The following is a 52,409-nucleotide window of genomic DNA, read 5'->3' on the forward strand; positions in this document are numbered from 1 at the left end:
TCATTGATGACGGCGTGCTGGTCGGCGCCAACGCCGTGGTCATCGAAGGCGTCCACGTTGGCAAAGGCGCCGTTGTCGCGGCTGGGGCCATTGTGATCGATGACGTGCCGGCCAACGCGGTGGTTGCCGGCGTTCCGGCCAAGGTGATCAAGATGAAGGACGCGAAGACCGAAGGCGAAACCGGCCTGATCGATGCGCTGCGCAAACTATAGGAAGGCATGCACATGGCCACTTTAACAGAAGCCGATTTGATCTCGATCCGGCGCTCGCTGCACCGCATTCCGGAACTGGCACTGAACGAATTTCAGACCCAGGCATACATCGAAGAGTTCGTTCAGCGCTTGGCCTGCCCTTGGCTGACCGTCAAGCACGTCGAGGCGGTGCCGACCGCCCTGCTTGTCCACCTGGCTGGCACTGCACCGCGGCGCACGCTGGGCTACCGCACAGACATCGATGCGCTGCCGGTTGAGGAAAAAACGGGGCTGCCGTTTGCCTCGAACCACCCTGGCGTGATGCACGCGTGTGGCCACGATGTGCACATGACCGTGGCGATGGGCATCCTGGCGTATTTCGCCACCAACCAGCCCAGGGACAACATGGTGTTCTTTTTCCAGCCGGCGGAAGAGGCGGAGTACGGCGGCAAGCGCGTGTTTGATGCCGGCGCTTTTACCGGGGAATGGCACCCCGATGAGTTTTACGGACTGCATGACAATCCCGCACTGCCGGCCGGCCAGATCGCCACGCGCATGGGCACCCTGTTTGCGGGCACGACGGAGATCCACCTGACGTTCACTGGCAAAAGCGGTCACGCCGCTTTTCCCCAAAAGGCCAATGACGCGATCGTGGCGGCCGCCGCGTTCGTGATGCAGGTGCAAACCATCGTGTCACGCAATGTCGATCCGGTGCGCGGCGGGGTGGTCACGCTGGGCACGTTCCACGCCGGCACCATCGGCAATGTGATCGCCGCGCGGCGCGGCTGGATGGCACCATTCGCGCCTTTCGCCAGACCGATATTGAAATGATGCAGGGCCGCGTGCGGCAGATCGCCGATGGCGTCGCCGCGACGTACGGTGTTCGGGCCGACCTGAAGCTGATCCAAGGCGGGTACATGCCGGTGGAAAACGCGCCGAAGCAAACCGCAGATTTGATCAGTTACATGAAGCAGGCGCCAGGCGTCGACTTTGACGGCATTGCGCCGGCCATGACCGGTGAGGACTTCGGGTTCTTGCTGCAGCAGTTCCCTGGCACTATGGTGTGGCTGGGCGTGAATGACCCTGAGCACTCGCTGCACTCGGCTGAACTCAGCCCCGACGAGGCGGCGCTGAAGCCGGGCGTTGACGCCTTCGTTGGCTTTTTGACCCATCGCATGGAGGAAGCATAATATGTTAGAAAATCATCCGATCCTGACGGCGCTGATCACGCCCTTCAATGAACACGACGAAATCGACTACCCGGCCCTCGACAAACTGATCGAGCGCCTCCTGGCCGAGCACACCACCGGGCTGGTGGTCGGCGCGACCACTGGCGAGTCACCGACGCTCAGCCACGTGGAAAAAGTCAGCCTGTTCGAACACGTCGGCGAGGTCCTCAAGGGCCGCGCGGCGCTGGTCGCCAACGTCGGCACCAATTCGACCCGCGATTCCGTCGCGTTCGCCAAGGAGGTCTCCTCGATTCAGGCCATCACCGCGGTGCTGGCCGTGGTGCCGTACTACAGCAAACCCGGTCAGGCGGGGATGATCGCACACTTCCGGGCCATCGCCGACGCCAGTGCCAAGCCGGTGATCATTTACAACATTCCGGGCCGCTCGGTGGTCCAGCTGTCCAACGTGTCGTTGGCGGCGCTGGCCAAGCATCCGAACATCCAGGGCGTCAAGCAGTGTACGACGGTCGAGGACCTGGCCTGGCTGGTGCAGCACCTGCCAAAGGACTTTGCGGTGTACACCGGTGACGATGACCAGTTCGAGGACGCGCTGAAGGTCGGTGCACGCGGCGTGATTTCCGTGGCGTCGCACCTGTACGGTAACCAGATGCAACAGGTGATCGATAACCTGAACGCCGGTGCGATCACGGCGGCCGATGAGCAGATGGCCTGGCTGACGCCGCGGATGCACGCGCTGTTCGCCTATCCGTCTCCGGAACCAGTCAAAATGGCACTGAGCCGGCGCGGCGAGATTCAAAACCGCCTGCGCCTGCCAATGGTGCCGCTGAACGAAACGGAAACCCAGGTCGTCTTGGATTCGCTGGGTGAATTGGAGGTCGAGCAATGACAACTGTCTTTTTAGCCGGGGTGTTCGGCAAAATGGGTCGCCAGGTCGCGCGCATGATGGCCGGCGAAAAGGATTTGACCATCGTCGGGGGCTTGGCGCCAGAGGCCAAGGACAAAGTCGCGTTCCCCGTGTTCACCAGCTTGGCGGCCATCAACGTTTCAGCCGACGTTTGGGTGGACTTCACCTTGCCGCAGGCTGCGCGCGCCAACGCCGAGTACGCCCTGAACCACGGCATGAACGCCGTGATCGGCACCAGTGGACTGAGCGCAGATGATCAGGAGGCCCTGGGGGTGATCGCCCAGGGCAACGAGCAAAGCCTGCTGATCGTCCCGAACTTTGCCATTTCGGCGGTGCTGATGATGCAGTTTGCCGCTAAGGCCGCCAAGTACTTCCCGGATGCCGAGGTCGTCGAGGCGCACCATTCCGATAAGCTGGACGCCCCGTCTGGGACCGCTAAGGCCACGGCCAAACTGATTTCAGAGGCCCGGACCAAAAAGCCGGTCGCGCCGCACCAGGGCGCCCCGGCGCGGGGTGAGTGGTTAGACGACGTGCCGGTGCACGCCTTGCGCCTGCCGGGCTATGTGGCTCAGGAGGAAGTGGTGTTCGGCGCGGCCGGCGAAAGCCTGTCCATCAAGCAGGTCTCGTTCGACCGGTCGAGCTTCATGGCCGGCGTGGCTTTGGCCGCGCGGCAGGTCGACACGCTTCCGGTTGGCCTGACCGTGGGCCTCGATGCGCTGCTGTAACTGACTAATATAGAAGGAAGACGTCTTATGCCTGAACTGAAAAAAAGCCTAACCGGCCTCGGCAATCGCCAGGTGGCGGCAGTGCCGCCCAGCGCGATCCGCGCCGTGGACAATAAAATCTCAACCATTCCCGGGATCATTAAGCTGACCCTGGGCGAGCCGGATTTTGCGGTGCCCGAGCACATTAAACAGGCAACAGATGCCGCCATTGATGCCGACTGGTCCCACTACGCGCCGTCCTTTGGCTATGCAAAGCTGCGCAAGGAGATCACCGATTACCTGGCGACCACGTTTGACGCGCATTACGATCCGCAAACCGAGGTGGTCGTGACCGTTGGCGCTACTGAGGGCATTCACGCCGCCATTGCCGGGCTGTTCAACCTGGCGACACCATCATCATTCCCACGCCGACGTTCCCGCTGTACGAGGCGGTCGCGACGGTGGCCGGCCTGAACGTGGTCTTAGTCAACACGGCGCCGGCTTACCTGCTGACGCCGCAGCTGCTAAAAACCACGCTGGCGGCGCATCCGGATGCTAAGGGGCTGGTCCTGAACTACCCGAGCAACCCGACCGGGGCGACCTACACCCACGCGCAGCTACGCGAGCTGGCGGCGGTGATTGCAGACACGAATCTACTGGTGCTGTCCGACGAGATCTACGCCGAACTCAGCTACGAGGAAAAGCATATCAGCTTGGCGCACCTGCTGCCGAGCCAGACGGTGCTGATTTCCGGCCTGTCCAAGTCCCACGCGATGACCGGTTATCGCATTGGTTACTTGGCTGGGCCCGCGCCGCTGATGACACTGGCAGGCAAAATGCACCAGTTCATGGTGACGACGGCGGCCAGCCCGATGATGAAGGCGGCCGAAGAGGCGTTGAGTCCAGCCGGGGCTGGGGATGCCGAAGCGATGAAAAAGGTCTACCAACAGCGCCGAGACCTCATGATGGCGGCTCTAACACAGGTCGGCTTTTCGGCCCCAAAGCCGGCCGGGGCGTTTTACATTTTCGCCAAGCTGCCGGCTAAATTCGGCGAAGATGACGTGCAGTTCGTGTATGACCTGGCTGAGCACGCAAGGTTGCTGGTGCCCGGCTCCGTGTTTGGTCCTGGCGGCGAAGGCCACGTGCGCTTGTCGTACGCGGCATCGACCAAGAATTTGACTGAGGCGGCCCAGCGCATTCAGCGCTTCGTTGCCCAAAAGGAGTAGAACAATGGCAAAAGCATATGTGGTGGCAATTTTAGGCGCGACCGGGGCGGTCGGCACGCGCATGATCGAACAACTCGAACAGTCGACGATTCCTGTCAAGGAAGTCCACCTGTTGGCGTCGTCGCGCTCTGCCGGCAAAACGCTGACCTTCAAGGGCCAGCCGGTGACGGTCGAGGAAGCAACACCGGATTCCTTTAACGGCGTCGACTTGGTGCTGGCCTCGGCCGGCGGTTCGGTGTCCGCTAAGCTTTTGCCCGAGGCGGTCAAACGCGGTGCCGTGTGCGTGGACAACACGTCACATTTTCGCATGGACGACAACGTCCCGCTGGTCGTGCCCGAGGTCAATCCCGATGCGCTCAACCACCACAACGGCATCATCGCCGACCCCAACTGCTCGACCATTCAGATGATGATGGCCCTGGAGCCGGTGCGCCGCGCGTTCGGCCTGCGCCGCATCATTGTCTCGACCTACCAGGCCGCCAGTGGCGCCGGGCAAAGCGCCATCAATGAACTGGAAGACGAGGCCCGCGATTACCTGGCCGACAAGCCGATGAACGCGGCCGTGCTGCCCGTCAAAGGCGCGGAGCACCACTACCCGCTGGCGTTCAACCTGCTGCCGCAGATCGACGTGTTCGAGGAGGACGGCTACACGCATGAAGAGTGGAAAATGATCCACGAAACCAAGAAAATCATGCTGGGTGACAAGAATTCGCCGGCCATCAAGGTCACCGCGACCTGCGTCCGCGTTCCGGTGCCGATCGCACACGGCGAGTCCGTGTGGTTCGAAGTCGGCGCGGGCAACACGCCGAGCGCCGATGAGCTGCGCGCGGCCATGAGTGGCTTTCCGGGCCTGGTCGTCCAGGACGACCCGGCCAACCAGGTTTACCCGCAGCCCATCAACGCGGCGGTTCGCGCGACACCTTTGTCGGCCGCATTCGGCCGGATCAGGAGACCCCAGGTGCTTACAACCTCTGGGTCGTGTCCGACAATCTGCTGAAAGGTGCAGCCTGGAACGCGGTGCAGATCGCCGAAGAGCTGGTCGCACGCGACCTCGTGCACGTGCCTGCCGGTGCCGCAGAAAAGTTTATGTAAGGTCTCATGGTTCGATGCGGTTGCCAGCACCGGACCATTTTTTTTGCTTGCTTGTCATTAAAAATTCGAGTAAGCTGGTCAAACTGAGATTTTAAGGAGAAACAAGATGAAAGTGCTTTTACCGTACCTGAAAAAATACCGCAGGGACGCCATCATCTCGACGCTGGCCGTGCTGGTGCTGGTCTTTGCGACCCTGTGGCAGCCGCGGCTGCTGCAAACGGTGATGACTGCCATCATGGCCAAGGACCGGGCGGCCGTCTGGCAAAACGGCATTTGGCTGATCGTGCTCGCAGCGATCGGCATTGTCGGCGGGGTCGTCAACACGGTGTACTCGGCGCGCCTGGCGCTGGGTGTCGCGACCGACTTGCGCGCGGACATCTACCGTCATGTCCAGTCGTTTGCTTACGCCGACGTTGAGACCTTTTCCGCGTCCAACTTGGTGGTGCGAATGACTAACGACGTCCAGCAGATCCAAGGTGCGGTGATGGCCGCCTTTCAGCAGGTGACGCGCATTCCGCTGCTGTTCTTCGGGGCGCTGGCGCTGGCTTTGACCACGATGCCGCAGCAGTGGTGGGTGATCCTCGCCATGTTGGTGATCATCGTGCTGGTCGCCGTGGTCGCCTTTCGCCAGATGAGCAGCCTGTTTGGCCGCACCCAGCAGCTGATTGAAAACGTCAATACCGTGGCCCGCGAGAACCTGATGGGCATCCGGGTGGTGAAGTCCTTCGTGCAGGAGGACAACCAGATCAAGACCTTCGCCAAGCCGTCTGACGAGCTGCGCGATGTGACCACCCGCATCGGCGAGCTGTTTGCCGTGCTGATGCCGGCTTTTTTTCCTGACCGCCAATGTGGCGATTGCGGGATCCGTGTACCTGGTCGGCACGCAGGTCCTGGCGCACCCGGCTTACATCGCCGCAGTGTCCAGCTTTACCTCGTACCTCGGCCAGATTCTCTTTGCCGTGATCAACGGCTCGTTCATCATGACCTTCGCGTCCCGCGCGTTCATTTCGATGGGCCGGGTGCGCGAGGTGTTTGATCACCAGCCGAGCATGCACTTTGTGGACGGCCCTGAAAAAAAAGGTCGCAGGTGACATCACGTTCGACCACGTGACCTTCACGTACCCCGGCGATGAGACGCGACCCTGAAGGACGTGTCCTTCACCGTGCCGGCCGGCCAGATGCTGGGCATCGTCGGCGCGACCGGGTCGGGGAAAACGACCCTGGCCCAGCTGATTGCCCGCCTGTTTGATCCGGATTCTGGGCGCGTGCTGATTGGCGGCGTCGACGTGCGGGAGCTGCCGGAAGCGACCCTGCGCGACGCCGTGGCCTTTGTGCTGCAGCGCTCGACGCTGTTTTCCGGCACCATCGCGCAGAACCTGCGGCAGGTCAAAAAAAGAGGCGACGGCGGCCAGCATGCACCGCGCTGCGGAAATCGCCCAGGCCGCCGAATTCATCGAGCGCCTGCCTGAGACCTACGATGCGCCGGTCGAGGAGCGCTCCGCCAACTTTTCCGGCGGGCAGAAGCAGCGCCTTGCCATCACGCGCGGCGTGATCGCCAATCCGGAGATCTTGATCCTGGACGACGCGACCTCGGCGCTGGATGCCAAGTCAGAGAAGCTGGTTCAGGAAGCCCTGGACCGCGACCTAAAGCACACGACGACGGTGGTCATTGCCGAGAAGATTTCGTCGATCATCCGCGCCGATTCTATCCTAGTGCTGGACGGCGGCCGCGTGGTCGGCGAGGGCACCCACCAGGAGCTGGTCCGCGACAACACCATTTATCAGGAAATTTACCAAACGCAAAAGGCTAAGGAAGGGAGGCTGCCGGCGTAATGAAAGACATCAAACTTGCCGGGCGTTACTACTGGCACTACCTCAAACCCTACGGCTGGCCGTTTTTCTGGAGCGCGGTTTTGATTGGCATCAGCACGGCCTGCGTCGTGATTGCGCCGACTTACCTGGGCCGCGCCATCAGCGAGCTGACCACCTATGTGCAGGCGTGGACGAACCCGGCCACGCGGGCCGGTGCCAGCCTGACCACGTTCCACCACACGCTGCTGTTTTACGTCCTGTTCTACTTCGGGGATGCGTCCTCGCTGCTGATCGCGTCCTGGCTGTTGGCCAAAGTCACCGCGTATTCGACCGGCACCATGCGCATCGGGCTGTTTCGCAAGATGCAGCGGATGAAGGTCGAGTACTTCGACCAGCACGCCGATGGGGACATTCTGGCGCGCTACACCAGCGACTTGGATAACATTTTCAACGCGCTGAACCAGGCGCTGATCGATTTTCTGCTGGCAATTGCCCAGATGATTGGCATTCTGATCATGATGTTCAACCAAAGCACCACCATGGCCTGGGTGACCATGAGCACGACGCCGGTCGCCCTGCTGATCGCGGCCTTGGTGATGAAAAAAAAGCCGCCGTTGCGGTCGATCAGCAACAAACCGACATCGGCGCCTTAAACGGCTACATCAATGAGCAGGTCACCGGCCAGAAGGTGATCATCACCAACGGCCTGCAGCACGACTCGGTTGAAGGCTTCAACACCTACAACCAGCGCGTGCGCAAAACCGCGACCCAGGGTCAGATTTGGTCCGGGATCTTGAGTCCGCTGCTGTCTGGGATGTCGCTGCTCAACACCGCCATCGTGATTTTTGCCGGCTCCTGGCTGGCGTTGAGCGGCAGTTTGAGCACCGGCGCTGCCCTGGCGTGGGTTGTCGTGTTCGTCAACTACGCGCAGCAGTACTACCAGCCGATCATCACGCTGACGTCGCTCTACGGCATGATCCAACTGGCCATCACCGGGGCGCGGCGGGTTGATGAGGTCCGCAGCCAGCCTGACGAGGTGCGACCGGTCAATGGCCAGCCCATCGACCACATCGACCGCGCGCTGAAAATTGATGACGTCCGCTTTTCCTACCTGCCGGGCAAGGAGATTCTCCATGGCGTGACCATCGACGTCAAAAAGGGTCAGATGGTGGCGCTGGTCGGGCCGACTGGATCCGGGAAGACGACGGTGATGAACCTGCTGAATCGCTTCTACGATGTGGATTCCGGCAGCATCACCATCGACGGCACCGACCTGCGGGAGTTCGACCTGGCGCAGCTGCGCCACACGGTCGGCATTGTGCTTCAGGATCCCCAGCTGTTCACCGGCACCATTGCGGATAACATTCGCTTCGGCGACCCGGAGGCGGGGATGGACCGGGTGATTGACGCGGCCAAGCAGGCCAACATTCACGACTTCATCGAAAGCCTGCCTGAGGGTTACGAGACCAAGGTGTCCGACGAGCAGAACATTTTCTCCGCGGGCCAAAAGCAGCTGATGAGCATCGCCCGCACGATTTTGACCGATCCGCGGCTGCTGATTCTCGACGAGGCGACGTCGAATGTCGACACCGTCACCGAGGCTAAGATCCAAGCCGCGATGGACAATGTGATCCAGGGTCGCACCAGTTTTGTCATCGCGCACCGGTTGAAGACGATTCTGAACGCGGACCGCATCGTGGTGCTGCAGCACGGTCGCATCATCGAGCAGGGCAGCCACCAGGAGCTGTTGGCCCAGCACGGCTTTTACGCCGAGTTGTACCGGAATCAAATGGTGTTTGAATAGTGAGTGAGAAAAGACGGCAGATGCCGCCTTTTTTTCAATGCCAAGATACTTAGCAAGAAGATTTCCCGAGAAATACTGGCCGCCACGGCTGGTTGCTAGTATGCTTGGACAGATTCCTTTAATTTGAGTTGCGGAGGCAAATATGATCACAATCGGCACACAACTCAGTCAAGCCAGAAAACAGCTTCACTTCACCCAGCAGCAGGTCGCAGATGACCTGCACGTGGCGCGGCAAACCGTGTCCAGCTGGGAGACGGGGCGCTCGTTTCCGGATATTCAAAGCCTGTTGACGCTGAGCCGGCTGTATCATGTTTCCCTCGATGACTTATTGAAGGAGGGATCCGATATGGTTGAGGATCTGAAGCATCAAGAACGAATTGTTAAAAAACGCGCGGAAGGTGTATCGCGCATCGCTACTGATCGACGTGATTTTGACCTTCTTTTTGGCAGCCAGTTTGGTTGGCTGGAACGGGGTCAAAACGACACCGCTTGGCGGTCTGCTGATTGCCGTGATGTTGTTAGCCAATATCACGGTACTGCCGGCAGTCAAAAAACGATATTTTGACATGATTCATCACAAGCAAACGGGGTGGGTCAAACGGAGCTTACTGATAATCATCGTGATGTCAGCCTTGCTGGGTTGGCAGTACTTCTCGCATGGGCTTAATAGTGATTTCTGGATGGAGTTGGCTGTGTCTGGGCTGTTCACGCCGTTGGTGATCTGGGCTTGGTGGCGTGATGAGAAAGACCGTCAGGCAAAATAAAACGAGCGACTCACTGGAAATTTCACCGTGAGCCGCTCGTTTTTGACTATTTCAGCGCGTCGGCGGCCAGGAAGAACCCGCCCATCACGCCGGCCTCGTCGTTCAGGCCGATGCGGACGATGTAATCGTCCAAGTCAGGCGTCGCGACATAGCCGTTGTTGTGCTCGGCAAACTTGGCGCGAATCTTTGGCAGCAGTTGTTTCTGGTGCATGATGCCGCCGCCGAAGACGATGATGTCGGGCGACAGCATCATAGCAGCGTTGACGCAGGCAATCGAGAGGTAGTCGGCTTCCAGGTCCCAGGCCGGATCGTCAGGGGCCAGCTCGGTGCCTTTTTTTGCCGGCGCGTTCCTCAACTGCGGGACCGGCAGCCAGGCCTTCCAGGCAGTGGTTGGCGTGATATGGACAGCGGCCCTTGTAGGTATCACCAGGCAGCTGCGGCATCATGATGTGGCCCATCTCCGGGTTGGAGAAGCCTTGCAGCAGCTTGCCGTCGTGGACGTAGCCGGCGCCGATGCCGGTGCCGACAGTCCAGTACAGCATGTTCTTGTGGCCCTTGCCGGCGCCAGCCCGCCACTCTGCGTAACCGGCTTCGTTGACGTCGGTAGTGAAGGCGTAAGGAACATCGATCGCGGCCTTCATCGCGCCGAGAAAATTGTAGTCGCGCCAGCCGGGCTTGGGCGTCGAGGTGATGTAGCCGTATGTCGGACTGGCCGGATCGATGTCCGCTGGACCGAACGTCCCGATCCCAATGGCGTCCACCGGGTTATCCTGGAAGAACTTGATCACTGCCGGAATGGTTTCATCCGGCGTGCCCGTGGGGATGCGGACCTGCTTGTCTACCTTGCCATCTGCCGTGCCGGTCGCACAGACAAATTTGGTGCCGCCTGCTTCGATTGAACCTAAAATCATACTTGTCCCGCCTTTCAAAAAAAGTTTCCCCTTAAGAATAGCGCTCCTGAATAGAAACCGCTACCTATGCTGATAAATCAACCTTCAGCACCGCTACTTACAAGTACTAAATCCCCGAATTAATAACTTTATGTCTCTAATCGCTGGACAGTCGTTTACAGTACGAGTACAATACAGGTTATTAATTCGGTTAGGGGCGAGGCTTATGTATGCCAAATACAAATCGGTTTCATTGATCATTCGTATCATTATTGGGTTGGCAGTGGGGTCGCTGCTGGCCTGGCTGGTTCCTTCGTGGACGGCGATTGGCATATTGGGCCAGCTTTTTGTCGGTGCTTTGAAAGGAATCGCGCCGGTCATGGTCTTCTTTTTGATCATGTCGGCGGTGTCCGGGTACAAGTCCGGCAGCACGAATCACTTCGGGACGGTCATCGTCTTGTACCTGAGTGCGACCCTGCTTTCGGCATTCGCGGCGGTCGGCGCGTCCTACCTGTTCCCAGTTCACCTGGTTTTGCCCAAAGCAGCGCACGTCGCGGCGGCCGCTGCCCCCAAAAGTTTGGGCAAAGTCCTGTCTGACCTGCTGACGAACGCGGTGGGGAACCCGCTGGCCGCAATCGTGAACGCCAATTACCTGTCGATCTTGTTCTGGGCGCTCATGATCGGTTTTGCGCTGCGGCTGACCTCCAAGCAGACACAGACGGTGATCAGGGAAATTTCCGGCGCCATCACCGGCGTGGCCCAGACGGTCATCCAATTTGCGCCGTTCGGGATCGCCGGTCTGATTTACACGACGATCAGCGAAACCGGTTTTGCTGGCGTCGCGCGGTACGGCCAGCTGGTCCTTTTGCTGGTCGGGACGATGGCCTTTGTTTATTTGGTCGTTTACCCGCTGATGGTGTTCGGCCTGACGCATCAGAACCCGTATCCGCTGACGCTGTGGACGCTGAAGCGCTCCGGTATTCCGGCATTCTTCACCCGCAGTTCAGCCGTCAACATTCCCATTAACCTGCAGGCCTGCGAGGACCTAGGGTTAAACAAGGCGTCCTACTCTGTGTCGATCCCACTCGGCGGCTCCGCCAACAGTGGTGGGGCGGCGATCACGGTCTCAGTCATGACCCTTGCCGCCTGCACGACGCTGGGCATTCACGTCTCGTTCCCACTGGCTTTCCTGCTTTGCCTGCTGACGGCACTGGCCGCCACTGGCGCGTCCGGCATTGCCGGTGGATCGTTATTGATCATTCCGATGGCCGCGTCGCTGTTTGGCATCAACAATGACATCGCGATGCAAGTGGTCGGAATCGGGTTTATCATCGGGGTCATTCAGGATTCTGTCGAGACGGCGGTCAATTCAGCTTCGGATCTTCTGTTCACCGCGACTGCTGAATACGCCGACGCCCGCAAAAGTGGGCATCCGGTCGATATGAAGGCCGCCGTTCACGCGGCGGATCGCCAGGGCGACGAGGACGAGGAAGTCACCGATGCGGTCCCGCAGGAAAACTGATCGTTTCATCAAACCGCTGAACAACCGTGTGCAGCGGTTTTTTTGCTGTGCTTAGGACTTACCCAACATTTTTGGGTTCGGTTTCACTATCGCGGGCTGAATATGGTAAACTTTGAGCAATCTAACAAAGGATAGGTGATACGATGAGTCAAGCAACGGCATACATTGAAGCAGTTAAGCAGACCATTCAAAAGCGTGATCCGAATCAGCCGAGTTCCAAGAGGCGGTATTCAGTTTTCTCGACGCGGTCACGCCGGTGTTCGAAAAACACCCGGAGTACATCGCGGCCAGCATTCTGGAACGCCTGACCGAGCCCGAGCGGGCGGTTCAGTTCCAAGTCGCCTGGCAGGACGACGAAGGGCACATGCAGGTCAATCGCGGCTTTCGGGTCCAGTTCAACTCCGCTATCGGGCCGTACAAGGGCGGTTTGCGGTTGCACCCGTCGGTCAACCTGTCCATCATTAAGTTTCTCGGGTTCGAGCAGGTGTTCAAGAATTCGCTGACGGGCTTGCCGATCGGCGGGGCCAAGGGCGGTTCGGATTTTGACCCCAAGGGCAAATCCGACGCCGAGATCATGCGCTTTTGCCAGAGTTTCATGATCGAGCTGCAGAAGTACATCGGTCCGGACTTGGACGTGCCGGCTGGTGACATTGGCGTTGGCGGCCGCGAGATCGGCTACCTTTACGGGATGTACAAGCGCCTGCGCGAGTCCGACCGCGGCGTGTTGACTGGTAAGGGGCTGAGCTACGGCGGCTCGCTGGCCCGCACTGAGGCGACCGGGTTCGGTCTGCTGTACTACCTCGACGAAATGCTGAAGCACAACGACCAGACGCTGGCCGGCAAGCGCATCGTGGTGTCCGGTGCCGGCAACGTCGCCATTTACGCGATTCAAAAGGCCCAGGAACTCGGGGCGACCGTGATTTCTGCCTCTGATTCCACTGGCTACGTGATCCAAGACGCGGGCATCGACCTGCCAACCCTGAAGAAGGTCAAGGAGGTCAAGCGCGGGCGCATGAGCGACTACGCCAACGCGGTGTCCGGTGCGACGTACCACGAAGGGTCACTGTGGGATGCCGAAGGGCTTCAGTACGACATTGCGCTGCCGTGCGCGACGCAAAATGAGATCAACGGCGAGCAGGCCGCCCGGATCGTCAAAGCGGGCGCAATTGCAGTGGCCGAAGGCGCGAACATGCCAAGCACCCCTGAGGCCATCGCCGAGTACCAGAAGGCCGGTTTGCTGTTCGGCCCGGCCAAGGCGGCTAATGCAGGCGGCGTTGCGGTGTCCGAGCTGGAAATGAGCCAGAATTCGCGGCGCCAGGCCGACAGCTTTGCCACGGTCGACGGCGAGCTTAAGGACATTATGGTCAACATTTTCCAAAAGTCCGTGGCGGCGGCCAAAGAATACGACTTGGGTGAAGATTACGACGCCGGTGCCAACATTGCCGGCTTCACCAAGGTCGCCGAGGCCATGCTGGCCCAGGGCTGGTAGAGTTAATTTTCTCGGTGAGAGGCGTCTGCACTCGTGCAGACGCCTTTTAAATAGGCTGAAAAAACCGCCTGCATAATCGCAGACGGTCGGGGGTTGAGTTAGGCGTCTTCACCCAGGTGCTGCCAGACGCCGGTTTTCTTATCCAGTTGTTTGGCGATGGTCCGGATGGCCTCGAGGTCTTCCGTTGAAATGAGGTTGACGTCGATCGTGTAGTTGGCGTCGAACTCACGGCTCATCTGCTTCATTAACGCGTTGCGGCGCTGACGGGGCGGATTTTTCACCTTCAGGATCAGGGTCGAGTGAATTACGGCCATGCCAGAAACATTTTCCCAGGGCAGGTAATTGCCGCGCCACGCGAAGACGGCGGTGTTGTCGGTGATGCCCTGGTGGTCAAAAATCAGACTGGGGTGGCTGAGGCCGGATAGCAGCTGGACAATGAAGTACGCGATACCGACAGCGAGGATCGCCCAGCCGATGATCATGACGGTTTGGCCGGTCGCGCCGCCGATGACGGCGCCCTGGCGAGTCACAATGACGCCGGCCGCGAAGACCAGCGCGAAGCCGACCAGCAACTGGAAGAACAGGTGAAAGAGATTTGGCTTGATCGTAAGAGGTTTAATGTCGTTCAAAAAAAGGACCTGCTTTCTGCTAAGTAATGGCGCTGCTTTTGATTGTAACGCGAATCTTTTCGTTTGCGTGGACATTTAATTAGTTTTTCTTGGCGGTCCGTGTTATACTAGGTTCAAGTAATTGATGAACTGAAACAGTTGTGCTAGCATAATGGATTTCTTTCAGCGATTACCAAGTTGTTTTGTCACTTATGTATTAATGAAGGAGATTCACACATTATGCAACAGGGTACTGTTAAATGGTTCAACGCTGATAAGGGTTACGGCTTCATCACTGGTGAAGACGGCAAGGACGTATTCGTTCACTTCTCCGCCATCCAAGGCGACGGCTACAAGACGCTTGACGAAGGCCAAGCTGTTAGCTTCGAAGTAGAACAAAGCGACCGCGGCCCACAAGCTGCTAACGTTACAAAGCTGTAATCTACAGCGTTGGGAAAGCACTCATCGACTTTTGCCGGGTGGGTGCTTTTTTTGCGCAGACTGTTAACGGCTTTGCCGTTTACAGTCTGCCACTCGACGCAAAGCCGCGGAGCGGGTTTGCTAGAGAGCGGCGTTGGAGCCTTGTCGCTTGAAAAGCAGAGCCAACTCATCCACCTATCCAAACGGCTCATCGCGCAGCGCCGCGCGCACGATCACCTTCGCAATCGCGGCCGGGGATTCGCGCGCACCACTTTTTAGCCAGCTAGTAATTACCTGCACGGCGCCGTTCAGATAGAACGTGAAGTAGTATTCCAGCAGGGCAGGGTCGGTTTCGTGATACCACTTGCGATAGCGAGCCAGGGATTCCTCACGCAGCGGGTTGAGCACGGCAAGCAGCAATGGGCTGGCAGTCAGGTTGCGGATGATGATCTCGGTGGCGGCGGCATTTTCGCGGACCAGCGTGAGGATCGGCGTCAGCCAGGCAGCCATGTCGGTGCGCGGACGGTTGACCAAGGCGCCAACTTGGTCAACGAGGTCCAGTTCAATGGCGTTGAACAACGCCTGCGTGTCCTGGTAGTGTGTGTAAAAGGTGCCGCGGTTGATGTCTGCCTCCCGACACAGCGCGGCGACACTGATTTTTTTTGCAGCGGCATTTCAGCCAGCAGCGCCAGCATGGCATCTTTCAGCTGCCGTTCGGTGGCTTGGGCGCGTCGATTATTCTTGGTGCCGACCATTGGGTTTCCTTCTTTCAAACAGTTTGGCGTGATTTGTTTAATTAATGACAGCATCCGCTGGAGTTGTCGGTTGAACTGATTCGAGCATACCTGCATAATAGCATTATATCAACACACTGTTGGATTAATGGAGGGCAATTTTGGCATACATCGAAGTCCGCAACGAATTTAAAAAGTATCAAATGGGAGAAACTGAGATCATCGCCAACAACGACGTCTCTTTTAACTGTGAAAAGGGCCAGCTAACGGTGATTCTGGGGCCGTCTGGGGCCGGCAAGTCGACCGTGCTGAACATTTTAGGCGGCATGGACGTGCCCACCTCGGGCCAGGTCATTATCGACGGCGTGGACATTGCCCGCTTCAACGACAAGCAGCTGACCGAGTTTCGGCGACACAACGTCGGGTTTGTCTTCCAGTTTTACAACCTGATCCCGAACCTCACCACCAAGGAAAACGTGGAGTTGGCCAACTCGATTGTTGACGACGCGCGTGATGCCGAGGCGACGCTCAAGGCGGTTGGCCTGGCGGACCGGATCGACAATTTTCCCTCCCAGCTGTCCGGCGGGGAGCAGCAGCGCGTCGCCATTGCCCGCGCGCTGGCGAAGAATCCCAAGCTCTTGCTGTGCGACGAGCCGACCGGGGCGCTGGATTACGAAACCGGCAAGCAGGTCCTGCAGCTTTTGCAGGATGCCTCGCGCAAGGACGGCACGACGGTCCTGATCATCACGCACAACTCGGCCCTGGCTCAAATGGCCGACCGCGTGATCCGGCTGAACGACGCCAAAGTGCGCTCGGTCACCGATAACGACAAGCCGCTGCCCATCGCGGACATCGAGTGGTAGGGGGCGGCATGATGAAGCCAATGCGGAAGAACATGTGGCGTGAGATTGGCGCCAACAAGGGGCGCTTCATCGCCATCGTGCTGATCATCCTGCTGGGGACGCTGACCTTTGTCGGTGTGCGCGCCGCCGGACCGGGGCTGGAAGATTCCATGGACCACACTGTCAAAACCGCGCACCTGGCCGACGTGCAGCTCCTGTCGACCACTGGGCTCACCAAGCAGGACGTGAAAACAGCCGAGCAGGTGAGCGGCGCCAAGGCTGAACTGACCCGCTTCAAGTACGTCACCGGGGGCAAGGGCGACCTGGCCATCGCCTTGTATGGCTACAGGAAAGCGGCCAAGCAGGACCGGCTGACCCTGACCGCCGGCCGCCTGCCCAGAGCCGCTGACGAAGTGCTGCTCGACACCCGCGCGAAAACCGAGTACCACTATCGCCTGGGTCAGACTTTTCGCTTCAGCAAGGACGCCGACCTGACACGCCGCGCTTTTAAAATTGTTGGCTTTGCGGATTCACCGCGGTACGTTGACAACAACGAGCGCGGGTCCACCAATGTCGGCGACGGGACGGTGCGCTTTTTTGCGTACGTGCAGCCCAAGCAGATGAATCTGGACGTGGCCACGCTGCTGTCCGTGCGGTTCGCGACTCTCCAAGGCGAAAGCAGTTACAGCAAGGCCTACAAGGATGACGTGGCGGCTAAAGTGGCCACGCTGAAGCGAGTCTTCAAGCCGCGCGCCAAGGCCCGCAATGCGGAATTGCTGGCTGCAGCGATGAAACCCATCGCCACCGAGCAGGCCAAGTTGGATGACGCGAAAAAGCAGCTGACTGCGGCCAGCGCGCAGGTCAAGGCCGCCTCACAAGGCGCGATGACGACTACGCCAGAACTGACGGCACAGACCCAGCAGATTGATGCGGCCCAGCAAAAACTGGATGCCGCCAAGAAAAAGGCGACATCGGCCATCAACACCAGCTACACGTGGCAAACGCGGGCGGACTTGCCCGGTTTTGCGTCCTTCGGCGACAGTGCGGATCGCATCGCGGCGATTGCCAACGTCTTCCCGTGGTTCTTCTTCCTGATTGCCGCGTTGATCACGTTCACGACCATCACGCGGATGGTCGAAGAGGCGCGCGGTCAAATTGGGACCTTCAAGGCCCTGGGTTATGGCAAGTGGGCCATCGCGCGCAACTACATTATGTACGCCCTGATGGCCGGGCTGCTGGGGACCATCGTCGGCAGCGTGGCCGGTAATTTGACCCTGCCACGGTTCATCGTGTCGCTGTACGACATGGTGATTCCGCTGACGCCAACGATTCCCCTGATGTGGGGCAGTTTTGCAATGGCCATTGGCTTTTCGCTGCTGGCGACGGTCGGGGCGGCGTGGCTGGTCACGCGGCGGGAACTGCGCGAGCGGCCGGCAGAGCTGATGCGGCCGGCTGCCCCTAAGTCCGCCAAGCGGATCCTACTGGAGCGCATTAAACCGCTGTGGCGCCACCTGTCGTTCAACCAGAAGGTCTCTTACCGGAACCTGTTTCGCTACAAGAGTCGCATGATCATGACCATCGTCGGTATTGCCGGGGGCACCGGTCTGCTTTTGACCGGCTTTGGGCTGCGCGATTCGATTGGGACCACCGCGGCTCACCAGTACGACGAGGTCTTCCACTATGACGCGACGGTGGCGCTGGCTCGTCCCAGCAAACAGGCCGAGGCGCTGCGCCTCGTCAAAGATTCCGGCAAGTACCAGGCGCACCAGGTCGTGACTGCCGACACGGGCAAGGCGAAAGCGCATGGTCAGCAAATCGCGGACATCAACTTGTACACGCCGGCGCGTCCGGCTAAGTTCGGCCAGTTCATCTCGCTCAGCCAATATGGCGACACTTACAAGTTGCCGACCCACGCATCGTGATCGCGCAGAAGATCGCCAACCAGCTGAACGTGAAAAAGGGTGACACCATCACCTTCACTCGCACCGGCAAGCCGGCCAAGAAGGTCAAGGTCAGCGGTATCACCACCAACTACATCGGCGTGTTTGCGTACATGAGCCGGGGGCGTACGCCAGGACCTTCGGCCGGAAGCCAGCGAAAAACGCACTGCTCCTGAAGCTGAAACCGATGTCCGGCAGCCAGCGCAATGACCTGGCGCACCAGCTGCTTAAACGCGGCGCGGCGCTGGGCACGAGCTTCAAGGCCGACGAGACTAAGTCGATCGGTAACATGGGTGCAACGCTGAATCCCGTGGTCCTGATTTTCATTCTGCTGTCCGGGGTGCTGTCGTTCGTGGTCCTGTACAACCTGACGAACATCAACGTGTCTGAGCGGATCCGCGAGCTGTCGACCATCAAGGTCCTGGGCTTCTACGACCGCGAAGTCACGATGTACATCGTGCGGGAAAACATCGTCATGACCATTGTCGGCATTCTCTTCGGCTACGGTGTTGGCTACGGCTTACTGGCCTACGTCCTGCATCAGGCCGAGACCACGCAGGTCATCTTCCCAGTGGTGATCAACCCGCTGAGCTATGTTTGGTCGACGCTGCTGATGGCGGCGTTCACCGGCATCGTGATGCTGGTCACCCACAAGCGACTGCAGCGCATCGACATGGTAGGGGCACTGAAGTCAAGTGAATAAGCGTTAAGAAGCGAGGCGAGGGCCTCGTTTTTTTTGTCCCCCTTGTTCGGGTACCAATCCATGACACGGTAGGGGTCAAGGTGACATAATCGCTGGTGGGGACGGGCGGTTAAAAACTTTTTGAAGTAATTGGTTTACCGGACAGTTTGCAACTTGTGAAAGGTATAGGCCACAATCGAATGGATTGGTACGATAAAAATGGGTAGGCACAAGTGTTGACTAATGCGGACTATACCGCTATGATATTTAACGTATTGAGAAAGCGTTTTACGAAATCCTCCGGGAGAGAATTTTCTAACAGCCTAGACCACTCCGCAAAGCGCACAAAAGGAGGAGATTTCTATGCAGAAGTTTATGGACTGGCTGCAAAACACGATCATGCCACCGATGGCCAAGGTTGGGAACAACAAGTACCTAGTCTCGATTCGTAACGGCCTGGTGCTGACCCTGCCGGCGATCATTTCCGGTTCTGTCTTCATGATCCTGGCCAACATTCCGATCCCGGCCTGGACTCGTTTCATCAAGCCCTATGTCAACATGATGGGCGTGGCAACAAACGCGTCATTTGGGATCATTTCGCTGCTTGCCGTGATCGGTATCAGCTTTCAACTGGCCAAGGCGCTGGACGTTGACGCCATTTCTGCGGCCGGGTTGGGCACCATGCGTTCATCGTGCTGTCGTTTAACGACAAGTACACGCTTGATACCGCCAACTTCTCGTCATCCGGTTTGTTTACTGCCATTATTACCGCGTTTGTCTCTGTTTTGATTTTTCACTTTTTTGAAAGTCGCAACATTGTCATCAAGCTGCCCGCCGGTGTGCCGGCTGCGGTTTCCAATTCATTCGTCGCACTGCTGCCTGGGTTTGTGATCCTGCTGCTGTTCTGGACAGTGCGCATGCCGCTTGGGATCGACATCAACAAGGTCGTCCAGGCCATCTTCCACCCGTTGCTGTTTGCGATGAACACACTGCCTGGGATCCTGGTCTACACGCTGCTGGTTTCGCTGCTGTGGGTCTGCGGGATCCACGGCGACATGACCCTGCAGGGCATTTCCGACCCGATCTTCCTGCAGTTCCTGACCGCTAACGCCACAGCGCTGGCGCATCACCAACCGCTGCCGTTCAACACCGCAATGGGCTTTTCCAGCCTGTTCGTCAACGTCGGCGGCACCGGCGCCACGATCACGCTGGTCATCCTGATGCTGTTTTCCAAATCCAAGACGTACAAGGAACTGGGGCGCGTCGCGTTTCCAAGTGCGCTGTTTGAAATCAACGAACCTGTCATCTTCGGGTTCCCGCTGGTCATGAACCCGATCACGATGATCCCGTTCATCGGGGTACCATTAATTCTGGCGACCGGGACGTTCATTTTGATGAGCATCGGCTGGGTCTCTGCACCGTCTGCGATGGTGCCATGGACGATGCCGCCAATCATCGGGCCGCTGATGGCCACCAACTGGGACTGGCGGGCCGCGGTGTGGTCAGCCGTCGAGCTGGTCATCGCGACTGCCTGCTACTACCCGTTCTTCAAGACTGCGGAGAAACAGATGATTGCAGCCGAAAACAAGCCTGCTGATGAGGCGAAAGCTGAGGCTTAACACAGACACGTCCGGCTCGCGTATACTCGCGAACCGGGCGTTCTTGGTTACAATAGAGTTAAACATAAACTGAAAGAGGGACCATCATGGCATCTGAGTATCGATTGACCGACCCGGCGGACCGCGAGCGGTTCTACCAGCTTTACCTATACGCGTTCAACGGCCAGGACAGTGAGGCGCGGCGGCGTTTCTTCAACGCGCGGTACGCCCACGGCTGGATCTACGGCCTAAAAAAATGGCCAGCAGCTGACCTCGGGGCTTTACAGTCTGCCATTTACCGTTAATTTTCACGGGGTGGCTTACAAAATGAACGGCATCGGCGACGTAATGTCTGCGCCGGAGGACTCTGGCCACGGTGGCGCTGGGACGCTGCTGAAGGCGGCGCTGCAGGAGATGTACGACCGCAACGTGACCCTGTCGTACCTGGCGCCGTTTTCCTACCGGTACTACCGTCGCTTCGGCTATGAGCAAGTCTTCAACCACATCACGTACACGATTGCGCATGATCACGTGCCGGCGTACCACCCGCAGCACCAAGGCGGCCGCGTCGAGCGCATGTCGTTCGCCGCGGCGCTGCTGAGCATCAAGCCGCTTTATGCCAAAAAGGCCCAGAACCTGCCCGGCGGCATGATGCGCGAGGACTGGTGGTGGGATTACCTGACGCTGAAGAACCGCTGGGATGCCGGCGTGTACTTCGGCGAAGATGGCCAGGCGCAGGGCTACGCGGTGTACGAACGCAGCGGCGCGGAGATGACCGTGCACAAGCTGCTGGCGAACACGCCGGCCGCTTTTGAGCAGCTGATGGCGTTTTTGCTCAAGCATGGGAACACGTTTCAGAAGTTGCGTTACGAATCCCCGCATAGCCAGTACGCCGGTGATTGGATCCAGGAGCCGTACGCCGTGTCAGCGGTCGTCACCCCTTACATGATGGCGCGCATCGTGGACCTGCAGGACTTTCTGAACCGTTATCCGTTCACGCAGGATTTTGCGCCGGTGACCATTGCAGTCGAAGATCCGGTCCTGCCGGTCAACGCCGGGGTCTGGCAGCTGAGCCGCACGGCGGGTCAGACCACTGCGGAAAAAGACGCCAACGCTGCACCAGAGCTGACCTTTACCATCCAGCAGCTGACCAAGCGCTCATGGGCGCCACCTCACTGCATGCGCTCCTGATGAGCGGCCAGGGCACTGGCGGTTTGGCCGCTGCCGTGCGCTTAGACCAAGCACTTCAGCAGGCCACGCCAGAATTCAACGACTATTTCTGATCAGTTCAAAAAAGGGTTCGCGAATTTTTTTTCGCGAACCCTTTTGCTGTCACTGGTGATTCGGTTGGTAAGCCAGCAGGTCGCCGGGCTGGCAGTCGAGCACCTCGCACAGCTTGGCTAGCGTCGAAAAACGGACTGCCTTGGCCTTGCCGGTTTTCAGGATCGACAGGTTAGCTAAGGTGATGCCGACCTGCTCGGCCAGCTCAGTCAGGGTCAGGTCGCGTTTTTTTTGAGCATCAGGTCCAAATTGATTTCGATCATCGCTGGCCTCCTCACACCGTCATGTCGTTTTCGGTTTTGTAGGCCAGCGCCGTGGTCCACAGCTGCTGCAGGATCGCCAGGAACAGCCAGACAATGGCCGGAATGGCAAAAAAAGCCGAGCCCAATCACCATTACCCCAGGGGCATCATCGTGGTCGGCCATGCGGTACCACTGCGGCAGGCAGACCAAAAGGCCCAGCGCCATTGCCCCAACGGCCCACTTCAGGCGGATGATCAGGGTCACGGCGCGCTGGGTGAACGCGGCATTGGCGGTGATGCAGTCCAAAAGGTGCCAAGCGATGAAGGCGGCGAGCCAGTAGCTGACCACCGCGACCGCCGCGCCCAGCGTGAAGGCCCAGGCCGCCACCGGCCACTGGTAGTCGCGAACCATTACGCCCGGAAAGCTCGGAATCAGCCCGATTCCGAAGGCCCCGATTGCGATGACGCTTGCAATCAGTAGGAGCTTAAGAAGCCAAATCCGAATTTTCATCATGTTTCCTCCAAAAAGCGACGGGCTTGCCCGTCAAGTTGATGGCTTCAGCGTAGCATGACTTTGTCGATTATCGATAATCATTTATTGATAATCGATAAATTCTTAACCTTTTGGCCGGCAAAATGCCGAGCGGGCGACTAGGCCTGACTCGGCGTGAGGGTGATTACTTTAGTGGCAATCCGGTTAATGAACGCCCGGTCGTGCTCGACAAACAGCATGGTGGGCTGCGACTTGAGAATGCTCGTGGCCAGCTGGTCCTGATTGTACAGGTCCAGATAGTTGAGCGGTTCGTCCCACACCAGCAGGTTGGCCGGGGTGACCAGCGACTTGGCGAGTTCGACTTTCTTTTGCTGACCGGCGCTGAGACGTTCAATCGGCGTGGTGAAGGCCAAGCGCTCCAGGCCCAGTTTTTTCAAATTGTTGAGCAGATCCTGGTAGTTCAGGTGGTGGGCGGCTGCAAAGTCGGCGATAGTGCCTGTGTTATCTGCATACAGCTGGCGGCTGAGGCTGAAGGTCAGGCTGGGCGGGTAGGCCAGCGTGCCGGTCGTCGTGCCAGTAAATGTGCCTAGCAGCGCATGAAGCAGCGAGGATTTGCCGATGCCGTTGGGGCCGGCCAGCGCCACGCGCTCGCCGCGGCGCACGTCGAACGTGAGCGGGGCAAACAGCGGCTGACCATCATAGCTTAAGGTGAAGTCCGCCACGTGCACGTAAATCTCATGATGATCGGGGATGGTGTTGATGGTCAGCTCGGGCACGTCCTCGACGTTTTTGAGCAGCTGGGACTTGCCTTCGATTTCCTTATCCATGCGGTGTTCGAGCACCTTGGACTTTTTCATCAGACGGGCGGCGCGGGCGGTGACGAAACCGGCATGGCCGGTGCCGCCGCTGCCCTTGACGTGCGGGTCGCCGTGAATGTCGCCTTCGCGGCTGAGCGACCAGTCGTGCTTGTCGCGCGAGGACTGCTTGAGGCGGCCGATGTCGCGCTTGAGCTTGGCGTTTTCAGTTCGCTCAAACGCGTTCTGGCGCTCGCGCTCGGCCGCGTACACGCTGTAGTTGCCGGCGTACAAAGTGATGGCCTGCTTGTCGATGGCCAGGGTGTGGTCGGTGATCGCATCCAAAAAGGTACGGTCATGGCTGATGACGATGAAGCCAGGCTTGTGCCGCAGGTAGTCGGCAATCAGGGTACGGCTGGCGGCATCGAGATGATTGGTGGGTTCGTCGATCAAGGCGAAGCCGCTGTCCTCGGCGAACAGCAGGGCCAGGCGCACCTTGGTCTGCTCGCCGCCGGACAGCAGGTTGAACGGCCGCCAGAGAATGTCCGGGTCGGCGTGCATCAGGTTCAGTTCGCGCTCGAGCTGCCACTGCTCGGCGTCGCTTGCTTCCTGCATCGCGTAGAGGGTCAGTTGAGTCTCGTCTTTGATGGTCTGGGGAAAATACCGCAGCGAAGTGGGCACGCTGATTTTGCCTTTGTGCTCGTGTTGGCCTTGCATCAGCTCCAGCAGGGTCGTTTTGCCGCGGCCGTTGCGCCCGACCAGCCCGAGGTGCCAGGACAGATCCAGGTCGAACGAGACATCGTGAAATAATTCGGTTTGGCCGTCGTAGCCAAACGAGAGATGGGACAGGGTAATAGTTGCCATGAGGCGCTCATCCTTTCTAAAGGACGGGCCTGAAGTTCGCGCAGTAAATGGCCTTTTGGGCAAGCAAAAAGCCAGTCCAAATGGGCTGGCCAAGCGAGTCGCCTCACTTGGTGTCACCAGAAGTTTGCCATTGCGAAAAGTCGAGACTGCGCCCGTGCTTCAGGGCTTCGACGTTTCATCAATGGCTTACTTCAATGGCGACACCTTCTTCGTAAATTTGTTGGCTTCACTATACCGCGGGTGATTAGCCGAACGCAACTATTTTTTAAAACGCCTGGGCGATTGGTACATCGCCGCTGGCAATTTCCAGTTCCTGCCGGTGCAGGTCGGAATTAACGGCCTCGACCAGGACGGTGGCAACATCCTGCCGGGAGATCTGCGACTGGCCCTGCGGTTTCAGGGTGATTTTGCCGGTGCCGTCGTCATTGGTCAGCGCGGTCGGCTCGACGATCACCCAGTCCAAACTGGTGCGGGTCTTGAGCCACTCGTCGGCGTAATATTTGGCGATGTAGTAATCGTTGATGCCAGACTTCGGCCAGAAGATGCGGTCCTGCACGTTCAGCGCGCTGAGGTGAATGAAGCGAGTGATGCCGGCCTGCTGTGCGGCCATCATGGTTTTGGCCGCGCCGTCCAAGTCGACTTCCAGCAGGTTCTTGCCACCGGAGCCGGCGGCAAAAATGATCGCGTCGCAGCCCGCCATCGCCTGCGCCAGGGTGCTGACCGGGTCGGTCAAGTCAAAATGCACGGCGTGAAACTGCGTTGTGTCGCCGCGTGCCTGCGAAACCGGGTCGCGGTAGCCGCCCACGGCCTCGCAGTCATTGGTCAGCAGCGTTTCAATTACCAAGCGGCCCACTTGGCCGTTGGCACCCGCAACAAATACTTTGGTCATATTGATCACTCCTTTTTTTAAATGTTAAATGGATTGTAAGGGGACTTTGCGCGTCGGCGCCGGGAAATTCGCGTCGATGATTGCCAGCTGCTCTTCAGTGAGGGTTACGTCCAGCGCGCCCAAGTTGGCCTGCATGTGTGCAGCGCTGCCGGTTTTGACCAGCGGGATCACGCTCCCGCGCCCCGCCCAGGCCAGCAGCACTTGGTGCACGGGATAGGTGCATGCTGTGCGCCAGCTGCTTGATTGAGGCGGAGATCGAAATCTGCTGCCCGTTGCCGGACCCGAACGGCGAGTAACCCAGCAGCGGCATACCGATTTTCGCCTGGTACGGAATCAGGTCAAACTCGATGCCGCGGGCCTCGACGTTATACAAGACCTCGTTGGCGGCGATGGCCTGACCGCCTGGCAGGGCGCGCGCTTCCTTCAGCGCCGGCTGGTCAAAATTGGACAGGCCGTATGCACGGATCAGCCCAGCCTTTTTCAGGTCGGCCAGGCCGGCCAGCGTTTCGGCCAGCGGGGTTTGGCCCGGCCAGTGCAGCAGGTACAGATCCAGGTAATCGGTACCCAGGCGCTGCAGGCTGGCCTCAAGCGACTGGCGCATTTGCACGGCGGTCGCGTGCCAGGGATAAAACTTGGACACCAAGTACAGCGCGCTGCGGTCGTACGGGGCAATGGCCTGGCCCACCAGGGTCTCCGCCGCGCCTTCGCCGTACATTTCGGCCGTGTCGATCAGCGTGAGCCCGGCGTCCAGGCCCGCGCGAATCGCGGCCACCTCGCGCGCACTTCGCGAAGCGTCGCCTTCGCCAAGCTCCCAGGTCCCGATGCCCAAGGCCAAGGTCGTGCTCCCGTTGAGTTTCGTCGTCTTCATGCAGCGCCTCCTCACTGATTGCATGATTATCATAACACGCGCCTGCGTCTGGGTCGAAAGCGCTTGCCCAATGGCGTAAAATACAATTCAACGGAGGTGAAGAAAAATGAATTATGAACTGAAAGGCAATGTGCCTTTTCCCATTGCCCTGCTGCACCTTGACCGCGGGGATAGCGCGCAGATCGAGGCTGGGTCAATGATTTACCATAACGACGGGGTGACACTGGAAGGCCATATGAACAGCAACGGCAAAAGCGGGCTGGGCGGGATGCTCTCGGCGCTGGGCCGCAGCATGACATCCGGCGAGTCGTTTTTTTTATTACAACGGCGACCGCGCAGGCTAGCGGTGCAGAACTGGCAATCGCCCCGGGCAACCCAGGGGTGATTCAAGAACTGACGCTGGATGGCACGCACCAGTGGCGCCTGAATACCGGCGCATTTCTGGCGATGGACACGACGGCCGGGTATTCGATGATTCGGCAAAAAGCCGGCCGGGCGCTGCTGGGCGGCACCGGCGGGTTCTTCATCATGGAAACCACCGGCACTGGCACCATGCTGGTGTCGGCATACGGTGACCTGCTCCCGGTGGATCTGGACGGGAGTCACGATTACGTGATCGACAACAATCATGTCGTCGCCTGGGAATCCAGCCTCGATTACAGCATCGAAATTGCCAGCGGCACTTTTGGCTTCACGACCGGCGAAGGGCTGGTCAACCACTTTACCGGCCGCGGGCGTGTGTACCTGCAGACGCGCAACGTCGAGGCGCTGGCCAATTTGGTCAAGCCGTACCTGCCTGACAAGTCCTCGAATTAAAGAATTAAACCGGGCCGTGCGTCCGGTTTTCTTTTACTAAAAATGGTGGCGCTTTCATTTAAAATCGACTAAAGTAGAAGCAACGGCCGGTCGCTACCACTAGGGCCGGCTAGTTGCAGCTTGCAGGAGGCGGTTTGATGACGACGATTTTAGGAACGCGGCTCCCACTGATTCAAGGGGCACTGGCGGGAATCTCCCAGGCATGCTTGGTCGGGGCGGTCGCCAATGCCGGTGGACTGGGCGTGCTCACGACCAGCGACAAGAACGTGAGCAGCCTGGCCAAGGCCATCGACGGTGTGCACACCTACACCGATGAGCCGTTTGCCGTCAATCTGATGCTGCAGCAGGACAACATCGCCGAACTCGTGCCGTACCTGATCGATCACCCGGTACCGGTCGTCACCACCAGTGCTGGCACGCCCAAGCGCTTCGTGAAGGAGCTGCGCGCGGTCGGCACCAAGGTCATCGCGGTCATTCCATCGGTGAAGGTGGCGAAAAAAATGGCGGCGCTGGGGGTAGACGCGTTGGTCGCTGAAGGCATGGAGTCTGGCGGTCACATCGGCACCCAGACGACCATGAGCCTAGTGCGGCAGGTCACGGCGGCCGTCGACCTGCCAGTGTTTGCCGCCGGTGGCATCATCGACGCGGCCGGGGTCAAAGCGGCCCAGGCGCTGGGCGCAGTCGGGGTGCAGGTCGGTACCGCCTTTCTGGCGGCGCACGAGACGCCGATCAGCGCGGCGTACAAGGCCGCGGTGGTGGCTGCTACTGACACCTCAACGGTCGTGACTGGCCGGGCCCTGGGGGATGCGGTGCGCTGCTTGAAAAATCCGCTCACGGATCAGTACTTTGTCGCCGAGTCGCTGGGCGCTTCAAACATCGAGCTGCATGCGCTGCTTGATGGTAGCCTGGCCAAGGCCATCGCCGGCGACGTGGCGCACGGCACGCTGATGGCAGGGCAAATTGCCGGCATGGTCAACGGCACCGCCCCGGCGCAAACAATCGTTGATCGGCTTTTTCCGTAGCACAAAAAAAGCGGCACCCACATCTCGAAAGTGGATGCCGCTATTTCTTGGCTTAATCGACCACGCGGCGCTTGGCCAACCGCCGATACTGATGGTCGATACTGTGGACGTAAACTAAGCAGAAGACGCCCAAACCGATCAGCGTCGCCATCAAAAACGTGCTTTCATTGTCGCTGTCATTGATCGACACGATGAAAAAGGCGGCGACTAAGCTCACGATGCCGACCCATTGCCCGATGACGTAGCGGCGATGGTAGGCGGCCCGCCGAGCGCTGGCCTGCTCATTGACCGCCGCCGTGACGGGCAAATGCCGCAGCGGCCGGCGCACAGCCTTGAAGGCTTTGCTGCCCGTAACGAGAGCGGCGATGCCCAGCAGGGCCGGAATGAAGAAAGCCATCATCGAGAAGTCGTTCTCAGTGTCAGCCACGATGGTGAAGCCGCTGCCGACAATGAGGAGAAAGACGCCACCGGCCAAATAAAGGGCATGGGTGCCAGCAGCCTGCCAGAACGTTTCGGCTTGCTTTAAAGTTACGGCAGGCGCCGACTTGTGCTGGTGGGTGACTGCTTCGGCTCGCGCGAAGGGTTTGGCGATTGTTTCAGCGTGGACTTCAGCCAGTCGGGTCTTCATGCCGGCAGTGGCCTTGATAGTGGCACCAAGCGCCGCGTCCTCGCTTTTTCCCTGCTTGAGCTGGCGATTGTAGAACGTGGTCATGGCGTCGAGGAGCTCGGCCTTGGCCTTGCGGTTGGCCGGTGTGTCCGGCAGATCCTGATACAGGTCGGCCAAATAAGTTTTGAGTGTGTCCATGCGTACCTCCAACGGCGTAACAATGTCGCTGTTATCTTAGCACATTTCAACTGCTAGGCGACGGGGCGGTTGGCTAGACGCTTGTAGCCGTTACTGATGGTCTGGACATACACGAGATAAAACACCCCAAGGGCGATCATGCCGATCATTAGCGGTGCGCCTAAATCTTCATTTGCGATTGCGTTCATCACGATGGGCGGAATCACTGAGAACAGACAGCACAGAATGCCCACCATAAGGCCAACGGAGTACGCCTGATGATAGTTTTCCAGCTTCTCGTTTGCCAATTTTTTTGTTGCTGGCGATAGGGGCCGGTGGGCAATGCGCTGGCGTTCAGGTTTGATCCCCATTGCGCTGGTGATAATGGCAGCCACCCCAAATCCAAGCGCGAGGAAAAACATGACCGCTGCAATGGTTGAGTCCTGGAGCCAAACGCGGCGGCCAGGGCAATACTCAAGATGCAAAAGGCCACCCCAGCACCGAGTAATAGTGCGTACCGAATATTAGCGTGCCAGTAGCGTTCGGCGCTTTTCTCATCAATGGCGTCGTCAGCGGTACGTTGGCGAGACTTTTGCGTTTCGACCGGATCGACGTCCAGTGCGGCGAGCACCTCATCAATTGGGCCCACTGCCGTGATGGCCGCACCGACCGCTTCGGCCTCGCTTTTGCCCAGAGCCAGCTCCTCGTGATAGTGATCGGTCATGAGATCGAGCAGGTCGGCCTTGGCCTTGCGCGTCGCCGCTGTGTCTGGAACGCCGGCAAACAGTCCGGCCAGATAGGTGTTCAAGGTTTCCATTAGCTATTCCTCCGCGGATAAAAATTTTGACACGACTGCTTGGGTCTGGGCCCATTCCTTGCGTTTGGCGGCTAGAACCTTTTTCCTGCCGCCGTCAGCCGGTAGTACGTGCGCGGGCGGCCGTAAGAAATCTCGCCGGCGTAAGCCTCAATGCTGCCGGCCTTGACCAGGCGCGTCAGGGTCGAATACAGCGTTGTTTCACGAATGACGTACGCGCCGCCGGTTCGATCGCGAATGGCCTTTTCAAGCTGGTAGCCGTACGAGTCGCCGGCCGCCAGCACCGCCAGGATTAAGGCGTCGTTGTAGCCGCGCATGCTGTCGCTTGAAATCATTCACTCGCCTCCGACTACTTTATCTGATGCAGTAATCTTACCACAGCTGTTCTGGTGGCCGTCTCGGGCCTAGGGCTGATATTGTGAAACAGGGTCGAAAGGGTGATAATCATGATCAATACGGAGGAAAAATGTATGTTTAGTTATGTTGTGGATGACGACCTTCAGCTGACAATCCCGCGCCCGGCGCTGGACGCTGGTCCGCTTTACACCTTGATTGCAGCCGATCGGACGACCTTTGAACGCTACTTGCCATGGGTCAAAGACACTCAAACGCCAGCCGATGAACAGGCCGCGCTGACCTTATTCAACCAGCATTTTGGGGCCGGGACTTCGGCCAATTTGGTGTTGGTCGTTGCGGGTCAGCCGGCCGGGATGATCAGCTTCAACGGCTTTTACCCCAATCGCAGTGCCGATATCGGTTACTGGTTGGGTCAGCCGTTCCGGGGCCGCGGTGTGATGCACCGCGCCGTTATGGGGATGTGTGCGCTAGGGTTCAGCGAGTACGGGCTAAACAAGATCGTGATCCGCGCCGCCGTTGAGAATCAAGCCAGTAATGCCGTTGCTAAGGAGGCGACGTTTCACCTTGATGGGACGCTGCGCCAGGACGAACGGCTACTTGACGGCTTTCATGATGAAAATGTTTGGTCAAAGCTCAAAAGCGAGTGGGTCGGCTGAACTTCTCCTTGGAGGCGTTTTCCCGATCAGTGCTACAATAATCTCGAAAAGGAGCTGATAGCATTGAATACGATGAAAGCATTGCTGCGGCGCAAGTCGGTGCGGACCTACACTGGGGTGCCGGTGACGGACGACCAGCGAGCACAGCTGTTGAAGGCGGCCTACGCCTCGCCGGTCGCAATGGGTCAGTACGATTCCATCGTGATGACCGTGGTGGAAAAGCCTGAGCTGCTCGCCCAAATCGATGCGGCCGCGGCCAAACAGTTTGGCCGCGAAAAAAAATGCTGTACGGTGCGCCGATGTTGATCGTTTTGGCGACCAAGCTCAAGGGGGACGCCAGCGATAATTCAGGCTATTCCAATGCCGCGACAGTGATCGAAAATCTCAACTTGGCGGCGGTCGAGCTTGGCCTTGGCGCCTGCCACATCTGGGGTGCGATCGCGGCGTTGGCCGAGGATGACGCGCTGAAGCAAGCGCTGAAGATCCCTGAAGGTTTCACGCCGGTGGGCGGCCTCGTCGTCGGCGATAGCGCCGACGCCTACACGAAGCGAGACATCCCAGACAACCGCATTGCCACAGAAATCCTAGATTAATCGCACCAAAAAGCAGACCTGCCAACATCTGAAGTGATGCCTGGCAGGCCTGCTTTGATTTTATCTACTGATCCAAGTTATTCAGGCACAGGGGTAGTTGTCTGCTCGGCACTTTCTTTCAGTGCGGAGTCGCCGTTGCTGGCGATGACGTCGTGGTACCAAATCGATGATGCTTTCGGAATGCGGGTCAGAGAGCCTTCGCCCTGATCATCACGGTCGACGTAGATCAGACCGTAGCGCTTGGCCATTTCACCGGTGCCTGCGGAAATCACGTCCATGGCGGTCCACATGGTGTAGCCGATCAGGTCGACCCCGTCTTCATCGATGGCCTGGTGCATCGCCTCGACGTGCGCGCGCAGGTAATCGATGCGGTACGGGTCGTTCACTGCGCCGTTTTCCAGCGTATCGATCGCGCCGAGACCGTTTTCGACGACCATCAGCGGCACTTGATAGCGCTGGTACAGCCGGTTCAGGGTCAGGCGCAGGCCGCTTGGATCAGTTTGCCAGCCCCAATCGGAAGTCTCCAGGTAAGGATTGTTCTGGCCGGCGATCAGGTTGCCCTGACCTTCGTTACCACTGGTTTTGGCGACGCAGGAGCTGGAGTAGTAAGAGAAGGAGTAGAAGTCGACCTTGCCGTTCAGTAGATCAGCTTCCTCCGCCGCGGTCACGTTAAGCTTGATGCCACGCCTTTCAAACCGCCGTTTGGCAAAGCTCGGGTAGCTGCCGCGGACTTGGACGTCGCCGCAGAAGTTGTTGAACCAGTCGGCGCGCTGCTGGGTGGCCAGCACGTCCTCAGGCTTGGGGGTCAGCGGGTAGGCCAGGCCGTTGGCAATCATGCAGCCAATTTGATTCTGCGGATCGATCTGGTGGCCGCTGATTACGGCCTTGGCCGAGGCCAGAAAGACGTTGTGTAGCGCCTGGTACTGCTCAGTTTCGTCGCCGGAAGTAAAGAAGTAGTTCTCCTGCGCGGCATCGCGCAGACCCAGGCAGAACAGGCGGCCTGCACTGAGGGTGCCGAAGTTGATCTCGTTAAACGTCAGCCAGTACTTGACCAGCCCCTTGTAGCGCGTGAAGCAGGTCTCGGCGTAACGGACGAACATGTCGATCACTTTTTTTATTTGCAAAGCCGTTGTATTCGGTGATTAGGTGGTACGGCATCTCGAAGTGGCTGAGCGTCACAATCGGGGTGATGTTATTTTCCTGGCAGGTTGTGAACACGCGCTCGTAAAAGCGCAGGCCTTCCTCGTTTGGCTGTGCGTCATCGCCGTTTGGAAAAATCCGGCTCCAGGCGATGGACAGGCGCAGACTCTTAAGGCCGATTTGGCCAAACAGCGCAATGTCTTCTTCGAACCGGTGGTAGAAGTCCACCCCAGTGTGCGAAGGAAAGTAATCGCCGAGATTCAGGTCCTGGACGAAGCGGCGCGGCTTCGTTCGACTGCCTGAAGTCAGGTGGTCGGCGATGCTTTCGCCCTTACCGCCCTCGTTCCAGGCGCCTTCACATTGATTGGCAGCAAGTGCTGCTCCCCAGAGAAAATTATTCGGAAACGGCATGGGCATTGACCTCCGTGGCTTCTTGGTTTTCTGCGATCAGCGTGAGCAGTGGCTCGCCTGCTTTGATCTGGGCATCGCCGGTCAGCTCGGCGATGACATCGAGGTAGTCGGCGGTATTGGTGACCACAATTGGCGTCACCATCGAATAGCCAGCTTTGCGGATCGCCTCAATATCGATTGTTGCAAGTAGGTCGCCGGCCTTGACGTGCTGCTCGGCTTTGACGTTGATGTCAAAATGCTCGCCGTTCAGTTGGACAGTGTCCATGCCCAGGTGAATCAGGACCTCGGCGCCGCTGTCGGTGATGAGGCCGATGGCGTGCTTCGTCGGGAACACGGTCATGATCGTCGCGTCGGCCGGAGCGACCACGCGCCCGTCTGATGGGTCGAGCGCGATCCCTTGACCAAGCGCGCCTTCGGCAAATGCGCCGTCTTCGACATCGCGCAGCGGCACAAGCTGGCCGGACATCGGACTGATCAGCACGGTGTCGCGTTCCAGGCGTGGGGCACTGGGAATGGCTGCGTCTTCGATGCCGTCAACAATTGGGTCATCTTGGTACATGACGTAGGCGGCAATGAAGCTCGGAATGATCGCGACCGCCAGGCAGATCCCGGCGTACAGCAGGTCGCGTCCGGCATTATCGGTGCTGAGCATGCAGGAATTGCGAACAGGCCCATGCCGCCCATGCGGTAAGTCTGCATGCCGAGCAAGCCACAGACGCCACCTGCTAAACCGCCGCCGATGCAGGAAATGACAAACATCTTCATGCGTGGCAGGGTAACACCATAAATCGCTGGTTCGGTGACCCCGAAAATTCCGGAGATCCATGCTGGCAGGGCAATGCCTTTAAGTTTTTTTATCCTTGGACTTCAGCCAAATTGCAACCACCACGGCAGTTTGGGCAAAGGACACCCAGACGATTGGGGTCAGCATTGCCGTTGGGTTGCCGGCTGCCAAAGGAATCATTGCCATCATCACGAGCATCATGTGCACGCCGAACATCACCAGCAGCTGCCAGGTGGCACCTAGGATAATGCCGCTAGGATCGGGCTGAAGCCCATCAGCGCCTCGATCCCCTGAGTCAGGACCAGCGAAATCAGGTTTGCCGCAGGGCCAATCAGCATAAAGCCAATCGGCACAATGATCACCAGCGTCAGCATTGGCACCAGGAAGGTCTTGACCACATCCGGGATGACCGTTTTGAGCCAGCGTTCTAGCGGCGCCGCCAAAGCCACCATCACAATGACCGGCAGGATCGTCGAACTGTATGAGGCATTGAAGTTCATGCCCCAGAAATTCAGGTCGACGCCGTTGATGTTCGGGTGGACCAGCGCCGCGCCGATGATGAGGCCCAGAAATGGCGTCATGTTAAACTTCTTGGCGGCGTTGAAGCCAATCACGATCGGGAAGAAGTAGAAGCAGGCGTCCCAATCGCGTCCAGCAGGATGTAGGCGCCTGACTTGTCGGTCAACAGGCCGGTGACCATCAGGATCACGGCGAGCCCCTTGATGATCCCGCCTGCGCACATCACGGACAGCGCCGGCATCATGATCCCGGAGATCAGGTCGATCACGCGCTCGCCAAAGGTCATTTTCTTCGCGGGCTCAGCGTTCGTGCTGCTGTCCAGTTTACCGACGCGCATCACTTCCGCGAACACGTCCGGCACGTGGTTACCGATGACGACTTGGTATTGACCGGCCGACTGCATCACGGTGACCACGCCGTCCATACTTTTCAGGCCAGCGGTGTCGGCGATGCCTTCGTCCTTGAGTTTGAAGCGCAGCCGGGTCACGCAGTGGGTGAGGCCGATGATATTGTCGCGACCACCGACTTTGGCAATGATATCAGTTGCGAGTTGTTCATATTTAGTCATGATGTTTCCTCCTGAAAGATTTTTCTTTCCGAAGGTTTGGCCAACTTAATGTCACCATCCAACGATCTGACAAAATGTGAGAGTGACTACTGCGCCTGAGCCCGGTACACCAAGCGTTCGATGTGCAGGGTGAGGTAGGCGCATTCCGCCGCCGTGACCGCATAGCCATGGCGGCTTTTTAGAAAATCGCTGATCCGCTTGGCGCAGGCCGCAGGGGCCTGGTAACGCGCGAGAATCAGCTGAAGTAGCTCCTCATCCACGGTCGCATCGGCTCATTCCGTAGCAGCCGCTGGGCGAAGAACTTGAGGTGGGTGATAAAGCGACTATAGTCTGAGGTGGTGCTGTCGGGTTCGAAGTGAAAATAGTAGCGCACGATGCTGAGCATTTCCTGCATCAGCTGCGTGATTTTCGCGGCGTCTGTGCCGGCGTTGGTGGTTTCCGCGTTGACGAGGTGAAAGGCGATGAACCGGCCTCGTCGGGGGGCAGTGCCACATCGTACTTGGCTTTGACCAGCGCCAGCGCGGCTTCACCCACGGCAAATTCGCGTGGGTAAAAGCGTTGCGTGTCCCACAACATGATGTTCGTGACCGTTTCGCCGGCTTGGGTGCGCTGAACAGCGGTGTGGAGATGGTCGGCAAGGGTCACCAAAATCGTGGGGTTCAGGCTGAGGCCAACGTGCTTGGCTCGCTCGATGATTTGGCCTGTCACTTGCAGACAGGAGTAGGGAATCTCGGCCAGCAGCTGGGTGAACTCGGCGGTGGTGCTGGGTTGCAGGGTGAAAGTTTGCGAGACAGCAGCTTCGGTGATCTCATCGCCGGGGCGCTTGCCGAACGCAAGCCCGCGGCCGGTGACAATTTGTTCACGGCCTAGGCCATTCAGCACGATCGCCACGTTGTTGTTCAGTACCTTTTGAATCTTCACGGCAGGCGCCCCCCTTGATGGCAGTCGGTCGGCCTTGCGCGCCAAGGCCAGCCGGAATAGTTATCCCATGGAATATCTTAAGCGTAGCAAACTGACGCCGCAGGAAGCAAGAAAAATGGTTGAAAAAAATTAATTTAAACAATAACTGACGTGTGATAGTTAGTTAGCCGGGTGCAGCAAAAAAAAGTGATGACCAGGTCTGATCATCACTTTTTGGTTAGTGATTTAAAAGGGTGAGGTAGTGTGCGAGGCGTACGGCCAAAAACTTGATTGTGCGCCTTGCTCGACAGGAACCCGTTGCCAGGCAACACCTGCACGGCAAAGCCTGGTGAGTCCATGACCAAGGCGCGGGGTGCCGGGCGCAAGTCACTTTTGCGGCAACTCGCTGTCGGCGATTTGATTCAGCGTGTCCTGGGACGGAATGAAGAAGACCTCACCGGTTTCCGGCGTGGAAAAGTCCAGCAGCCGGTCGGACTTTTCAAACATGTTTTGCAGCATGCGTTTGGTGACCGTCCAGTGGCGGGCGTAACCGATGAAGTAAGTGCCTTTGACGTCCTTGGCCGCGGTGGCAAACGGGACGTTCATGCGCACGATTTTGTGCTCGACGCCGCCTTCGTTATCCTGCGAAGCGATGTTGTGCGCATTCGGCAGCTTTTCGTGATCAGCCAGCTCGATGTCGTTGAACTTCTTGCGGCCAATGGCCTGTTCCTGCTGCTCGACCTTCAGCTGCTCCCAGGCGGCCATGTCGTGGCGGTACTTCTGCGCAAACGCGTAAGACCCGTTGATGAAGTCCGGGTCTTCGTCGCCAATCACGGCGTATTCCGGTGTCTGCAAGGCGTTGGGGTTTTCGGTGCCGTCGACAAAGCCGATGATGGCCCGGCCCTCAAAGTAGCGGAAGCCGTGGGTCTCGTCCACCGTCGTCGTATTGGCGTTGATGCGCGTCATGATCTCGGACAGCAACTCGTAAGGCACAGCTGAGTTGCGGGCCCGGAGGTGGAAAAACAGGTCCGTCGGCGTGGCAACTGCGGTGTACTTGGGGCCGTGAATCGCCTGGAATTCCTCCAGTTCCGCCGGCCGCTTGGCAGTTGGGAAGAGGTAGTCCCACGCGTTGCGGGAAAAGCCGAACGCCACGGCTAACCCAGATTCGGGGTAGCGGATATTCATGCTGTTGATAAACGCCGGCAGGTGCTCGGCCAAGTCCTCCACTGCGGCCAGGTCGCTGGCCTGGTCCCGCCGGTTCAGATTTAGGGTAGCGAAGATAATGCTGTCGCCAGCATCTTTGTAAACATCTTGGACTCTCGTCAAATCGATAGGCATTGTGATCCCCTCCAAATTAGTCTTCTACCAACCCTCAGAATAGCATGACACGGGTGTAAGCGGCACCAATTTGACATCATAAATTTTGCACAACTTAACTGACAAAAATAAACCAGCCGGCTGCGGCTGGTTTAGCGGTTAGTGAAAGGGATTGTAGAAGCGGCCACCGTTGACCTTGAACAGCCAGGCCCCAATCAAAATGATGGCGGCGGTACCGGAAAGTGTTAGCCAGTCTTGCCACGCAAAGGGATGGTCCATGTACCAGGTGCGGTGCTTCTTGCGGCCGAAGCGGCGCAGCTCCATCGCCTGGCTGACCGTATCGATGCGGTCCAGCGAGGAGAAGATCAGCGGCATGAGAATCTGCGCCGACCCTTTCAGGCGCTGCGAGAACTTGGCCTTCTTGGACAACTCATAGCCGCGGGCCTGCTGGGACAGAGAAATCTGATGGTAGGCGCCTTGGACGTCGGGGATGTAGCGCAGCGCGAGCGCAACTGAGTAAGAGACTTTATAGGACAAATGAATTTTGTTCAGGCTGGCGGCAAACTCCGACGGGTTAGTCGTGATCAGAAAAATTAGCGCGAGTGGAACGGTGACGACGTACTTGCTGAGCAGATTGAGCTCGTAAAACAGCTGCTCCTGCGTCACCGTCAAATAGCCGCTGCCGAAAATCAGGTGCCGCGTGCCGTAAAGTTGAACGCCGTACTCAGGGGAAAACAGGTAAACCGTGATCAGGTTCAGCAGCGAAAAGGCGGTGATGATCTTCACGACCAGGCTGACCTGCGACCACTTTATTTTGGCCTGATAAAAGAGGATCAGGGACAGCACCATGATTGCTGCAGTGAAGCGGATATCATAGCTGGCCATCGCGATGATCGAGATGCCGACAAACGCCAGCATTTTGGTGGCACCGCTGAGGTGGTGCAGCCAGGTGTCGCCACCATCGAAACCGAATAAGTTAGACATGACGTTCCTGCCTTTCGTGTGCGATCACAGCCGCGGTGAACTCGAACGGATCAAGGCCCATGCGCTCGGCCAAAGTGTATAGTGACGTTTCTGCCAAATGCGCTTGTTTGATGATGGTTGGCTCGGTCAGGACCTTGGCGGGTTCGGCGTCAAGGAGAATGCCGGTGTGGCCCAGCACCACGGTGCGCGTGGCGTATTCGAGCATCAGGTGCATGTCGTGGGTGATCAGCAGCATCGTGATGCCAGAGTCGCGGTTCAGCTTTTCCAAGAACCGCATCATCGAGGTGTAATGCCGCCAGTCCTGGCCGGCGGTCGGCTCGTCGAGGATCAGCAGCTGCGGCGACAGGGTCAGAATCGAGGCGATCGTCACGCGCTTTTTTTGTCCAAAACTGAGCGCAGAGATCGGCCAGTTGCGGAACGGGTACAAACCGCAGATCTTAAGCGCGTCTTCGACCTTGGCTTTGATGGTCGCTTCATCCACGCCGCGCAGCGTTAGGCCGAGGGCGACCTCGTCGAAAATTTTGATCTTCGAGATCATCTGGTTGGGGTCCTGCATGATGTAGCCGATTTTGTCGGCGCGCTCCTTGACGGATTGCGTGGCCAGATCGACATCGCCGAACGTCATTTTCCCAGCGTCCGGTTTGACGAAACCGGTGATCAGCTGGCTGAGGGTCGTTTTGCCGACGCCGTTTTCGCCGACCAAGGCCAGCATGTCACCGCGATTGATTGTCAGGTCAAAATGATTGAACAGTTTGGGGCCCTTGGGGTAACCAAACGTGAGATCAGTGATTTGTAACAGGGGTTTGAGGCCCGCCGGTTTTTTGTGCTCGGGTTCGCCTGTCAGCCAATCGCCCAGCCGCTGTTTTAGGTGAGGCGCTTCAATGGTGTTGACCGAGGTGATGCCAGTCGTGTCGTTGAAGTCGATGCCTGCCAGGTCGAGTGCCTCCAGGTACAGCGGCTCCCGCAAACCGATTTGGCGCAGCAGCGGGGTCTTGAGCAAGGCCTCTGGCGTCTCGTTGGCGATGATCCGGCCTTCCTGCATCACGATCACCCGGTCGACCGGCTGGGCCAGCACTTCTTCCAGGCGGTGTTCGATAATCACCACCGTGACGCCCAGGCGGCGGTGCAGGTCGTCGATCAGCGCGATCGACTGCTTGCCTGCAGCGGGGTCCAGGGCGGCAAGCGGCTCGTCGAACAGCAGGATGTCGCCTTCGTCGACGAGCACGCCGGCCATGGCGGTTCGCTGCTTTTGCCCGCCTGACAAGGCCTGCGGGGATTGGCCGAGCTGGTTTTGGATGCCCAGGGTCGTGGCCCACTGTTGGACGCGCGTCTTCATCTTGGCCTGCGGTGTTGCGTCATTTTCCATCGCAAAAGCGATATCTTCGGCGGTCGTCAAGCCGACAAACTGACTGTCAGGGTCCTGAAGCACAGTGCCGACGTGCAGTGACAGATCGAATAGACTGGCGCTCTCCACGTCTTGGCCCATGACCGTCACTTTGCCGGTGATTTTGCCGGGAATGGCGTGTGGGATCAGGCCGTTGATCAGGCTGCCCAGCGTCGACTTGCCAGAGCCGCTGGGGCCGATAATTAGGACTTTTTCGCCTTGATTGATGGTCAAATTAATGTCGTGCAGCGTCGGCTCGGCCTGGCTGTCGTACTGGTAGTTGACGTGATCGAAAATGATCGCAGGTTTACTCATGATGATCCTTTCTCACAATAAGTGCGGCGCCAAGCGGGATCGCCTGGCGCCGCAGTGGGTAATTGGCGTGCTTGAAGCATTTTGACGAAGAGCCTGGTGTCGGCCTCCTGTCAGCAGTGCTAGTCTTCTTTTTTTCAGACTTCCGGACCGGGTGCGTGATGCGGCATAGGCGGCCAAGAGAATGGAGCCGATCACCGCGCCGGAGATGACGTTGGACACCGCAGAGATCAGGCCCTGGATGTACACTTTGTTCGCCGGCTCCGAGTACACCAGCACATCGAGCGTTGGCGCGATGGCCGCCCACGCGACGAGGTTGGTCAGGCCGGACACGACATTATAGCCGATCAGTTTCTTCTTGCCAAAGTCGCCTTTCGACACGTCCAGCCGCTTCCAGAACAGGCCGATGACCCCGCCGACGAGACCGGTTGTGACCACCCAGGTCCACCACGGCGTGCCGTACTGCGTGAAATCGTTCAGCGCGTGGCCGAGAAAGCCCATGATGAAGCCGGCCACCGGGCCAAACAGCACACTCATGAAGCCCAAAAAGCCGTAAGAGGTATCGATGTTCGTGTTGGGAAAGCCGGTTGGAATGGACACCCAACGCTTCAGGATAAAGATGAGCGCGGTACCGATCCCAATGGCGACAACGGTCCTCACACTGAACAACTCACTAGATGATTGCTTGTTTTTTTTGCCATAAGGCATTTCCCCCTAGAAAAATAAATAATGTACGCCGGCCCAAACTGGACGAGCGGGTGAACGGCCAACTCCATCCTCAATCAAAAAAACGTCGCCCCAAGCAATTGCTTAGGACGACGTTGCGCGGTACCACCTAAGTTGCCGCCACAGCGACCACTCGAAGCGCTTAAGGCGCGCGGCACCACCCTGCTGAGAGCCATTCTTGCAGACTTTTCGATGATCCTTACACCATGTGGATCACTCTCTGAGCGAAAAGGAGACTGCCGTACTATCTCTCAGTACCGACTGACGATGTCAATAGCTTAGCAGTCCGGCCCTAAAAAGTCAAAGCCATAAACGAACGATAAGAGCGCTAACATCCAGTTAATTCGGCATCCTAAAAGTAAAATGGCCAATTTGCGCATTTTGACGGGCCGCGTTGATAAACCGCCGGCCATTTGGTATGATTGTGCGAACGTAGTGCATTTATAGAAGAAAAGCGAGGTAGCGAAGTGCTAACTGTTTCCAACGTTTCGATGACTTTTTCCGATCGGACCCTGTATTCTGACGTTAATCTGAAGTTCACGCCAGGCAACTGCTACGGCATTATTGGCGCTAATGGCGCAGGCAAGTCGACGTTCCTGCGGATCCTGGAAGGCCAGTTGACGCCAACCACCGGCAGCGTCACGCTCGATCCCAACGAGCGCATGAGCTCACTTAAGCAGGATCACTTTGCCTTTGACGACCAAACCGTGATGAACACGGTGCTGCAGGGTTACACGCGGCTCTACGACGTGATGACGGAAAAAGATGCCTTGTACCAAAAGGCCGACTTCACCGAAGCCGATGGGAACCGGGCCGCGGCGCTGGAAGGCGAGTTCGCGGAAATGGACGGCTGGAATGCAGAATCCGATGCCAGTCAGCTGCTGCAAAGCCTGGGGATCGCGGAAGCGCAGCACCAGATGCTGATGGCCGAACTGCCCGAAGGCGAGAAGGTCAAAGTCCTGCTGGCCCAGGCACTGTTCGGCAAGCCGGATGTGCTGCTGCTGGACGAGCCGACCAACGGGCTGGACCCGCAGACGATTGCTTGGCTGGAGGACTTCTTGGCCGATTATCAAAACACCGTCTTGGTCGTCAGCCATGACCGGCACTTTCTGAACGCGGTTTGCACCGAAATGTGCGATGTCGACTTCGGCAAGATTGAGCTGTTCGTGGGGAACTACGACTTCTGGCTGGAAAGTTCCAAGTTGGCCCAGCAGCTGCGGTCCCAGCAGAATGCCAAAAAGGAAGAGCAGATTAAGCAGCTTCAAGATTTTATTGCACGGTTTTCCGCCAACGCATCAAAGTCCAAGCAGGCCACCTCACGGAAGAAGCAGTTGGACAAGATCACGCTGGATGACATCAAGCCCTCAAGTCGCAAGTACCCGTTCATCAAGTTCACTCCAGAGCGCGATTTGGGCAAGGACCTGGTGCGCGTGGCCAATGTGTCCAAGACCATCGATGGTGAGCAGATCCTCAGCAACGTCTCGTTCATCCTGCGGCCGGGCGATAAAGCTGCGCTGATCTCCCGCTCCGACGTGACGGCCAGTGTGCTGATGCAGATTTTGGCTGGGACGATGCAGCCAGACACGGGCAGTGTGACCTGGGGCGTGACCACCAGCCGCGCCTCGATGCCGCGTGACCTGAATCCCGAATTCAGCGACGAGCGCCTCAACATCCTTGACTGGCTGCGGCAGTTCGCCAGCAAGGAGGAGTCCGACAACACGTTCCTGCGCGGGTTTCTCGGTCAGATGCTGTTCCGCGGTGATGATGTCCTCAAGCAGACGCCGGTGATGTCCGGGGGCGAAAAAGTGCGGGCCTACCTGGCCAAAATGATGTTGAGCAAGGCGAACGTCCTGCTGTTTGATGATCCCACCAACCACTTGGACCTGGAAAGCATCACCGCGCTGAACGATGCGCTGATCGATTTTTCCGGCTCACTGATTTTCACCAGCCACGACCATCAGTTCATTCAGACCATCGCCAATCATATCATCGAGGTCGGGCCCAAGGGAATTGTTGACCGTGCGGACACGACCTACGACGACTTCATGGCGCATGAAGTCGCACAGGCGCAGGTCGCCAGCATCTATTAAAAGAAGCGTCTCAAGTTTGCCCCCAGTGCCGTTGGCGGGGGCGCCTGAGACGCTTTTTTTTAGACCAGCGCAAGTAAGTCGCGAGGTTGGGTCAAGCGCTGGGCGATGGGCGCAAACGCCGGCGTGGGTTTCGGGGTCGTCCAGGCGGCCAGGCCGAACGCCACATGGGCGTCGTGTGCCGCCTGGGCGTCGGTGAGGGTATCGCCGACGTAAAGCAGGTCGTCTAAGTCAGCATTTAGTCGCTGGGCTGCCAGGAGAATCGGATCCCCTGCAGGTTTGTCGCGCTTGGCTTGACCCGCGGTGACCCAGGTGTCGATGTAGCGACTATAGTGGTAGCGCGCATCATCAAGCGCAAATTCGTGCGCACTTTTGGCTGTCACAATGCCCAGCGTGGCGCCGGCCTGGCGCAGCTGGGTCAAGACCTCGGGAAACCCCGGGATCCAGCCCGACCGATCGGCAAACGCCATGGAGTCGCTGATCCACTCTTCAATGGCTGCGGCATTTTCGCGAGGATCAGTGAAGCCCAAACGCGTCATTGTCTCAACAGACGAGACCCCGTTTGAGAAAGTCAGGTCCGCCAGCGCGTAATCTTTGCCGTGGCGGCGCATGGTTTGCTGCAGCCCGTGCAGGTACATGGCTGGTGAGTTGATCAGGGTGCCGTCAATGTCGAAGATGAAAGTTTTCATGGTGCACCTCCCGCGACCAGTATACCGAAAAAGCGCTGTCAAGTTTGGAAAAAATCCGTTGACAGTGGGGCGAACAACTGTTTGAATTGAGCATAGAAATGGGGGTCATCACATGCGTATTATGCACACTGCCGATTGGCATATCGGGAGGAATTTGGCAGGCTTTGATCTGGCCGAGGATCAGGACGCGGTGTTTGAGGAACTGGTCGCAACTGCCAAAAAAAGAACACGTCGATGCGATCATTATCGCCGGCGACCTTTACGACCGCGCCAACCCGAGTGAGGAATCCGTTAAACGCGTCAATCAGATGTTGTTTCGCCTCAACCGGCAGGAAGGTTCCCGCTCTTAGTGGTGTCAGGTAACCACGATTCCGGCGTGCGGCTGGGCACCGGGCAGGAGTGGTATGCGGCCACGCAACTGTACATGCGCACGACACTGAAGGACGCCTTTTCACCAATCGTGATCGATGATACGCAGTTCTTCTTGCTGCCGTACTTCGAGCCTTATGAGGCGCGAGAGGTGCTGGGCGACCCCAGCCTGACAAACGTTAACAAGGCCATGCAGCGCATCAGCAAGGAAATGGTGCAGCAGTTCGATCCGACCAAGAAGCACATATTGGTCGGCCACTTTTTTGCGGCCGGCAGTGCCCACTCGGATTCTGAGACCCTGGTCAACGTCGGCGGGTTGGATGCCGTGGCGGTGTCCGACCTGCAGCCATTCGATTACGTCGCGCTGGGTCATTTGCACAACCGCCACGCGCTCGATGATGCGAAGGTGCAGTATGCCGGGTCGCTGCTGAAGTTTTCGGTGTCCGAGGCGGCGCAGGAAAAAGGCGTCTACATCATCGATACCGCCACCATGCAGCGCCGGTTTGTCAGTTTGGCCCCGTTGCATGACCTGCAACACCTGACTGGCAGTTTTGCCGATTTTGCGGATCCGACCAACTTCAGTGAGGCGGAGAAAGAAGCGTACACGGCGCTGACGTTGACTGATGTCGAGGTGATCCCCAACGTGATGGCCAAGCTGCGCCAAGTCTTTCCCCGGTTGATTGGCTGGATCGCAAGCGCACGTGGACCTCGGGAAGGTCGTCCAGACGAACGTCAAGCTGGCGCCGACGCAGCTGCTAGGCGAGTTCTTTTCGCAAGTGACCGGTGCGGAGTTAAGTGAGCAACAACTGACGTGGGCTAAAGCCGCGTTGACCAAGGCAAAGGGGGAAGACTAATGCAGCTGCAGACTTTGCAAATGGAATTTTTTTGGGCCATACCGCAACGCGACGGTCAATTTTGAGCGCTTTGCGAAGACCCCGCTGTTTTTGATCAGCGGCAATACCGGCAGCGGGAAGACCACCATTTTTGATGGGTTGGTTTTTGCCCTGTACGGGGACACGTCAGGCGACCAGCGCACCGGCGAGGAGCTGCGTGCGAACTTTGCGACCCCCAAGGAAAAGACCCGCGTCACGCTGCGGTTCCACCACAACGGCCACGACTACGAGATCTGGCGCGAGCGGCCCAACTGCTGGCCAAAAAGCAGGGCGGGGTCACGAGCAAGCCGATGAACGCGTGTCTGACCGTTTACACGGACGGCAAGGAAAGCGGTCAGTGGACCAAGAAACGGGATATTGCCCCGAGAATCAACCAGCTGCTGCACTTGGACGCCGACCAATTTCGGCAGATCATCTTGCTGCCGCAGGGCCAGTTCCGTCAGTTCCTTGACGCCAATTCTGACGATAAGGGGAAGCTTCTTCAGCGCTTGTTTGGCACCGGTCTGTACGCCCGCTGGCAGGACGCGATGAATCAGCAAGCCAAGGAGGCAGTGGCCAAGGTCAAGCAGGCCACAGACCGCTTGGTCACCTTGGCCGGTCAGTTTGCCTACGATGCGGACAGAAGGCCTGCCGATGGCGCGACGCTCAGCGACCAAATCGCTGCCATGAAGGCCACCGTGGCGGCGTTGACCGCTCAGCAAAGTGCACAGCAGGCTGCTTTGAAGCAGGCAACGGCCAAGTATGAGCAGGCCAATACGGCATACCAAAGCGGGCAGCAGCTGCAACAGGCATTTGATGCTCAGCAGGCGGCCCAGGCCGCGCTGGCTAGGCTGGCGGCTGACGGCCCAGCCCGCGCCGAAAAGACGGCGCTTCTGGCCAAGCTCGAGTGGGTCGACACCCACAGCGGTGATGCGGATCGCCTGATCAGCCAAGAGGCGGAGTTAACGCAGCTTGAGGCGGCTCTGACCAATACCAGAGCGGCTCTGAAGCAGGCTGAGCAGTCACTGACGGAAGCCCAGCAAACCAAGCAGGCGCTCGCCGCGCAAACCGATGAGATGACGGCGGCCAGCAAGCGGGAAACGCAGCTGAGTAGCATTCGACCACAGCTGGAACGCGTGGCGAGGCTGGCGCAGGCGCTAGGTGAGGCGCAGAACCAGCAAGAAGAAACGTTAGAACAGCAACAGACTGCCCAACACGCGGTCGATCAGGCGAAGGCGGCACTTCAGCTAACGCCGACGCGCTTGAAACGCTGACTAAGGCTGATCAGACGGCAGTGCTACAGACCAAGGCGCAGCAACTGGCTTCGCTGAAGCCGGTGCATGACCAGTGGCGTCACGTCGCAAGTGAGCTCAAGGCCGCACAAGGCCAGGTCGCGACTGCGCAAGCTTGGGTCAAAACCGCAAACGCTGCGGCAGAAGCGGCCCAGGCAGCCTATACCCAGTTGCACGATGATCAGCTGCGTGCGCGCATCGCGAGTCTGGCGGCCCAGCTGACCCCAGGTGCAGCGTGCCCGGTTTGCGGCAGTACCGAGCACCCCCATCCGGCGGTTGCGACTGAAACTGCAGTGGTGACCGATGAACAGGTTGAAGAAGCGGATTATGCCCGGCAAAAGGCGCAGGCAGATTTGGCCAGCGGCAAGGCGGACTTGGCGCAAGCGCAAACCACTGTGGCCAAGCTCACAGACCAGGAGCAGGCGCTTGCAACTGAATTGGCGGCTACCGGCGATCCCGAGCAGGCTTTCCAGCAGCTTACGGCTGATGTGGACAAGCTCCAGCAAGAAGCCGACAGTCAAAAAAGGCAGCTGACCAAGCTGAAGCAGCAGGCCGCCAAGTTGCAGACGAATCAGGAAGACGCAGAAGCGACCCTTAAGCACGCTGATGACGCCTTTCACCGTGCGGATGCGGCTCTGACCGGCGCCGAGTCAGCGTTGAAGACCGCACAGCAGGCACTGCCAAAGGATGCGCCGTCGCTTTCGACGCTTAACGCAGAGCTGACCAGACTGCAAACCAAGCTGAAGGCGTTTGCGGATGACCAGGCCAAGAGCGAAACCGCGCTGAGCACCGCCAAGCAGGCGGTGGCGAGCGCTAAGGCGACGCAGACCGCGCAGGACAGCCAGCACACGCAGACACAAACCGCCTTGACAGCTGCCAAGACGGCGTTTGAACAGGCGGTAGCGGACAACCTCGACGGCGCGACGGTGGCCGACTTTGCCGAACTGCGGCATCAGGTCGATCAAATCACGGCGATCAGGGCTGACCTAGAATCGGCAAAGACCGCAGCGACGACGCAAACCGCCCTGTTGAAGCAGGCAAAGGCCCAAATCGGGGATGCCGAAGCGCCTGACCTCACCATTTTGGCCCGCCAGCGCGAGGCGGCCAGCACAGCACAGAGTCAGGCCCAGGCGGACATGGCAACGGCCCAAAGTGCCTTGCAACAGGACCAGCACCTGCTGAGTCAAATCGACGCCGCGTACACGCAAAATCAGGACGCCCAAACGCGCGCCGAGTCGTTGTCTGCCCTTGCCAGCGTCATGAATGGGAACAACGAGCGCAAGCTATCGCTGGAGCGCTTTGTTCTGCGCGCCTACCTGCAAGAAGTGCTGACCGTGGCCAACACTCGGCTTGGCAACCTGACTGCGGCCGGTATCAGTTCCAGTTGCACCAGGAGCCTGGCAGCCACCGCAACGATTCAGGTCTAGAAATCGATGTGTACGATGATGAGGTCGGGGCGACTCGGTCCGTGCACACTTTGTCGGGTGGTGAGAGTTTCATCGCGGCGCTGAGTTTGGCGCTGGCGTTAGGCGAGGTGATCCAACGCGAAGCCGGCGGGGTATCGATCGATGCCCTGTTCGTGGACGAAGGGTTTGGCTCGCTTGACAGCACCAGCCTGCACACCGCTATGGAGGCCTTGGAAACCATCGAGGGCCAGGCCCGGATGATTGGGATCATCAGCCACGTTGCCGAGCTGCGCGCCAGCGTGCCGGATCAGCTGCAGGTGACCGCAAGCGGCACTGGTGAAAGCACGCTAAGGGAAGCACATGCCGACCGGTGATTAGCAGCTGCCATGTTCGTGTGCTAATTTTTGCCAAAAGTGGTACACTGGATGTGTTGAGAGGTCAATCTCTCATCTCTATGCCACTGTAAAAGAGGCGAGAATAATGGCAGGAAAGCTTAGTAAACAGGAACGCAAGGCAATGATCGAAGAAGTTGAAAAGAAGCGTGCCGAGCATCCAGTAAAGAAGACTGAGTCAGGGTTTGCCACAATCGACAAAGAAGCCGAGAAGCTCGAGGATGAAAAGTAATTTTAAAACACGTTGTAGTCGCCAGTGATGGCGGCTATTTTTTTATCTATGGCGAAGGGCAATGCCTTGACTAAGGCGAACAGGTCAAAAGGTTTGACATGAAGCAAAAGACCGGGTATAAGTGGGTGAATGTTTGGCAATGGCTGAGGTCAAGAGAATGGAGGAGTACAGATGAATCGATCAACACCGCGGCATTGGGGGATTTTTGCCGCCGTACTACTGAGTGCGCTGATCTTTACGGGATGCGGTCAGCGCGCCGCAAAGTCAGATTCTGCGGCACCGAGCAAAAGTGCCAAGGTCAAATCCAGCACCAAGGAACATGTCAAGGTTAAGTCCAGTCGCCCGACCAGCAGTTCTAGCAAGGCAAGCAGCAGCTCTAGCACCGCGGCTTCAGCAGCGAGCTCACAGCCGGCCACACCATGGGACAGTAGTAAGGATGCGGCCTTGACCAGTTTCGTCAATGCTTGGGCAAAGACCATGGGGCAGTCATACGCGAAGTATGACGGCGTCCACCCACTGAAAACCTCGGTGGGCACGACCTATCCCACGGATTTTTCACAGGAGCTGGTCAACAACACGCCGAATCTGCTTGCGTGGCATCCTGATGGCACAGGTAGCAGTAGTTATAACGTGGTGGCCATTTATAACTATGATGGCACTGAGCACCGTTGCCGAGCCGCATCACCTATTTCTTCACGTTTCATGAGGGGCAGCCGTTCGTCTTGGTGGATCAAAGTCGCGACGGCGCCCCGACTGCCGGCGAGACCCAGAATGCTTCCCTGCGCAGCAACTTTCAGCGCATTGCCGAGGGCAAGCCTGCGCAATAACTCCGAATCATCGGGTATCATCCGAGCCAGCATCTGATGCTGGCCTTTTCTGCACGCTTTGAGCACCCGCGCTGAACACATTGAATTGCTTCTGTCTAATTTGTTGAGATTCAGCCTCGGGGGTATAATCGATGCAGTAAGCGGAGGCCGTAATGACAGATGAGCGAAGTCGCCACCAGGAGTTAGTGGCGCGAATCAACCGAATATTTCTGCGCAACGGGCTTTCCGGCCAGTCGATGGCTGCGCTGGCCAAGGCGGTGGGCGTCAGCCGCGGAAAGCTTTACCTTTACTTCTCCAGTCGGGATGAAGTGGTGGTGGCCGTCGTGGATCAGTACGTGGCCTTGGCGAGTGCGCAAGGCCGCACGCCGAGTCAAGACTGGACAGTCCAAGCACTGCCGCACTGGCTGCTGACAGAGTTGATGCTTCTGGGTTCGAACAGTCCGGCATTTTTGGATGACCTTGGGCACGCGTACCCAGCCCAGCGGCGCCGGATCGAAACCGCTTTGCACCAGTGGGAAGAGCGCTTTGCTGCCTACCTGAACGAAGGATGGCGCGTGGGATTTTCCACCCGATCGACATTTCGTTATTTCTAATGATGATCCGCACCACCGCGGACGGGCTGAACCGGCCGGGGCGCCTGGCTGAACAAGAAGCCAAGCCGGTCCTGAAGCATTTGCTGCGCATCCTGACACTGGTGCTGTTGGACGAAGCGGCGACTAAGCAGCTGTTGACCCAGGAGGCCACGCAGCGCGCGGTCACCGCACTGGCAGGGCAGCTGACCGCGCTTTATCAGCAATAAAAAAGTCAGCCGGGGCTGACTTTTAGCTTACTGTAACGCGTATTGACGAATGACTTCTCCGAGGCCGCCTTCATCATTGGTGCCGGCGATGACCTTGGCGTGGGCCTTGGCTTCGGCGGTGCCGTTGCCCATCGCCACAGGCAGCCCGGCAACGTCGAACATCGCGATGTCGTTGCCCTCGTCGCCCACAGCCATGATTTCATCCGGGGTCAGGTCGAGGACCCGCGCCAGGTCACGAAGCGCCTGGCCCTTGTTCACGTGAGGATCCATGATTTCGATAAAATTGCGGCCAGCGCGCACGACGTAAAACCGGTCTTCAAGGGCTTGGCGAACAGCCTGTTCCGCCTGGTCGAGTAAGCTTTCCTTGCCGACATACGCCCCTTTGGCAATGGCAAAATCACCTGGCAGCTCATCCGGGTCCCGAATGAACAGCCCGGCCTGGTTTTCGGCGGCCTGTTCGACGATCCACCAGTCGACATCGCGATCGGCGGTGAAAATGTTGGAATGCTCGTCCAGCACGTTGGTTGGCAGGTTTAACCGCTGGCCCAGCGCCGTGATTTCGCGGTAGGCGGCGTTATCAAGCAGATGCTTGGCCACCACGCGGCCGGCGAGTGATTCGGTCACAGCCCCGTTGTAAGTGATGACGTACTGGTCGTCCCCGGTCAGCGCCAACTGGGTGAGATAAGGGGTCACCCCGGCCAGTGGGCGCCCGGTGCAGAGGACGACCTTAATGCCCCGGGCCACTGCGTCCTGAACGGCCGATTTCGTGCTGGGCAGGATTTTGCGGGTCGAAGTCAGTAAGGTGTCGTCAATGTCGAGCGCGATCATGCGAATCTTCATAAGCGTTCCTCCGTTTCGTGAATAACTTGATTATAGCAAAGCATGGGAGCGCTTGCAGGACCGGCTGCACGAGCAACTTGTTGGGGGTGAACTTATGGCACCGAATTGGTCAAAAGCAAAAGTCACGGCGTTTCGCCGGGCGCTGTTGGGCTGGTACGATCAGGAAAAACGGGACCTGCCCTGGCGGCGGGATCACGACCCGTATCACATCCTGCTTTCGGAAACGATGCTGCAGCAGACGCAAGTGGCAACGGTGATTCCGTACTATGAGCACTTCCTGCAGCTTTTTCCCACTGTGCAGGCGCTGGCGCAGGCCCCAGAGGACCAGGTGATGAAGGCCTGGGAAGGCCTTGGGTACTACTCGCGGGCACGGCACCTGCAGCAGGCGGCCAAGCAGGTCGTTCAGGATTACGGCGGTCAGTTCCCACGCACTGCCGCGGAGCTGCGGCAGCTTTCGGGGATCGGGCCCTACACGGCTGGGGCGATCGCCAGCATTGCCTTTAATCAGCCAGAGCCGGCGATTGACGGGAATGCGTTTCGCGTGTTTTCCCGGCTGTTCAAAATCGATGCAGACATCGCAAAGCCCCAGACCCGGCAGTTGTTTGATCAGCTGATTCGGCAGTTGATCGACCCCAAGCGGCCCGGTGATTTTAACCAGGCCATCATGGACCTGGGCAGCAGCTACATGCGGGCCAAGGATCCGGACCCCGCACACTCCCCACTGGCCGCCTTCGATCAAAGCTACCTGAGTGACACAGTGATGGATTACCCAGTGAAAAGCAAAAAGAAGCCGAAGAAGGTGGTGCCTTACTTTGCGCTGGTCATTCACTCGCCCCAGGGGTACCTGCTGGTCAGGCGGCCGCGCACCGGGATGCTGGCGGATCTGTGGATGTTTCCCTTGGTCGACCGCAGTGAGCTGGACGCGGCGCTGGAGGTGGACCAGTTGGTGGAAGCCGCGGACCGCTTTGAGGCGCTCGCCGACGTTCACCTGACGTTTGAAGTCACTGGCGCCAAACTGGTCCGCCACACGTTTACCCATCAGCAGTGGCAGTTGACGCTGGTCCAGGCTGACAGTCCCGCCTTCGATTTGGCGGTGCTGCCGGCCAAGTGGGTCAAGGCGGCGGATTTTGGGCGCCTCGCGCTGCCGACGGTGCAAAAGAAATTGCTGAAGGCATTAGGCCTGGGAGGAACCAAATGAAGACACTGATCATTGTCAGTCATCCGCAGCTTGCCGCTTCGCCGACGCAGCAGTTCCTAAAGGCCAGCGCGGCCGGCGTCAAAGGCGCCACTTGGCACTACCTGGACGCAATCAAAACGCTTGATGTTCCAGCTGAGCAGGCGCTGATCCAGGCCGCCGACCGGCTGATTTTTGAGTTTCCGCTGTACTGGTACCAGGCCCCGGCCAGCCTGCACGAGTGGCTGGCAGCTGTGTGGACCCGTGGGTTTGCATACGCCGAAGCCGGCGGCAAGCTCACCGGCAAAACGTTAGGGCTGGTCGTGTCATACAGTCAGCCGCAGCAGGCGTACCAAATCGGCGGCAGTGAAGGGGTCGCGATGTCCACGCTGCTGAGTCCATACCAGGCGTTGGCGCATAAAACCGGCCTGCAGCTGCTGGCCCCGCTGGAAATTGCCCAGTTCAGCTACCTCACAGAGCAGCAGCGGGCAGAGCTGATGACGCGGTATCAGCAGTACCTGACGCTCGAACGGCCCACCCGCTTTGCGGACCAGGCGGCGTGGTTTTTAGCTCAGCTTGACCAAAAAGGGACACAGGACGAGCACGTGGCGCTGATGGCAACGACGCTGGCGGCTCGGCAGGAGCAGCTGGCCGGGCTGCGCCACACCATTGCCGAACTGCGAGAAGGGGAGGACGACTGATGGACGAAACCACGAAATGGCTGCTTGACCAGGCCGAGGTCCAGGCGGCGCAGGCGACGGCTTACGAAGACCGCGCCTTTTTCTTGGCGCTGCGACAGTTTATCCAAACTCAGGCGACGCGGCTCGAGCAGGCGCAAGGCGAGGTGGACGGGCGAAGCTGGGACCACCGCCGCTGGTAAATCCAACCTTGGGCTGATGGGTCAGGGGCTTTGACGTGTTAGGCTTAAGGTAAAGAAGGTTGATTGCCATGCGAAATACGGTTGAAAAATTAACACGTTATGCTTGGTTGCACGCACTGGTGTTGGCGCTAGTCGGCGTGTGGTTCCTGCTGGCACCAATGTCGGTTTACCACGTGGTGAAGTATGTGCTGCTGGGTGGGTTGCTCCTGCTCGCACTGGCCGCCTTCATTGATGCGATGCGGGCACAGCGCGGTACGCTAGAAAGTCAAAGTGCGCTTTGGCGCGGTGGCGGCCTGTTGGTCGGGGCCCTGGTGGTCTCCGTGATGCTGCGGCCGGCACTGGCGCTGCTGCCTGTCGTGATCGGTCTGATGCTGGTGGTTTACGGGATTTCTCGAATCATCACGGCGCGCGACCGGCAGGTTTACGTTAACGTCTCGCCGTTTCCAACGATTCTTTACGGCTTGGTGGTGGCCATTTGCGGGTTCGTGCTGTTATTCAATCCGTTCCGGTCGATCATGGCGCTGCTCCAAGTTGTCGGCGTGATGCTGATCGTGATGGGCATCCTGGAACTAGTTGATGCACTGCGCGGCCGGCGCAAGTAAAAAAAGTTCGCCTGGTTCT

General features: G+C 58.5%; 43 protein-coding genes and 18 pseudogenes. 37 read left to right on the forward strand and 24 right to left on the reverse strand.

Features of this window, described 5'->3' with window-relative positions; translation table 11 throughout:
- The 10 genes and pseudogenes from JCM13995_RS02740 to JCM13995_RS15515 all read left to right on the forward strand — a co-directional run.
- Window positions 1-212: DapH/DapD/GlmU-related protein (locus tag JCM13995_RS02740; RefSeq protein WP_305068812.1), on the forward strand; the 212-nt coding region annotated here is incomplete at its 5' end.
- Between the two features lie 12 nt (window positions 213-224).
- A pseudogene (locus JCM13995_RS02745) lies at window positions 225-1,381 on the forward strand (N-acetyldiaminopimelate deacetylase).
- A 1-nt stretch (window position 1,382) separates the two neighbouring features.
- Window positions 1,383-2,267 carry a 4-hydroxy-tetrahydrodipicolinate synthase gene (gene dapA, locus JCM13995_RS02750; protein ID WP_054662232.1) on the forward strand — a complete coding sequence of 295 codons (885 nt, stop codon included), beginning with the start codon at window positions 1,383-1,385 and terminating at the stop codon, window positions 2,265-2,267.
- Window positions 2,264-3,010 (forward strand): 4-hydroxy-tetrahydrodipicolinate reductase, encoded by a 747-nt coding sequence (gene dapB / locus JCM13995_RS02755; protein ID WP_054662235.1) that lies wholly within the window; start codon window positions 2,264-2,266, stop codon window positions 3,008-3,010. Before dapA ends, dapB begins: the two co-directional genes overlap by 4 nt.
- Before the next feature lie 27 nt (window positions 3,011-3,037).
- Window positions 3,038-4,215: pseudogene (locus JCM13995_RS02760) on the forward strand (aminotransferase class I/II-fold pyridoxal phosphate-dependent enzyme).
- 4 nt (window positions 4,216-4,219) lie between these two features.
- Window positions 4,220-5,307: pseudogene (locus JCM13995_RS02765) on the forward strand (aspartate-semialdehyde dehydrogenase).
- Window positions 5,308-5,413: 106 nt separating this feature from the next.
- Window positions 5,414-7,140 (forward strand): annotated as a pseudogene (locus JCM13995_RS02770) (ABC transporter ATP-binding protein).
- Window positions 7,140-8,923 (forward strand): annotated as a pseudogene (locus tag JCM13995_RS02775) (ABC transporter ATP-binding protein). The pseudogenes JCM13995_RS02770 and JCM13995_RS02775 overlap by 1 nt, the downstream one beginning before the upstream one ends.
- A gap of 142 nt (window positions 8,924-9,065) precedes the next feature.
- Window positions 9,066-9,488 (forward strand): helix-turn-helix transcriptional regulator, encoded by a 423-nt coding sequence (locus tag JCM13995_RS13575; RefSeq protein ID WP_225350667.1) that lies wholly within the window; start codon window positions 9,066-9,068, stop codon window positions 9,486-9,488.
- Between the two features lies 1 nt (window position 9,489).
- The gene (locus tag JCM13995_RS15515) at window positions 9,490-9,687 is read left to right on the forward strand and encodes a hypothetical protein (RefSeq protein ID WP_225350668.1); all 198 of its coding nucleotides are present in this window, start codon (window positions 9,490-9,492) and stop codon (window positions 9,685-9,687) included.
- Between the two features lie 46 nt (window positions 9,688-9,733).
- Here JCM13995_RS15515 and JCM13995_RS02785 read toward each other — a convergent pair.
- Window positions 9,734-10,598 (reverse strand): annotated as a pseudogene (locus JCM13995_RS02785) (ROK family protein).
- A gap of 205 nt (window positions 10,599-10,803) precedes the next feature.
- Here JCM13995_RS02785 and sstT point away from each other — a divergent pair.
- Both sstT and gdhA read left to right on the forward strand, forming a co-directional pair.
- A complete protein-coding gene (gene sstT / locus JCM13995_RS02790) occupies window positions 10,804-12,099 on the forward strand; it encodes a serine/threonine transporter SstT (protein ID WP_054662241.1) in 1,296 nt (431 codons plus the stop codon).
- A 143-nt stretch (window positions 12,100-12,242) separates the two neighbouring features.
- A pseudogene (gene gdhA, locus JCM13995_RS02795) lies at window positions 12,243-13,588 on the forward strand (NADP-specific glutamate dehydrogenase).
- Window positions 13,589-13,686: 98 nt separating this feature from the next.
- Here gdhA and JCM13995_RS02800 read toward each other — a convergent pair.
- Window positions 13,687-14,217 carry a hypothetical protein gene (locus tag JCM13995_RS02800; RefSeq protein WP_054662244.1) on the reverse strand — a complete coding sequence of 177 codons (531 nt, stop codon included), beginning with the start codon at window positions 14,215-14,217 and terminating at the stop codon, window positions 13,687-13,689.
- A 219-nt stretch (window positions 14,218-14,436) separates the two neighbouring features.
- Between JCM13995_RS02800 and JCM13995_RS02805 the strand changes: the two genes are divergently transcribed.
- Window positions 14,437-14,637 (forward strand): cold-shock protein, encoded by a 201-nt coding sequence (locus JCM13995_RS02805; protein ID WP_054662248.1) that lies wholly within the window; start codon window positions 14,437-14,439, stop codon window positions 14,635-14,637.
- 174 nt (window positions 14,638-14,811) lie between these two features.
- Here JCM13995_RS02805 and JCM13995_RS02810 read toward each other — a convergent pair whose 3' ends face one another.
- Entirely contained in the window at window positions 14,812-15,195 is a 384-nt protein-coding gene (locus tag JCM13995_RS02810; protein WP_054662250.1) for a TetR-like C-terminal domain-containing protein, read from the reverse strand.
- A gap of 316 nt (window positions 15,196-15,511) precedes the next feature.
- Between JCM13995_RS02810 and JCM13995_RS02815 the strand changes: the two genes are divergently transcribed.
- The 6 genes and pseudogenes from JCM13995_RS02815 (at window position 15,512) to JCM13995_RS02835 (ending at window position 21,603) form a co-directional block, all read left to right on the forward strand.
- Window positions 15,512-16,213 (forward strand): ABC transporter ATP-binding protein, encoded by a 702-nt coding sequence (locus JCM13995_RS02815; protein WP_054662254.1) that lies wholly within the window; start codon window positions 15,512-15,514, stop codon window positions 16,211-16,213.
- 11 nt (window positions 16,214-16,224) lie between these two features.
- Window positions 16,225-18,835 (forward strand): annotated as a pseudogene (locus JCM13995_RS02820) (ABC transporter permease).
- 342 nt (window positions 18,836-19,177) lie between these two features.
- Window positions 19,178-19,603, forward strand: a complete 426-nt coding sequence (locus JCM13995_RS16630; RefSeq protein WP_263849541.1) for a PTS transporter subunit EIIC — start codon at window positions 19,178-19,180, stop codon at window positions 19,601-19,603.
- Window positions 19,507-20,433 (forward strand): PTS sugar transporter subunit IIC, encoded by a 927-nt coding sequence (locus JCM13995_RS02825; protein WP_263849542.1) that lies wholly within the window; start codon window positions 19,507-19,509, stop codon window positions 20,431-20,433. The genes JCM13995_RS16630 and JCM13995_RS02825 overlap by 97 nt, the downstream gene beginning before the upstream one ends.
- 86 nt (window positions 20,434-20,519) lie before the next feature.
- On the forward strand, window positions 20,520-20,717 hold the full coding sequence (locus JCM13995_RS15530) for a GNAT family protein (RefSeq protein WP_054662257.1): 198 nt from the start codon (window positions 20,520-20,522) through the stop codon (window positions 20,715-20,717).
- A gap of 10 nt (window positions 20,718-20,727) precedes the next feature.
- Window positions 20,728-21,603, forward strand: a complete 876-nt coding sequence (locus tag JCM13995_RS02835; protein WP_082397681.1) for a GNAT family N-acetyltransferase — start codon at window positions 20,728-20,730, stop codon at window positions 21,601-21,603.
- A 141-nt stretch (window positions 21,604-21,744) separates the two neighbouring features.
- Here JCM13995_RS02835 and JCM13995_RS13580 read toward each other — a convergent pair.
- The 5 genes and pseudogenes from JCM13995_RS13580 to JCM13995_RS02860 form a co-directional block, all read right to left on the reverse strand.
- A pseudogene (locus tag JCM13995_RS13580) lies at window positions 21,745-21,956 on the reverse strand (helix-turn-helix domain-containing protein).
- A gap of 123 nt (window positions 21,957-22,079) precedes the next feature.
- Window positions 22,080-22,448: pseudogene (locus JCM13995_RS17335) on the reverse strand (DUF2975 domain-containing protein); the annotation flags it as partial.
- 137 nt (window positions 22,449-22,585) lie between these two features.
- A complete protein-coding gene (gene abc-f, locus JCM13995_RS02845) occupies window positions 22,586-24,085 on the reverse strand; it encodes a ribosomal protection-like ABC-F family protein (RefSeq protein WP_054662266.1) in 1,500 nt (499 codons plus the stop codon).
- Between the two features lie 265 nt (window positions 24,086-24,350).
- Window positions 24,351-24,974, reverse strand: a complete 624-nt coding sequence (locus JCM13995_RS02855) for an SDR family oxidoreductase (protein WP_054662272.1) — start codon at window positions 24,972-24,974, stop codon at window positions 24,351-24,353.
- A 24-nt stretch (window positions 24,975-24,998) separates the two neighbouring features.
- Window positions 24,999-25,842, reverse strand: a pseudogene (locus JCM13995_RS02860) (aldo/keto reductase).
- A gap of 106 nt (window positions 25,843-25,948) precedes the next feature.
- On the opposite strand from JCM13995_RS02860, the pseudogene JCM13995_RS02865 reads away from it, so the two are divergent.
- Window positions 25,949-26,658, forward strand: a pseudogene (locus tag JCM13995_RS02865) (TIGR00266 family protein).
- Window positions 26,659-26,795: 137 nt separating this feature from the next.
- Window positions 26,796-27,680 (forward strand): NAD(P)H-dependent flavin oxidoreductase, encoded by an 885-nt coding sequence (locus JCM13995_RS02870; protein ID WP_054662275.1) that lies wholly within the window; start codon window positions 26,796-26,798, stop codon window positions 27,678-27,680.
- Between the two features lie 52 nt (window positions 27,681-27,732).
- Here JCM13995_RS02870 and JCM13995_RS02875 read toward each other — a convergent pair whose 3' ends face one another.
- The 3 genes and pseudogenes from JCM13995_RS02875 to JCM13995_RS02885 form a co-directional block, all read right to left on the reverse strand.
- Window positions 27,733-28,485 (reverse strand): hypothetical protein, encoded by a 753-nt coding sequence (locus JCM13995_RS02875; protein ID WP_054662279.1) that lies wholly within the window; start codon window positions 28,483-28,485, stop codon window positions 27,733-27,735.
- 202 nt (window positions 28,486-28,687) lie between these two features.
- A complete protein-coding gene (locus JCM13995_RS02880; protein ID WP_054662282.1) occupies window positions 28,688-29,281 on the reverse strand; it encodes a permease prefix domain 1-containing protein in 594 nt (197 codons plus the stop codon).
- Between the two features lie 3 nt (window positions 29,282-29,284).
- Window positions 29,285-29,613 (reverse strand): annotated as a pseudogene (locus JCM13995_RS02885) (PadR family transcriptional regulator).
- A gap of 135 nt (window positions 29,614-29,748) precedes the next feature.
- Here JCM13995_RS02885 and JCM13995_RS02890 point away from each other — a divergent pair.
- Together JCM13995_RS02890 and JCM13995_RS16635 are read left to right on the forward strand one after the other, a co-directional pair.
- Window positions 29,749-30,291, forward strand: a complete 543-nt coding sequence (locus JCM13995_RS02890; RefSeq protein ID WP_054662285.1) for a GNAT family N-acetyltransferase — start codon at window positions 29,749-29,751, stop codon at window positions 30,289-30,291.
- Between the two features lie 72 nt (window positions 30,292-30,363).
- Window positions 30,364-30,884: pseudogene (locus JCM13995_RS16635) on the forward strand (nitroreductase family protein).
- A 77-nt stretch (window positions 30,885-30,961) separates the two neighbouring features.
- Here the strand turns inward: JCM13995_RS16635 and JCM13995_RS02900 are convergent.
- The 11 genes and pseudogenes from JCM13995_RS02900 to JCM13995_RS02930 all read right to left on the reverse strand — a co-directional run.
- Window positions 30,962-32,435, reverse strand: a pseudogene (locus JCM13995_RS02900) (glycoside hydrolase family 1 protein).
- Window positions 32,419-33,087 (reverse strand): PTS sugar transporter subunit IIA, encoded by a 669-nt coding sequence (locus JCM13995_RS15545; RefSeq protein ID WP_225350672.1) that lies wholly within the window; start codon window positions 33,085-33,087, stop codon window positions 32,419-32,421. Before JCM13995_RS15545 ends, JCM13995_RS02900 begins: the two are co-directional and overlap by 17 nt.
- A gap of 192 nt (window positions 33,088-33,279) precedes the next feature.
- Window positions 33,280-33,438: a hypothetical protein gene (locus JCM13995_RS15550; RefSeq protein ID WP_225350673.1), complete on the reverse strand. Its 159-nt coding sequence runs from the start codon at window positions 33,436-33,438 to the stop codon at window positions 33,280-33,282.
- A 20-nt stretch (window positions 33,439-33,458) separates the two neighbouring features.
- Complete coding sequence (locus JCM13995_RS15555) at window positions 33,459-33,800, reverse strand: PTS sugar transporter subunit IIABC family protein (protein ID WP_263849543.1); 342 nt, start codon at window positions 33,798-33,800, stop codon at window positions 33,459-33,461.
- 29 nt (window positions 33,801-33,829) lie between these two features.
- Window positions 33,830-34,306, reverse strand: a complete 477-nt coding sequence (locus JCM13995_RS15560; protein ID WP_225350674.1) for a PTS transporter subunit EIIB — start codon at window positions 34,304-34,306, stop codon at window positions 33,830-33,832.
- 86 nt (window positions 34,307-34,392) lie between these two features.
- Window positions 34,393-34,566: a PRD domain-containing protein gene (locus JCM13995_RS16640; protein ID WP_082397682.1), complete on the reverse strand. Its 174-nt coding sequence runs from the start codon at window positions 34,564-34,566 to the stop codon at window positions 34,393-34,395.
- 133 nt (window positions 34,567-34,699) lie between these two features.
- Window positions 34,700-35,227, reverse strand: coding sequence for a CAT RNA binding domain-containing protein (locus JCM13995_RS02910; protein ID WP_054662287.1), 528 nt, complete (start codon window positions 35,225-35,227; stop codon window positions 34,700-34,702).
- A 366-nt stretch (window positions 35,228-35,593) separates the two neighbouring features.
- The gene (locus JCM13995_RS02915; RefSeq protein WP_054662290.1) at window positions 35,594-36,544 is read right to left on the reverse strand and encodes a Dyp-type peroxidase; all 951 of its coding nucleotides are present in this window, start codon (window positions 36,542-36,544) and stop codon (window positions 35,594-35,596) included.
- A 138-nt stretch (window positions 36,545-36,682) separates the two neighbouring features.
- Window positions 36,683-37,507 carry an energy-coupling factor transporter transmembrane component T family protein gene (locus JCM13995_RS02920; protein WP_054662293.1) on the reverse strand — a complete coding sequence of 275 codons (825 nt, stop codon included), beginning with the start codon at window positions 37,505-37,507 and terminating at the stop codon, window positions 36,683-36,685.
- Window positions 37,500-39,206: an ABC transporter ATP-binding protein gene (locus tag JCM13995_RS02925; protein ID WP_054662296.1), complete on the reverse strand. Its 1,707-nt coding sequence runs from the start codon at window positions 39,204-39,206 to the stop codon at window positions 37,500-37,502. The genes JCM13995_RS02920 and JCM13995_RS02925 overlap by 8 nt, the downstream gene beginning before the upstream one ends.
- Window positions 39,207-39,335: 129 nt before the next feature.
- Window positions 39,336-39,911: pseudogene (locus JCM13995_RS02930) on the reverse strand (ECF-type riboflavin transporter substrate-binding protein); the annotation flags it as partial.
- 485 nt (window positions 39,912-40,396) lie between these two features.
- Between JCM13995_RS02930 and JCM13995_RS02935 the strand changes: the two are divergent.
- On the forward strand, window positions 40,397-42,019 hold the full coding sequence (locus tag JCM13995_RS02935; protein ID WP_054662299.1) for an ABC-F family ATP-binding cassette domain-containing protein: 1,623 nt from the start codon (window positions 40,397-40,399) through the stop codon (window positions 42,017-42,019).
- A gap of 59 nt (window positions 42,020-42,078) precedes the next feature.
- On the opposite strand, the gene JCM13995_RS02940 is transcribed toward JCM13995_RS02935, so the two are convergent.
- Window positions 42,079-42,705: an HAD family hydrolase gene (locus tag JCM13995_RS02940; RefSeq protein ID WP_054662302.1), complete on the reverse strand. Its 627-nt coding sequence runs from the start codon at window positions 42,703-42,705 to the stop codon at window positions 42,079-42,081.
- A gap of 112 nt (window positions 42,706-42,817) precedes the next feature.
- Here JCM13995_RS02940 and JCM13995_RS02945 point away from each other — a divergent pair.
- From JCM13995_RS02945 to JCM13995_RS02980, 9 genes and pseudogenes are all read left to right on the forward strand, one after another.
- Window positions 42,818-43,928: pseudogene (locus JCM13995_RS02945) on the forward strand (exonuclease SbcCD subunit D).
- A 24-nt stretch (window positions 43,929-43,952) separates the two neighbouring features.
- A pseudogene (locus JCM13995_RS02950) lies at window positions 43,953-44,261 on the forward strand (AAA family ATPase); the annotation flags it as partial.
- Window positions 44,258-45,220 carry a sbcc family protein gene (locus JCM13995_RS02955; protein WP_054662308.1) on the forward strand — a complete coding sequence of 321 codons (963 nt, stop codon included), beginning with the start codon at window positions 44,258-44,260 and terminating at the stop codon, window positions 45,218-45,220. The pseudogene JCM13995_RS02950 and the gene JCM13995_RS02955, both read left to right, overlap by 4 nt.
- Window positions 45,221-45,240: 20 nt before the next feature.
- Entirely contained in the window at window positions 45,241-46,665 is a 1,425-nt protein-coding gene (locus tag JCM13995_RS14850; RefSeq protein ID WP_054662311.1) for a coiled-coil domain-containing protein, read from the forward strand.
- Between the two features lie 41 nt (window positions 46,666-46,706).
- Entirely contained in the window at window positions 46,707-47,018 is a 312-nt protein-coding gene (locus tag JCM13995_RS02965) for an SbcC/MukB-like Walker B domain-containing protein (protein WP_263849544.1), read from the forward strand.
- Window positions 47,019-47,124: 106 nt separating this feature from the next.
- A complete protein-coding gene (locus JCM13995_RS15145) occupies window positions 47,125-47,268 on the forward strand; it encodes a hypothetical protein (RefSeq protein ID WP_169790464.1) in 144 nt (47 codons plus the stop codon).
- Between the two features lie 171 nt (window positions 47,269-47,439).
- Window positions 47,440-48,132 (forward strand): DUF4767 domain-containing protein, encoded by a 693-nt coding sequence (locus tag JCM13995_RS13590; RefSeq protein WP_082397686.1) that lies wholly within the window; start codon window positions 47,440-47,442, stop codon window positions 48,130-48,132.
- A gap of 115 nt (window positions 48,133-48,247) precedes the next feature.
- On the forward strand, window positions 48,248-48,688 hold the full coding sequence (locus JCM13995_RS02975; protein WP_054662320.1) for a TetR/AcrR family transcriptional regulator: 441 nt from the start codon (window positions 48,248-48,250) through the stop codon (window positions 48,686-48,688).
- Complete coding sequence (locus JCM13995_RS02980) at window positions 48,688-48,894, forward strand: hypothetical protein (protein ID WP_054662323.1); 207 nt, start codon at window positions 48,688-48,690, stop codon at window positions 48,892-48,894. The genes JCM13995_RS02975 and JCM13995_RS02980 overlap by 1 nt, the downstream gene beginning before the upstream one ends.
- Before the next feature lie 27 nt (window positions 48,895-48,921).
- Here JCM13995_RS02980 and JCM13995_RS02985 read toward each other — a convergent pair whose 3' ends face one another.
- Entirely contained in the window at window positions 48,922-49,734 is an 813-nt protein-coding gene (locus JCM13995_RS02985; RefSeq protein WP_054662326.1) for a Cof-type HAD-IIB family hydrolase, read from the reverse strand.
- Window positions 49,735-49,828: 94 nt separating this feature from the next.
- On the opposite strand from JCM13995_RS02985, the gene mutY reads away from it, so the two are divergent.
- The 4 genes from mutY to JCM13995_RS03005 all read left to right on the forward strand — a co-directional run bounded on the left by mutY (window position 49,829) and on the right by JCM13995_RS03005 (window position 52,390).
- Window positions 49,829-50,932 (forward strand): A/G-specific adenine glycosylase, encoded by a 1,104-nt coding sequence (mutY, locus tag JCM13995_RS02990; RefSeq protein ID WP_054662329.1) that lies wholly within the window; start codon window positions 49,829-49,831, stop codon window positions 50,930-50,932.
- Window positions 50,929-51,609: an NAD(P)H-dependent oxidoreductase gene (locus tag JCM13995_RS02995; protein WP_054662332.1), complete on the forward strand. Its 681-nt coding sequence runs from the start codon at window positions 50,929-50,931 to the stop codon at window positions 51,607-51,609. The genes mutY and JCM13995_RS02995 overlap by 4 nt, the downstream gene beginning before the upstream one ends.
- Window positions 51,609-51,788: a hypothetical protein gene (locus tag JCM13995_RS03000; RefSeq protein ID WP_054662335.1), complete on the forward strand. Its 180-nt coding sequence runs from the start codon at window positions 51,609-51,611 to the stop codon at window positions 51,786-51,788. Before JCM13995_RS02995 ends, JCM13995_RS03000 begins: the two co-directional genes overlap by 1 nt.
- Before the next feature lie 68 nt (window positions 51,789-51,856).
- Complete coding sequence (locus tag JCM13995_RS03005; RefSeq protein ID WP_054662337.1) at window positions 51,857-52,390, forward strand: DUF308 domain-containing protein; 534 nt, start codon at window positions 51,857-51,859, stop codon at window positions 52,388-52,390.
- The last annotated feature ends 19 nt before the right edge of the window (window positions 52,391-52,409 follow it).

Source organism: Lacticaseibacillus camelliae DSM 22697 = JCM 13995, assembly GCF_001311195.1.
GTDB lineage: Bacteria > Bacillota > Bacilli > Lactobacillales > Lactobacillaceae > Lacticaseibacillus > Lacticaseibacillus camelliae.

Excerpts from the sequence above, each read along its gene's own strand:
- dapA (WP_054662232.1), top strand. The coding sequence starts at position 1,383 with ATGTTAGAAAATCATCCGATCCTGACGGCGCTGATCACGCCCTTCAAT.
- dapB (WP_054662235.1), top strand. The coding sequence starts at position 2,264 with ATGACAACTGTCTTTTTAGCCGGGGTGTTCGGCAAAATGGGTCGCCAG.
- JCM13995_RS13575 (WP_225350667.1), top strand. The coding sequence starts at position 9,066 with ATGATCACAATCGGCACACAACTCAGTCAAGCCAGAAAACAGCTTCAC.
- JCM13995_RS15515 (WP_225350668.1), top strand. The coding sequence starts at position 9,490 with ATGATTCATCACAAGCAAACGGGGTGGGTCAAACGGAGCTTACTGATA.
- sstT (WP_054662241.1), top strand. The coding sequence starts at position 10,804 with ATGTATGCCAAATACAAATCGGTTTCATTGATCATTCGTATCATTATT.
- JCM13995_RS02805 (WP_054662248.1), top strand. The coding sequence starts at position 14,437 with ATGCAACAGGGTACTGTTAAATGGTTCAACGCTGATAAGGGTTACGGC.
- JCM13995_RS16630 (WP_263849541.1), top strand. The coding sequence starts at position 19,178 with ATGCAGAAGTTTATGGACTGGCTGCAAAACACGATCATGCCACCGATG.
- JCM13995_RS15530 (WP_054662257.1), top strand. The coding sequence starts at position 20,520 with ATGGCATCTGAGTATCGATTGACCGACCCGGCGGACCGCGAGCGGTTC.
- abc-f (WP_054662266.1), bottom strand. The coding sequence starts at position 24,085 with ATGGCAACTATTACCCTGTCCCATCTCTCGTTTGGCTACGACGGCCAA.
- JCM13995_RS02855 (WP_054662272.1), bottom strand. The coding sequence starts at position 24,974 with ATGACCAAAGTATTTGTTGCGGGTGCCAACGGCCAAGTGGGCCGCTTG.
- JCM13995_RS02870 (WP_054662275.1), top strand. The coding sequence starts at position 26,796 with ATGACGACGATTTTAGGAACGCGGCTCCCACTGATTCAAGGGGCACTG.
- JCM13995_RS02875 (WP_054662279.1), bottom strand. The coding sequence starts at position 28,485 with ATGGACACACTCAAAACTTATTTGGCCGACCTGTATCAGGATCTGCCG.
- JCM13995_RS02880 (WP_054662282.1), bottom strand. The coding sequence starts at position 29,281 with ATGGAAACCTTGAACACCTATCTGGCCGGACTGTTTGCCGGCGTTCCA.
- JCM13995_RS02890 (WP_054662285.1), top strand. The coding sequence starts at position 29,749 with ATGTTTAGTTATGTTGTGGATGACGACCTTCAGCTGACAATCCCGCGC.
- JCM13995_RS15545 (WP_225350672.1), bottom strand. The coding sequence starts at position 33,087 with ATGCTCAGCACCGATAATGCCGGACGCGACCTGCTGTACGCCGGGATC.
- JCM13995_RS15555 (WP_263849543.1), bottom strand. The coding sequence starts at position 33,800 with ATGACGCCATTTCTGGGCCTCATCATCGGCGCGGCGCTGGTCCACCCG.
- JCM13995_RS15560 (WP_225350674.1), bottom strand. The coding sequence starts at position 34,306 with ATGACTAAATATGAACAACTCGCAACTGATATCATTGCCAAAGTCGGT.
- JCM13995_RS02915 (WP_054662290.1), bottom strand. The coding sequence starts at position 36,544 with ATGCCTATCGATTTGACGAGAGTCCAAGATGTTTACAAAGATGCTGGC.
- JCM13995_RS02920 (WP_054662293.1), bottom strand. The coding sequence starts at position 37,507 with ATGTCTAACTTATTCGGTTTCGATGGTGGCGACACCTGGCTGCACCAC.
- JCM13995_RS02925 (WP_054662296.1), bottom strand. The coding sequence starts at position 39,206 with ATGAGTAAACCTGCGATCATTTTCGATCACGTCAACTACCAGTACGAC.
- JCM13995_RS02940 (WP_054662302.1), bottom strand. The coding sequence starts at position 42,705 with ATGAAAACTTTCATCTTCGACATTGACGGCACCCTGATCAACTCACCA.
- JCM13995_RS02955 (WP_054662308.1), top strand. The coding sequence starts at position 44,258 with ATGAACGCGTGTCTGACCGTTTACACGGACGGCAAGGAAAGCGGTCAG.
- JCM13995_RS15145 (WP_169790464.1), top strand. The coding sequence starts at position 47,125 with ATGGCAGGAAAGCTTAGTAAACAGGAACGCAAGGCAATGATCGAAGAA.
- JCM13995_RS13590 (WP_082397686.1), top strand. The coding sequence starts at position 47,440 with ATGAATCGATCAACACCGCGGCATTGGGGGATTTTTGCCGCCGTACTA.
- JCM13995_RS02975 (WP_054662320.1), top strand. The coding sequence starts at position 48,248 with ATGACAGATGAGCGAAGTCGCCACCAGGAGTTAGTGGCGCGAATCAAC.
- JCM13995_RS02980 (WP_054662323.1), top strand. The coding sequence starts at position 48,688 with ATGATGATCCGCACCACCGCGGACGGGCTGAACCGGCCGGGGCGCCTG.
- JCM13995_RS02985 (WP_054662326.1), bottom strand. The coding sequence starts at position 49,734 with ATGAAGATTCGCATGATCGCGCTCGACATTGACGACACCTTACTGACT.
- mutY (WP_054662329.1), top strand. The coding sequence starts at position 49,829 with ATGGCACCGAATTGGTCAAAAGCAAAAGTCACGGCGTTTCGCCGGGCG.
- JCM13995_RS02995 (WP_054662332.1), top strand. The coding sequence starts at position 50,929 with ATGAAGACACTGATCATTGTCAGTCATCCGCAGCTTGCCGCTTCGCCG.
- JCM13995_RS03000 (WP_054662335.1), top strand. The coding sequence starts at position 51,609 with ATGGACGAAACCACGAAATGGCTGCTTGACCAGGCCGAGGTCCAGGCG.
- JCM13995_RS03005 (WP_054662337.1), top strand. The coding sequence starts at position 51,857 with ATGCGAAATACGGTTGAAAAATTAACACGTTATGCTTGGTTGCACGCA.